Below are 41,196 nucleotides of genomic sequence, written 5' to 3' on the forward strand. Positions count from 1 at the left end.
GTTGACTTTTGGCACGCTGTTGAGTTCTCAAGGAACGGACGCTTCCTTCGGACCGCCTTCCAGCGGGCCCTCCGGGCGCTTCGTTCTTTCGTGTTCCCAGCTTATCAGATGTTTTCCGCTCCGTTTTCCGGGGCTTCGTCATCCAACTCGCTGGCGCCTTCCGGGGTTTGATGCCCCGTCCGACGTTTCAAACTCTAACCGAGCCCCGCTCCGAAAAGCGAATCCGGCCGCAATCCCGATAAGCAGGCATGCCGAAACCGGCCTGTGCTGTTTCTCGTGGATTGGCCGCCCCGGAACCGTCCGCGCTTTCGCGTGTCCGGTGCTCCCTGTCGGGCGACTGGGAGACAGTACCCCTACTCCTCGCCCGAAACAAATGCCTGGCCCCGGGGCCGCGTGGGAACGTGCATGGGGGCTGAACGTACGTCACCGGCCGGCTCGCCCACTGCGGCGATAGGGTGCCGGGATGGTTCCCGACGCTCCCCGGCTGCTGCGCGCCGACGCCGCCCGCAACGCGGAGAAGATCATCCGGGCTGCCCGGGAGGTCTTCGCCGAGCAGGGCCCCGACGCCCATCTCCACGACGTGGCGCGGCGGGCCGGCCTCGGGGCCGCCACGCTCTTCCGCCGCTTCCCCGACAAGGCCGCACTCCTGCGGGCCGTGCTGGACCAGCGCTTCGAGGAGCACGTCCGGCCCGTCATCCAGGCCGCCGCCCACGAGCCCGATCCTGCGGGCGGGCTGGCCCGGGTGCTGGCGGCGGCTCTGGAGTCGGTGGCCGGCGACTACAACGTGCTGGCCGCCGCCCGCGCCGCCGGGGTGCTGACCCCGGCGACCGGTGAGGAGTTCTTCGCCGCCCTCGACGTCCTCCTGGCACGCGGTCAGGCGGCGGGCGTGCTCCGCACCGACCTGGTGCCCGACGACCTGCACCGCGTCGTCGTCATGCTGGTCTCGGTGCTGTGGACGGTGGAGCCCGGTGAGGACGGCTGGCGCCGGTACCTGGCCCTGGTCCTCGACGGCCTCTCCCCCACCGGGGCCCGCCCGCTGCCCTGCCCCGCCCCGGCGCTGCGCGCCCGCACACCCTGACGCCCCGACGCCTCACGCCCGACGCCTCACGCCCGACGCCTCACGCCCGGGTTGGTGTCGGCAGCTCCACAGGGCCGTTCACCACCGGACCGGGACCTCGCCGATGCCGCCCGCCAGCCGTTCGGAGTGGTCGCGCAGGCTGCGCGCGTCCACCGCCAGTCGCAGGCCGGGGAAGCGTCGGAACAGCGCGGTCAGCGCGATCTGCATCTCGGTGCGGGCCAGCGCGTTGCCGATGCAGTAGTGGCCGCCGTGCCCGAAGGCGAGGTGGGCGTTGGGGGAACGCGAGGGGTCGAAGGTGTCCGGCTCCTCGAACGCCCGCCCGTCCCGGTTCGCGGCGTTGATCGCCACCAGCACCGCCTCGCCCCGCGCGATCGCCGTCCCCGCGACGGTGATCTCCTCGCGGGCGTAGCGGATCAGGCCCAGGGCGCCGGGCGCGGCCATCCGCAGGACCTCCTCCACGGTGGCGCGGGCCGATCCCTCGGGGTCGGCGGCGAAGCGGTCACGCCGGGCGGTGTCGCTCAGCAGGAACAGGACCCCGAGGTCGATCCGGGTCGCCGTCGTCTCGTGGCCCGCGAACAGCAGCCCCACCGCCAGGCGGGTCATCTCCTCCTCGGTGAACGAGGGGTCCTGCGCCTGTACGGCCAGGATGTCGCTGATCACGTCCTGCCCCGGCCGCCTGCGCTTGTCCTCGGCGACGGCGGCCACGTACGCCTCGAACTCGGCCATGGCCGCGGCCCCGTCGGCCTCGCCGTACAGTGCGGCGATCCGCTCCGACCAGCCGCGCAGCAGCTCCCGGTCGGCGACCGGCACGCCGAGCAGCTCGCAGATCACCATCACGGGCAGCGGGAAGGACAGGTGGTCGTGCAGGTCGACGGCGCGTCGGGGGTCTCGTGCACACTGCTCCTCCATCGCGTCCAGGCAGGACGCGGCGAGTTCGCCGATCCGCTCGCCCAGCCGACGCATCCGCGGCGCGCTGAACGCGGGTGCCAGCATCCGCCGCATCCGCGCGTGCTCGCGGTCCTCCTCCTCGGGCGTGCCGGCCGTGCGGGTGTGCAGCGCCGAGGCCGAGATCCTCGGGGAGTCCGCGGTGTCGGGGCGCAGCCGGGAGAACCGGGTGTCGCTCAGGATCTCCCGGGCCTCCTCGTAGCGGGTCACCAGCCAGGCCGGATCACCGGCGGGTGTCGTCACCCGTGTGATCGGGCCCTCCTCCCGCAGGCGCGCGAGCAGCGGCGCCAGGTCCAGGGCGTTGGGGCGTTCGAAGGGTAACTGCGGTGCGGGCGTGGTCATGGTCTCTCCTCACCGGCCGAAGGGCCACAAGAGCAGCGAACACTCGACGGAGCGGCTCTCTCCCACACGCCCGGGCCGGGGCGGACGAACGGGCACCCGGACCCAAGAAGTGAGAGCCAGCTCTCTCTTGCGGGGAGCGTAACACCACCGGCACGCACAGTCACCCCTCCACCTGTGACGGAATCTCACTCGACAGCTTGTTGCAGACGGTGGGTCCGGGCAGGCTGGCGGGCCTTCCGGCCTGCGGGCGGCAGCCCGTTGTCAGAGGGGGGTGGCACCATCAGGGCAACACGACGAAGGGGCCGCCGATGAGTTTCCTGGGCATGTGGTGCCTGATCCCCGTGCGGCCCGAGGCCGTCGCACGGTACGCGCCGGAACTCGCTCCGGTCATCGAGGCGGAGGCCGCGCTCGCCGCGTCCACGGACCTCCTCCGTTGGTGGCGAGCCGGCGGCAGCACCCCGGAGGCCATGGACCGGTTCATCGATCTGGCCGCCCCGTCCGCACTGGACGAGCGGATCTGCACCGTCTACGAGGCCTGGGAACAGGGCTACGACAGGTCCCTGCCGCACCTCGTGGTCTCCGCCCGCAAGGCCTACCCGGCCTCCGCCATGGCCTTCGCCCTCGGCCCGCAGCGCTTCGCGGAACTGCCCGGCTGGTTCGGCGACCTCCTCCTCACCCCGGAACAGGTCGTGCAGACCCTTCCTGCCGTCGAACGCGCCTACGACTGGACCCCGCAGAGCCGGCACCAGGCCGAACTCCTGCTCACCGCCGCCCTCCACGACGAGGGCAGTCGGGACGACATCACCGCACTACTCGACGGCGTGCCCCCGGTGTGGCGCGCGGCGGCGGCCGCCGGCCACGGCCTGCTCGGAGCGCAGTTCATCCCCTGACACCTCGACACGGAAGGCCGGACCGGCCCCTACGGCCGCGGCTCGTTCGGGCGAACGAGCCGGTGTCCGGGGCAGGGCTTCGGCGCCGTCCCGACGAGGCTGCCCCCGGAGCGGGCCGGCGGCCCCCGGGGGCAGTGTCGTCGCGGGTGGACCGGTGTCAGTACAGGGGGGTGTATCCGGCGTGGCTGCCGATCTGCCCGGAGGAGTCGGTGGCGTTGCCGACGGCGTAGGAGAGGTAACCGGCGTCGTTGACCATGGGCGTGTAGCAGTAGTACTGCCCGGAGCCCGAGTCCCAGGACGCCTTGTCGCAGCCCGAGCGCTGGTTGTCCTTCTGGCGGACCACGTTCGCCCAGAGGCTGTTGCCGCGGGAGTAGACGCGGGCCCAGGCCGTGCGACACGAGCGGCTGTAGCGCAGTTCGAGGGTGCCGACCTGGCCGATGCCGTCCGCGTTCAGGGGCACGGACTTCGCGGTGATCGCGTCGGCGGCGCAGCCGGAGGAGATCGGGTCCTGTCCGTCGTAAGTGGCGGCGTTCGCGGTGCCGTTGACGCCCGTGGCCAGGGCGATGACGGCCACGCCGACCAGGGCGGCCCGCTTGAGGGAGGTGGAGATGCGCATGGATCCTTCTGGGGGCTGGTGGTGGTCGGTTCCGGGCCGGGCGTTCGTGCGCCGGGTTCCGGCGGCCCGGTGGGGGCGGTGGGGGCGGGGCGGTGGCGCAGTTCGCCAGTGTTCCGTCCGAAGCCCGTCCCCGGCGCCGTCCGCGCGTCCCTGCTGCGTCCCGGGACGCCCGCGCCCGCCCCGGGGACGCCGCCGGGATGCGAGGCAGCGGTCTCCGGATGGAGCGGTTGCGGTGCTTCGCCCACCTCTAGGGTTACGGGGACGAGAGAAGACCCACCATGGACCCCCGCATACCCCGCCTGCGTCGCAGGCTGGCCGCGATCCCGTTCCAGCCACTGCGCAGCCACTCCTTCGGGGAGGAGCAACACAGGTTCCGCCTCGGACCAAAGCTGTCGGAGGCGCGGATCGCTGCCTTCGAGGCCGAACACGGCGTCGCCCTGCCCTCCGCCTATCGGCAGTTCCTCAGGCACCTCGGCGGCTCCGGCGCGGCACCGTTCTACGGGCTCGTGCCGCTGGAGCGGTGCTCCCTGCTGGTCATGGAGCCGCGCGGAGCACCGGGGACCCCCCGGGGCTTCGGCCGCCCGGAGACCGGGTCGCACGATCGCGACCTCTTCCTCCACATCATCGAGATGGGGTGCACCGACGTGTGCGTCATCGCGGTGACCGGGCCCCTCACCGGCCGCGTCCTCGTCGGCAACGGCGACGGGTACTGGGGGCCCAACGTCTCCTCCGCCACCGACTTCCTCGCCTGGTACGAGCGCTGGCTCAACCAGATGAGTGCCGGACTCGACAACCGGGCGCTGGAACTCAACTCGCCCCGGCTTCACGGCCATCCGAACCGGCATCGGATGGCCCCGCGGCTGTGACGCTCCGCAACAGCCCTGGTCAGTCCCGGTCCAGGTCCGGATAGTAGCCGCGCTGGTAGGAGGACAGTCCGTAGACGCTCAGCTCGCCGGCGCCCCGGCAGATGACGCAGAGCCTTGTCGTGCGGCATTCGCCGCAACGGCGCTTGCCGTCGGGGCGGCGGGGGAGCCACCCGCGGCCGTGGCAGGTGGGGCAGCGGCCGAGGCCGTCGCACTCGTAGCAGAGGACGTAGCCGGGTGTGAGGGTCTCCGGCGTACGCACCGGCTCCGGTTCCGGTTCGGGCTGGGGTTCCGAGGGGCGCTCCGGCACCGGCTCAGGTTCCGGCTCCGACACCGGCTCCGGTTGCGGGGCGGTCAGGGCCAGGTCCGCCGTCTGTCCGCGGAAGACCACCGCGGGTGTGTCGTCGCTCGTCAGGACGCGGATGGTGCTGCCGTCCCGGCGGGCGAGGATCACCGTCCAGAGCCTCCCGTCGTCGTCCAGCTGCGACGTCGTGACGTCCCACCCGGCCGCGTGGAGGAGGGAGACCGCCCGGTCGGACGTCTCGGTGGCGGTGACGGTCGCCGGACGATTGCCCTGGTACGCCATCGAGTGGTGGTACCGCAGCGGATCGGGCCGGTCCGTGATCTCCGGCTGCGGCTCGCCCAGGGTGAGTCGGCGGAGGTGGACACGAACGGTCAAGTCCTTGACCAGGGTGACCAGTTGTACGCGCAGGGACCGACCCAGTCGGTCCAGTTCCGCACGTGCCGTCGAAGTCTCGTCCATGTCGCCCCCTTGGTCCCGGAACGTACCACGGGGCCGGATCCCGTGACCGTGGCGGCCGCGCGCGAGATCTTCCGAGGTCGCGCCCAACTCGGGGAGGGTGTGAACCCAAGGGCACGACTGGCCTGTGCACCGTGCACCGTCCAGGATCTGGCCAACCGGTTCCCGTCGCTGTCCGACGTGGCCATCGAGCGGGCCTGGGGCGGTTGGATCGGCATCAGCCCGGACTGGCTGTCGATCGCCGGGCAGGTGGGCGGCAACGTCTTCTACTCGATGGCCTGCAACGGGCACGGCCTCTGTCAGGTGCCGTACGTGGCCCATCAGCTCGCCGACTACATCGTCGACGGTGAGATGTCGGACGACCTCGCCGGCATCTGGTCGGACGCCTCGAAGTACCCGCCGTCGATGTCGTTGCTGATGCAGCCGTTCGTCCTCCGAGCCGTCTGGGGGCTGGACCGGTTCAACGACTTCTTCAACGGCAGCAGGACACTGGCCCGGCGGGCGCTCCGCCGTGGCAGGCGTGGGGGCTCCTGAAGGTCTGGGTGGCGCCTGATCTGTTACGGCGTGGTGTGAGATCGCGGGGGTTCCCCGCACGGGTGGGGTGTCGTACCGTGACCGGATGACCACGATCGTGTCATCCCGGTACGACGCCGTGATCGTCGGCGGTGGGCACAACGGACTGGTGGCGGCGGCCTACCTGGCGCGGGCCGGGCAGCGGGTGCTGGTCCTCGAACGGCTGCCCAGGGTGGGCGGGGCCGCCGTCTCCGCACGGGTGTTCCCCGGCGTGGACGCCCGGTTGTCGCGCTACTCCTACCTGGTCAGCCTGCTGCCCCGGCAGGTGGTACGGGACCTCGGGCTGCGGCTCGACCTGCGCCGCCGCCGGATCTCCTCCTACACCCCCACCCTGCGGGACGGGAAGCCCACCGGGCTGCTGGTGGACGCGGCGGACCCGGAGCGCACCAGGGAGTCGTTCCGGAGCCTGACCGGCGGCGACCGGGAGTGGCAGGCCTGGCAGCGCTTCTACGGGATGACGGCGGAGGTCGCCCGGCGGGTGTTCCCCACCCTCACCGAACCGCTGCGCACCCGCGCCGAGTTCCGTCGGCTGGTCGGCGACGAGGCCGCCTGGACGGCCCTGTTCGAGCGGCCGCTCGGCGAGGCGGTCGAACGGACCTTCACGGACGACCTGGTGCGCGGCGTGGTCCTGACGGACGCGCTGATCGGCACCTTCACCCACGCCCACGACCCCGCGCTGCGACAGAACCGCTGCTTCCTCTACCACGTCATCGGCAACGGGACCGGCGACTGGGACGTGCCGGTCGGCGGGATGGGCGCGGTGACGGACGCCCTGGCCGGGGCCGCCCGGGCGGCCGGGGCGGAGCTCCGGACCGGCTGCGAGGTGACGGCCGTCGCCACCGATGGCCGGGGCGACGCCGAGGTGACGTACCGGCACCGGGACGGCGAGACGACGGTGGCGGGGCGACGGGTGCTGGTGAACGCCGCACCGGCCACCCTGGCCCGGCTGCTGGGCGAGGACCCGGGGCCCGCGCCGGAGGGGTCCCAGCTCAAGGTCAACATGGTGCTGCGCCGACTGCCCCGGTTGCGGGACACCGCCGCCGACCCGCGCGAGGCCTTCGCCGGGACCTTCCACATCGCGGAGGGCTACCGGCAGTTGGAGACGGCGTACACCGAGGCACTGGCCGGCCGCCTGCCCTCGGCACCGCCGTCCGAGATCTACTGCCACTCCCTCACCGACCCGTCCATCCTCGGGCCGGAGGCCGTCCGGCTGGGGTACCAGACCCTGACGCTGTTCGGACTGCACATGCCCGCCCGGCTGTTCGGCGACCCGGCGGCCGAGGAGCGCGCGCTGGCCGCGAGCCTGGCGCAGCTGGACGCGGTGCTGGCCGAGCCGATCGCCGACTGCCTGGCCGTGGACGCCGACGGACGGCCCTGCGTGGAGGCCCGGACGCCGCCGGCGCTGGAGCGGGAGCTCGGGCTGCCGGGCGGGCACATCTTCCATCGCGACCTCGCCTTCCCCTTCATTGATGAAGAGGAAGGGGACGACGGCGGGGAGGGGCGGGCGGCCCCCGCCGCCCGCTGGGGCGTGGCGACGGCGCACCCGAACGTGCTGCTGTGCGGGGCGGGCGCCGTCCGCGGCGGCGGGGTCAGCGGTATCCCGGGGCACAACGCGGCGCAGGCCGTCCTGGCCGACCCGGCCCGGTAGGACGGGGACCGGGCCGGCCGGGACGAGAAGGTCGTACGGAGAGGTCGCGCGGAGAGGTCGTACGAGGAGGTCGTACGGCGACCTGCCCGGTGCCGGTGCGTCAGGCGCGGGCGAGGACCCAGCCGCCGAGGCCGTCGCAGGCGCCGGCGTTGTACTGGGTGGCCCGGAAGCCGGCCGGGACGGGCGAGCCCGGGCAGGTCCACAGGCCGACGCGGGCGGTGTTGTGGCGCCAGGAGCCGGCGCCGTCGCAGCCCGCCACGGTGTGGCCGGTGATCACGTAGCCGGCCACCACCGGGGAGCCCGAGCAGGTCCAGATGCCGTCGTGCGGAAGGCTGTGCTGCCAGTTGCCGATGCCGCCGCAGCCGCTGCGGAAGTGGTTGCTGATGACGTAGCCGGGCACGACGGGCGAGCCGGAACAGGTCCAGATGCCATCGTGGACGAGGTTGTGCCGCCAGGAGCCCATGCCCCGGCAGCCGGTGGTCTGGTGGTCGGTGATCACGTAGCCGGCCACCACCGGGGAGCCGGAGCAGGTCCAGATGCCGTCCTTGGCCGGCTGCTGGTACCAGGAGCCGGCGCCGCTGCACCCGCTGGGGTCGTGGTCGGTGATGACGTTCCCGGCGGCGACGGGCTGCCCGGAGCAGCTCCACTTGCCGCCGTTGCCCCAGCCCGCCGTCCGGGCCTCGGCCGTGGACATACCGGAGACGGTGCCGCCCAGAGCGACCGCCGCGACCAGGGCGATCGACGCCACGGCGGCTCCCACGCCCCGGCCGGTCGCCAGGGCCCTCACGCACTTCACTATCTGACGCAGGATCATGTCCGGTGTGCTCCTGGGGTGTTGAGGAGGATGAGGTGCCCCCGTTGCGCCGGTCCACCCGGCGGTCGAACGAGAGTCACCCTAGGTGGTGGAGACGTGAAAGTTCAGCGGAGGATCGGAGAATTCCACTCCCGGGGCGCAGCTTGTCCGAAAGTCGTCAGGACGTACGGCCCACCCCCCGGCATCCCAGCTGACGGGACTTTCAGCATGCGGAGTGATCTTGGCGTGCCCCGCGGGTAAGGTGGTGGACCGTGGCCAGTAGGAAAACGTCGATCATGGAAGCAGCCGCGCGGGTGATCGCCCGGCGCGGCGTGCGCGGGCTGCGGGTGGAGGAGCTCGCCGCCGAGGCGGGCGTGTCCACCGCGCTGATCTACTACCACTTCAAGGACCGCACCGGCATCCTCCGGCAGACGCTGGAGTTCATCAACGACCGGGCCGAGCGCTACACCACCGAACGCGCCCCGGACGCACTGCCGTTGACGCCGCGCGAGGAGCTGGAGCAGACCCTGCTGCTCGAACTCCAGGACAGCGTCGAGGTCCGGGAGAACAGCACCGCCTGGGGCGAGCTGCGCGCCAGCGCCGTCTTCGACGAGACCCTGCGCGAGGACCTCGCCCGCGCCACCCGGGTCTGGGTGCAGGAGATCGCCGGACTGCTCGGCGCCGTACAGCCGATGTCCTCGGCGGTCGCGCTGGCCGGCGCCGCCGAGCGGCTGACCGCCCTGCTCGAAGGCCTCAGCACCCGCTGGCTCAGCGGCAGCCTGCCGGTCGCCCACGCCCGCGCCCTGATGGCCGAGGCGATCGACAGCGAGATCGCCCGGCTCGACGCCTGAACCGTGCAGCGGGCGGGCCCGGACGGCGCGCTGCGTGACGGCCCCTGCGGTGAGAGTCACGGCACATGTCCGAACTTGACCGACTTTTCAGTCAGTGAAACGCTGCAGGGACAGCAGGCGCCGGCCGCCCTGTCCGTTGACTCCGTCCCGCTCTGCGCCCACGCGCCGTCACCCGGAGAGTAGAGACGGCTGCGGCCCTTCCCCCGACCACGGACCGGTCCCGGGCCGCGGCGCGAACGGCACCTGCGCACCCCCGCACGATCAGGAGACCACCGTGAGCTACCACGACGACCACTCCGGCGAGTCGGGCCCCTGGGTGCCTGCCGACGACGTCCCCCATGCGCGGACCTGGATGTCCTGGCCCTCCCGCCGGGGCGTCTGGGGGCTGCGCCTGGGCGGCGTCCAGGAGGACATCGCCCTGATCGCCCGCACCGTCGCCCGGTTCGAGCCCGTGGTCATGTGCGCCCCCGACGACTACACCGCGGACAAGGCCCGCTCGAGGTGCGGCCCGTCCGTCGAGGTGATCACCGCGATCCCCACCGACGACCTGTGGATGCGCGACATCGCCCCGGTGTTCCGCCGGGACGGCCACGGCGGCCTGGAGGCCGTGGTCCTCAACTTCAACGGCTGGGGCAACAAGCAGGTCCACCACGACGACGCCCGGGCCGCCGAGCGGATCGCCGCCCACCGCGGCCTGCGCCACTCCTACGCGGACTTCGTCGGCGAGGGCGGGGCGGTCGAGACCGACGGCGACGGCACCGTGATGGCCACCGAGAGCAGCCTGGTCAACAAGAACCGCAATCGCGGCATGAGCCGGGACGAGATCGAGGACGCCGTCCTGGAGGCCTACGGCGCGGACAGGATGATCTGGCTGCCCGGCATCAAGGGCGAGGACATCACGGACGACCACGTCGACGTCACCTCGCGGTTCGTCCGCCCCGGCGTGGTGATGGTCCAGCTGCCGCCGGCCGACCGCAACGACTCCTGGGCGCGCGACGCCCGCGAACAGTTCGCCGTCCTCTCCGCCGCCACCGACGCCCGCGGCCGCCGGCTCCAGGTCATCCCGGTGCACGGCCCGGACACCGTCCGCTCCCGCAGCTCCAGGTTCGTCGACTCCTACCTCAACTTCGTCCTCGTCAACGGCGGGGTCATCACCGCCCAGTTCGGCGACGCCCACAAGGACGCCGCCGCCCGGGACGCGCTCGCCGCGGCCTTCCCCGGCCGCCACGTCGTCCAGCTCGACGTCGACCGGCTGATGGCCGGGGGCGGCGGCATCCACTGCTCGACCATGCACGAGCCGCTGCCGTAGCCGTAGCCCGAGCCGAGCCCGAGCCGCACCAGCTGCCCTTCCCGGACCACCCTCGACCCCTGCCCGGAGAGCCCGTATGACCAACGCCATGTCCCGCCGCAGCATGATCCGCTCCATCGCCGGCGTCGGCGCCGGAGTCGGCGTCCTCACCCTCGGCCTGACCGCCTGCGACCCCGACGGCCTCGGCGACCCCGACGGCGCCGTGCCGCCGTCCCAGCAGCCCGGTACCCCCGGCGCCCGGCGCTTCGGCGCCGAGTGGGAGAAGCACCAGCGCACCGTGATGTCCTGGCCGGCCTCCGAGAGCGTCTGGGGCGAGCAGCTCCCGGAGGTCCGCAAGGACATCGCCGGCCTCGCCCAGGCCATCGCCGCCCGCGAACCCGTCGTCATGATGGCCCGCCCGGAGCAGCAGGAGGCCGCCCAGAAGGCCTGCGGCTCGGCCGTCGAGGTGGTGCCGGCGGCCGTCGACGACCTGTGGGCCCGCGACACCCTGCCGGTGTTCGTCGAGGAGGGCGGCAAGGTCAAGGGCGTCGACTTCAACTTCAACGGCTGGGGCGACAAGCAGCAGCACGCCAACGACTCCAAGATCGCCCGGACGGTGCTGGCCAGGTTCGGCGTCGAGCGCGTCGAGACCCCGCTGGTCGCCGAGGGCGGCTCCTTCGAGACCGACGGCCAGGGCACCCTGATGGTCACCGAGAGCTCCGTCGTCAACGCCAACCGCAACCCGGGGATGAGCCGGGACCAGGTCGAGGCCGAGCTCAGGAAGGCGCTCGGCGTGACCAAGGTGATCTGGCTGGCCGGCGTCAAGGGCAAGGACATCACCGACGCCCACGTCGACTGCCTGGCCCGCTTCGCCGCCCCCGGCGTGGTCTTCCTGGACCGGGCCTTCCCCGGCATGCCCGCGGACGTCTGGTCCCGCTCCGCCGACCAGGCCCGGGCCGTACTCGCGGACGCCACCGACGCCACCGGCAGAAAGCTCAAGGTGATCGAGATCAGCCAGCCCGACCCGGCCCGGATCACCGGCCGGGGCGACGCCTTCGTCTCCTCGTACATGAACTTCTACATCGGCAACAAGGGCGTGTACCTGCCGCTGTTCGGCGACGCCAAGGCCGACGGGCACGCCCGGGAGGTCTTCAAGGACCAGTTCCCGGACCGCGAGATCGTCCCCGTGCCGATCGACACCATCGCCTCCGGCGGCGGCGGCATCCACTGCTCGACCCACGACCAGCCCGCCGTCTGATCCCCGCTGTTCGGCGCCCACGGCGCGACCCCGGCGGACCTCTCGGTCGCCTTCACCAGCCGCGCCGCCGAGGCGGGCACCGGCGACCGGCGACACCACCGCGGCGGCGGGCACCCCTTCACGTCCGCTTGAAGAACTCCACCTCCGCCAGTGCCACGGTGCGGCCCGGGCCGGTGCCCGCCGCCTCGCGGACGGTCAGCTTCACCCGGACGACGTCGCTGATGCCCGTCGCCACGGTCTGCGGGCCCGGCTGGTCGTTGAGGGTGATCTGCTTGCGGTGCACCTCGCCGTCCGAGGCGGTCACCTCCAGGGCGAGCACCAGCGGGCGGGCCTGCTGCCGGAACTGCTCCGGGTCCGCGGAGGCGCCGGTGTGGACGATCAGGTCCACCAGCCGGAACGGGGTGCGGAAGGTGAAGTCGACGGAGTCGCCGATCGCGGGCGCGCCCCAGTAGGTGTTGGAGAGGCCGTCGTCGGCCGCGCTCGCGGGGTGCCCCTCGACCGCGGCCGACGCCGTGGTCAGCGAGGGCGAGACCGGCGCGGTGCTGCCCAGCTTGTCCAGCACGTCCTGGTAGGCGTTCTTGCCGAGCGGGTAGAGCAGGACCCCCGCCACCACCAGCGCGAGCAGCACGATCAGCGCGATGGTGCGGCGCAGCGCGTTGCCCGAGCCGCCGATCCGCACCCGGCGCCGGAACGGCCACCGGGTGCGCCACCAGGGCAGCTCCGGGGCGGCCGCGGTGACGGTCAGCGGGGCCGCGCAGCGGCGACAGAACCGGCGCTCGGGCAGGTTGGGGGTGCCGCAGCGGGGGCAGGGCGGGCCGTCCTGGGCCTCCTCGACGGCGGAGGCCCGGACGACGGGGCGCGGCGCGACGGGCTTGGCGGGCTGCACGGCGACCGGGTCGCTCTGCGGTGCGGCGGGTGGTGCCGCGGGCGGTGCCGCAGGCGGTACGGCGGGTGGCTGCGGCTTCGGGTCCCGCTCCGGTGCGGGAGCCGGTACGGGCCGCGCCCGGGTGGAGGTCGAGCGCGAGGTCTCGACGGCCGCCGGGGACGGCGGCTCCTCGACGGGCGGCTCCTGGACGGGCGGTGCCGGTGGCGGTGCCGGTGCCGGTGCCGGTGCAACAGGCTCTGGAGCAGCGGGCTCCGGGGCGGCCGGTTGGGCGCGCCGGCTCCGGCTGGTGACCCGTCGGGAGACGTTCCGCCAGGTACGCGAGGTGTCGGGGGCGGTCGGCTCGGGCGCAGCAGGCTCCGGCGCAGCGGGCTCCGGCGCAGCAGGCGCAGCGGACTCGGGCTCGGACGCCGCCTGCGCCTGCGCAGGCGCAGGCCCGGCCACCGGAGCGGGCCCGGCCCCGGCCCCCGCGGCGGGCGCGCGGCGCGACCACCCCAGGTAGGCGCCGCAGTTGCCGCAGAAGTCGTCGCCCTCCGCGTTGGCCGTGCCGCATTCGGGACACACCGGCATCCGTCAGCCCTCCGCTCGCCCGGGTGGACCGGGCAGGATCTCGACCCGGCAGGTCAGGTGGACCGGGCAGCCGGCCCGGACGACGGCCAGCACCTGGTCCTCGTCCAGCCCCGCGCCGCCCAGCGGCCAGACCCGGACCAGCACCCCGCCGCCGCCCGGTGCGGGTGGCAGCTCGCCGTCCGGGTCGGTGGACCAGACGGCTCCGCCGCCGTCCGTGATCTCGGCTCCGGCGCCCAGCACCAGCCGCAGCCGCTCGGTGAGTCCGCGCCGGGTGCCGCGCCAGCGGTGCAGCTCCACCGCGCGCCCGACCACCGCCCGGCGCACCTCCTCCGGCCAGGCCGGGTCGACCTCGACCGCGACCCAGGAGGCCAGCCAGTCGAGGAAGTCGGCGGGCGCGAGTTCGGGCCGGAAGTAGGCGGACAGGTTGTCCAGGGTGGCGAAGACCGGGGCGAGGACGGTGTCCAGGCCGGCCGTGAAGCGCTGGGCGAAGTCGTCGTCGGCGAAGAGCGCGGGCAGCAGTTCGCCGATCGGGTGCGGGCTGGGCAGCCCGGGGACGGCGGCTCTGGTCATGAGGTGCCGTCCTCGGCGACCGCGGTGACCACGACCTGGTGCTGGTGCGAGAACACCAGGGCGTCCGGCGGGACGTCGACCCGCTCGGTGGGCGCGCCCCGGCGTCCGGTGATCGGGTCGGCCGGGAAGAGCCGCAGCTCCTCGACGCCCGCGACGGCGGCCACCCGCTGGAGCACGGCGAACACCTCCCCGTACTGCACCGCCCGGCCGAACGGCCAGCCGGTGCCGGCGGCGCCGCCGCGCAGCGGGTTGAGGTGGCGGTAGAGCGCGTCCAGCACCGCCTCACGGACCCGGTCGGGGTCCGGGGCGCGGGTGGTGAGCCGGGCGACCACGGTGACGCCCTGGTAGGCGGGCGGCTGGACGAGGACCCGGGTGCCGATCAGCCGGCGTTCGTCCAGCGCGGCCGCCACCTCGGCCAGCACCTGCTCGTCCGGGATGAGCTGCTCGAACCGCAGCCGCTCGCCCTCGTCGGCGACGGCGTCCGGCACCACCAGCACCCGGACCGCCCCGGCCTCCCCGCCGGTGGCGGGCACGCAGCTGACCCGGGCGGCGGAGGGCGCGGCATGGCGGGCGATCAGCTCGAAGTCCCCTGCGGTGACGGCGCGTTCCTGCAGCCGCAGCTGGTGCGGGGCGCGCGCCTTGGCGTTCTCCACCGTCTCGCCGTCGACCCCGCCCCGGGCCGCCTCCCGGTTGTCCACCCGGGCGACGTACGGGACGGAGCTGCGCAGCACCGTGACGGTGCCCCGGGCGACGTTGCCCGCGATCCCGCCGCCGGTGCGGTACTGCGGGACGCGCAGTTGGGCGCCCTTGGGCGGCACCGCGCCGAAGGCGCGCAGGCTGCCGTCGGGCTCCCGGACGGCAGGCGGGAAGAGGAACTCGCCGTTGGTGGCGTCCAGCACCACGTGCCGGTCGGTCGGCGCGGAGTCGCCGAAGTGCTCGACGACGGTCCAGCGCTGCCAGCCGTCCCCGGCCGAGACCTCGACCACCGGCGCTCCGCCGTCCAGCAGCACCGGCGGGCGGGCGAGCCGGAAGCGCTGGCCCGCGACGCCCTCCGAGGTGCCCAGCGGCGCGTCGGTGACGGTCCGGGCGTGCACGGCGGTGGCGGTGCCGCCGACGGTGAACACCTCGGCCCGGCGCACGGTCGGGGACTCGGAGTAGAACGGCTGGCCGGGCCGGGGCTCGGTGACCCGGCAGCGCAGCCAGCCGGCCCGCCGCCCGGCCACCACCGAGGCGGTGTGCCCGGCGGGCACGAACACCACCACCTCGCCGGGCCGGTTGAGGCCGCCGGTGGTGTCGCTGCCGGTCTCGCAGGCGATCCAGCGGGCGCCGTCCCACACCTCCCAGACCAGCGGGGGCTGGCGCGGGTCGACGCCGACGCCCTCCACCCGGCTGTCCAGCCGGACGGCCAGGATGCAGCGCGGCACCACGGCGGGCAGGGCGAACAGCATGGCGTCCCCGGCCGCCGGGCGGGGCTGGAAGCACCGCACGTCCACGCCGTCCGCCAGTCGTCCGGTGACGTCGGCCTGCTCGCCGGCGGCGGTGACGGTGACCAGCCGCTCCAGTGCGCTGGGGACGACCGGGAGGTCCTCGGCGGTGGCGAAGACCACCGCCTCGTCGGTCTCGGTGCGCAGCGTGGACACCTCGGTGCCGGCGCGCAGCAGGACCGTCTCGGACTGCGGGGCGGAGAGCCAGAAGTCGACCTCGGCGCGGGCCGCGGCGGGCGGGAAGAGCCGGATGCCCAGCAGGTCCAGGAAGGCGGTGTAGTTCTTCTCGGGCACCCGGTTCAGCCGGTAGAGCAGCTGGTCGACCAGGTAGGCGAAGGTCTCGATCAGGGTGACGCCCGGGTCGGAGACGTTGTGGTCGGTCCACTCCGGCGCGCGCTGCTGCACGTACCGCTTGGCCTCGTCGACGAGTTGCTGGAACCGGCGGTCGTCCAGGTTCGGGGAGGGCAGGGCCATCAGCGGGCACCTCCGTGCGCGGCGGCGGCCGGTTGCGGGTCCAGGGCTTCCGCCCCCGGGGACTCCGGGATCGTGTAGAAGGGGAAGACCAGGTTGCGGCGGTCGTTGGTGGCACGGACGGTGTAGTGCACGTCGATGTAGAGCGTGCCCTCGTCGACCCGGTCGAAGGCGATCACCACGTCGTCGACGGTGATCCGCGGCTCCCAGCGTTCCAGTGCGATCCGCACCTCGCGGGCGATCCGCCCGGCGGTGGTGCTGTCGCCCGGGGCGAAGACGTACTCGTGGATGCCGCAGCCGAACTCAGGGCGCATCGGCCGCTCGCCGGGGGCGGTGCCGAGGATCAGCCGGATCGCCTCGGCGAGTTCCCGGTCCCGTTCCACCATGCCGATCCCGCCGGTGGCGTTCACCCGCAGCGGGAAGGCCCAGCCGCGGCCGATGAAGTCGTTGCTCATGCGCCCGCCTCGCTGCGCCGGGCAGGGGCGTTCGCCCGTGCGCGCCTGTCGATGACCCGCTCGCCGCGCTCGCTCACAGTGCGCCGCCGATCAGCACGTTGAAAGCCCCGGCGATGATGGTGGCACCGCAGGTGGTCTTGTCACCCATCCGGGCCGCGGGCAGGCCCCCGATCAACACCACTCCCCCGGTCAGTCCGCCGAGTTGGGGCTCGACCAGGTTGGCGGGGCCCAGCTCCACGTGCGGGACGCAGGCGTGCACGCTGCCGGCCACCGCGGCGGGGCGGCCGCCGATCAGCACCGTCGCGACCTTGACGGCACCGGGCGGCGGGGTGGTGAGGACGCCGCCGTGGTCGGTCGGGTCGCCGGTCCGGGCTGCGGGGGGCATGTGCGGTCTCCATTTCCGAGGGCGCCCTGCCGGGCACGATCCTGCTGCTTGTCCTGATGGTCCGTCAATTGATGTGCACGAACGCCCCCTTGAGGACGGCCTCGGCTCCGCCGTCCACGGTGACCGCGGTCGTGCCGCGCACGGTCACCGAACCGCCGCGCACGTTCACCTCGCCGGTGCCCGCGTCCAGAGTGATGCCTGAGGAGGTCAGGCGCACCGTGCTGCCCGCCCCGCCGACCCCGCCGTGCACGGTCAGCAGGATCTCCCCGCGCTGCTGGTCCAGCCGGACCTCCAGCTTCCCGTCGCCGCTGGCCAGCCGGACCCCGGAGCTGCCGCCCGGCACGTCCAGCAGTTCCAGCCGGTGGCCCGAACGGGACACCACGGAACGGCGGTTGACCTTGCCGGCGGTCGCGTCGACCAGCGGCACGTCGTGCGGCGAGGGCCGGTCCACGCCGTTGTAGAGCCCGCCCAGCACGTACGGGCTGTCCAGGTCCCCCTGCTCGAAGCCCACCAGCACCTCGTCGTTGACCTCCGGGCTGACCACGCCGCCGCCCCCGTGGCCGCCCCACTGCACGGTGCGCACCCAGTCGGAGACGTAACTGTCGTCCAGCCAGGGGAACTTCAACCGGACCCAGCCGCGCTGCCCGGCGCCCGGCTCCCGGACGTCGGTGACCACGGCGACGGCCAGGCCCGGCATCCGCGGCCCGCGCGGCGGCGCGTTGCCGCCGGTGGTCAGCCCGGCCAGCGAACGGTCCGGCGAGGCGCTGACCACCACCGTGGTGCGGTAGCCGCGGAACGGCTCCAGCAGGTGCCGCACCCCGGTGGCGGTGTAGCGGCCGGAGAAGGCCGCGCCGACGTTCCCCAGGGCGACGGCGGTGCCGGCCCGCAGCCGAGGATTGCCCTCGGCCACCACCTCCAGCTCGCCGAAGCCCCCGGCCACCGAGGCCGCCAGCGAACGGGCCACGGCGGCGGTCTCCGCCTGGGTGCGGTACGGGGTGTCGGCGACGGTCAGCCTGGCCTGGCCGGGGAAGGCCGAGGCCACCACCGAGGGGCTCAGCCCCGGCAGTACGGTGGTCGAGGCCACCGACGGCTCGGTGGCGACCAGGGCGCTCTTGGTGGTGACGTTCCAGCCGCGCGCCTCGACCGTGTCCGCCCCGGCCGCGCCGGTCAGCACCCCGCGCAGCTCCAGCAGGTTGCGCCCGTACTCCAGCACCAGCGGGTTCTGCGGCGCGGGCGTGCTCGGCGCCGGGGCCGAGGAGGCGGGCTGCGGCCGGGCGAACTCCAGCTTGCCGTCGTCGTCCACCCGCACCTGCGCGCCGCTCTCCTGCGCCAGGAACTGCAGGAACTCCCAGTCGGGGACGTTCGCCTGGGACAGCTGCTGGTGCACCACCGGGAAGGAGTCGACCCGTCCGCAGGCCAGGCCCGCGCCCGTGGCCACCTCGCGCACGATGTCGGCGGTGGTCATGTTCCGGAAGGCCTTCACCCGGCGCCCGCGCATCAGCCGGTGGGTCACCGCCGCCGCCCGCACCACCGTGTACGAGCCCGTGGTGTCCACCTCCAGCTCCAGCGCCGTCACCTCCCCGGTGAACAGCCGCACCCGGGTGTTGCCCTGCACCGTCACCACGGAGACCCGCAGCTCGGTGCCGATGGTGATCCCGGTCGCGGAGAGGAAGGTGTGGTCGGCGTCCCGGAAGCTCAGCACCGCCGTGTCCGGCAGGCCCACGCTCTCCTCGATGTCGCAGGACACCAGCTGCGCCGCCCACACCGGCGGCAGCGGCCCCGGCGCCTCGACGACGGGATCCGCGGCGAACGGCCGGCCGCCCCGGGCCTCGGGCGTGGTCATGCCGCACCGCCCCGGGTCAGCTCGTCGATGCCCGGCACGATCAGCTCCGCGCCCGGGACCAGCACCAGCGGGTCGTCGATGCCGTTCGCCTCCGCGATGGTCCGCCAGGCCGTCGCGTCCCCGTACGCCCGCCAGGCCAGCAGCGGCAGGCTGTCGCCCGCGATCACCCGGTGGGTGCTGCGGGCCTCCGGGGAGCCGGAGGTCGGGTTCTGCCCGGCCGGGTCGACGCTCGCCTCGTCGATGGAGAGCGAGCAGACCGCGCGCAGCGGGTTGCCGTCCACGTCGAAGAGCGTGTAGGTGACGGACAGGCCGGTCAGCACCCCGTTGAACGAGGTCGTCTTCAAGGTGCCCCAGTCCAGCCGGATCCACGGGCTGGCCGGGGTCTTGCGCGCCAGGCTCGTCGGGGTCGGCACACAGGCCGTCATCAGCTGCTCCACCGCCCGCTCCACCGAGTTGTCGTGGGTCGCGGTCGAGTCCAGGAACACGTCCAGGGAGAGCGAGCGCGGGCCGCTGCCGACGAACTCCGGCAGGGCCGACTGGCCCGCCATCCGGGACGGCGTGCGCCGCCACTCGGTGGACTTGCGCAGCACCAGGGTCGCCGGGTTGAACTGGAGCGGGAGCCGCGCGATCGCACCGCCGGGCTGGGCGCCGACGGTGGCCGGCGGCTCCATGATGGTCAGTTGCGCCCGGGTGACACTCGCGGGGACCGCCGAGGACATCCTGCTGCTCCTTGGGTGCTTGGGGGGAGGGAGGGGGTGAGGGGCGCGCTCAGGACGGGCGGAGGCCCGCGTGGGCGATCTCCAGGGACTCCATGGCCGGCTGGGAGCTCGACGGGTCGAAGGACGGCCCCTCCCACCGCACCGGGACGATCCCGAGCACCTGCCAGCCCACGATCCGGCTCAGGTCCGGCCGCAGCGCCACGATCTCGCCGTCCTTCGGCTCGACCTTCCGCACGATCTCGTTCAGCCATCGCGCGATCTTGGCGGTGTCCGCGGTGACCGCGCGGCTCAGCGTGATGTTCGTCCAGGTGATCCGGCCCGGCAGCTGCCAGGCGAAGCCGTTGTTGCCGCCCTCCGCGTACTGCTCGATCTCGACCTGCGCGCCGAGCCCCGAACAGGTGGTGAACTCGCCCAGGTCGTTCCCGCCGATCGTCAGGCTGAAGAACACACTGCTCGCGAAGATGTTGTCGGTCATCGGCCCCGCCTCCTGCTGTTCCTGCTGTGCTGCTCACGGTCAACGTCGATCCGGTCCCCCGGCGGCCGTCCGGCGCCGGCCCGCGCTCAGCGGCGCAGGTCGTACGGCTTCCCGGCCCGCTCCCGGCCCCTGCGCAGTTCGGTGCGCAGCAGGCGGCCGACCGGTTCGACCAGGCGCCGGGCCAGTTCGTCCAGGTCGGCGGGCGCGGTGTGCTCGGGCCTGTCGGGGCCCTCGGCCGCCGCCCCGCCCTTCTCGGTGCCGCCGGGCGGCCGTTGCCCACCGGACTGCGCGCCGTGCGTCGGCGCCGCCTGCACGGTGGTCGGCCGACGCGCCGGGACGGCGGTCAACGGCACCCCCACCAGCCCCGCCTGCTCGGCCACCCGCTGCAACACCTGCGCCGCACCGGGTGCGGAGTGGTGGGCGGCGGGCGGCGGGGACGGTACGGACGGGGTGCTCCCGGCCCCGCCGGGCCGCGCGGCCATGGGCGCTGCCCCGGGTGTCGTGGGCACCCCGGGGGCCGCGGACCGGGACACGACCGGCGACGACAGGACGGCGAGCGGCTGGGCCTGGGCCTGTGGCAGCGGGCCGGGCGCGCCCGGCAGCCGCTGGAGCGAAGGGACCACGGGCAGCGCGGGGGGTGCGGGCCGTGCAGGCGCCACCGGCTGCGCGGGCCGTACGGGCTGCGCGGCGCGGGCCGGCGCGGCCGTTCCTTGCGGCGACAACTCGGCTGCCGCCGAAGGCCACTGAGCCCGCTGGACGACCGGTGAGGGCGCGCCGGACAGCGGTGAGGCCGCCCGTGGGAGCGCCTGGATGCCCGGCGGTGCGAGGCGGACCACGGGCACGGGCACGGGCACCGGCGCGGCCGACCGCCCGCCGGACCGAGCCCCGGGGCGCGGGTGACCGGAGGACGACTGCGCGGCGGCAAGACGTTGAACTGCGGCAGGGCCGTGGCCGCCACCTCCCTGCGGCCGTTGCGCCACGGGCACCGTACCGAGCCGCCGTTCGGACCGGACGGGCGAGGGGCCGTCGGCGGCAGCTGAGGTCGGCGCGGCGTCGCCGGGCGCCGAACTCCCTTGCACGGAAGGACGATCGGCCACCGCCCGGCCAACCCGGTGTTCCGGTGAGCGCCGGACGCGCAGTCGCTGCACGGCCGTTGCCACCACGTGCCCGACTCCCCCGCCGGACGGACGACCGGCGGCCACTGCACCCCCTGGCGCCGGTGGCACCGGCTGACCGGCGTTGGCGGTCCGGCCGACCCCGGGGCTCGTCCCGCGCCGGGGAGCAGCAGCCGCCGCTCGGCCCCCGCGTGGCGCCGGAGCCGACCTCGGCTGCGGCGCGGCCGTCGAACCCTGCTCCGAGTCCGACTCCGAGTCCGTACGGCGCGCAAGGGCGTTGGGCCAGGCCACCGGAACCACCGGCGGGGCGGCGGGCACCGCAGCGGCCCCCGGCCGGGCGCCGACGCCGCCCGCGAAGGGCACCGACGCTGCCGCCAGGGCGACCGCCATCGGACGCTCCCCGATCAACCCGCGCCTCGGGGCGGTGGATTCGACGGCCCGCTGCACGCCCAGACCGCCTCCGGCCGGACGAGCCGGAACCACCGGGCCGCCGCCGACACGTCCGGCCGCACTCGGCACCCCGGCAGGGCCGGGCGCGGCTGCGTGGACACGATGTGACGATGACTCACCTGTGCTTGCCTGAACTGGTGTTGCTGAGTGCGGGCCAGTCACGTGGTGCTCGACCGCACGCTGCACGGGTGCACCCCCACCGGCGGTCGGTGCGTTCGGCCCACCGCTTCCCGGCAGGGCGACCGAGCCCCGCCGGACCCGCCGCCGCCCACCGGCCGACAGAGCGCCACGGCCGACGGCTGCCGCCGTCGGCGGTATCGCATCGAGGGGCGCACCCAGACCCGAGCGCGGGCGCGCCGGGGCCTGGGGCGGGGTTGACGTTGGGGTCGGCGCTTGGGCCGGGGGCGAGGCCTGGGCCCGAGCCGAGGCCGAGGCCTGGGGCGTGATCGGGGCCGGCTGCGACGGCACCCGGGACGCGCGTTCAGCGGTCGGCGAGGACGGCGCACGCTGGACGGACGCGCCGCCGACGGGCCCAGGCCCGAACCCACGCGCTGCCCGCTCGCTACTCCCAGGCTCCCCACTGCCCGTGGCCCCGGGCTCGGCGCGGACCACCGGCATAGCAGCCGGGGCACCCGGCGCGGACTCGGCCGCCCGGGGGCCTGAGGCGGCCAGCGGCGCCGCACTCGCGGGCAACGCCGTCAAGGGCGCGCCGAGCACCGGACGGGCCGGTGCCGCACCACGCGTCGCCGCAGCCCGCTGCACTGCCGCGTCGGCGGCGCCGCCCGGGCCCGACGGCACCGTTCGGGCCGCCGACCCGGTGCGCTCGGGCACCCGCTCAGCACGGGCCGTCTCCTCCGCCGCAGCTACCGGCTGCGACGCTTCGACACCCCGGCTCGACACCTCGCCGACGACCTCCGGCGTGGCCCCACTCGGCACCGGAACGGCCGCCACCGGCCGCACGGGCAGCACCCCGGGGCGCCGCGCCACGGTCAGCGGCGCGCTGACGGCCCGCGGTCGCACCGCACGCTGAACGGCCGGACCTGCCACGCCATTCCGACGTGGCACCCCGGCGACCGCCTCCGGCTGCCGCACCGTACGACCCGCCGGACCAGCGGGTGCCTCCACAACTCCGGCCTCGACAGCATCAGTTGCCGCACCCGCCGCCGGAACGGCACTGCGGGACGGACCGGGCACCGCAGCCCCAGCCCCAGCCCCAGCCCGCCGATCGGCGCCGCCCGTACGCACCGCACGGGACCCGGGCGACCGTACGGGCAACTGCCGCAGCCGGACAGCCCGTTGGACAGGGCCGGTCCGCTGCCGTGCCACCTGTCCCGCCGATTCCAACGGTCCCGGGGGCTCTTCCTCCCCCGCACCCACTCTCGGCCGCAGGACGAGCTCGTCCCCGCCGCCCACGGTCACGGACGGGGTGCCCGGCACCGCGACCGCCCGCAGGATGCCCGCCGGAGCGGAGGGCAGCACGGAGTGGCCGAGCGGTCCGCTCAGCGAAGGGTCCTGCCAGGCGGAGAGCCGGGAGCGGAACGCCAAACCGTCGCTGACCCCGCGCGGCGACGCCCCGGCCAGGGTCGGGACCAGCGGCGCCACGGCGCGCCAGCCCCCGTCCCCGGCCGCCGGGCGCGGCCGCGCGACCCCGGCAGCCCCGGAACCCGAGCCCGAACCCGACGCCAAGCCCGGGCCCGCGTCAGAGCCCGAACCCGCGTCAGAACCCGACCCCGGAGCAACCCCGGCGCCGGACCCGCCGCGCCGCCGCCCGATCCAGTCCCGCAGCCCCACCCCCCTCACCCACCCTCACTGATACGGGAGTTGAGCCGCGCGACCTCGCGCACCCACTGCCCGCGCTCGTGGTGGGTCAGGTCGAGGAGGTCCTCCCGCGACCAGTGGAGGTGGTAGGCGATGTACGCGATCTCCTCGTACAGCCGAGCAGGCGCGTACGTCACGATTCCCCCAGGCGCCCACCGGCGAGGTCGACCTCGAAGGCGCCGTCGCAGTGCGGGCAGGTCACGGCGGCGCGCGTGTGGCCTTCGCTGTTGATCCGCTGGTAGAGGTCCTGGAGGAAGGCCACGTCGGTGGCGTACATCCGCTCGACGATGCCCGTGTGCACCTCGGTGAGGTCGCCCAGCCGGGTGATCACGTGGCTGAGCAGCACCACGCTGAGGTAGGCCGGGTTCTCCTTGACCCGCAGGTCGATCTGCGGCATCAGTTCGTCGCGCGCGGTCGCCAGGCGCATGGCGCCGTGGCGGTGCACGGTGCCCTCGTCGTCGACGTAGCCGAGCGGCAGCTCGAACTCGAACTCGGTGTGCGGGGACTGTCGCCGGGGCGGCCCGACCGGCCCCGCCTGCCCCGGAGCCGCCTGCTGCGGCGCGGGGTTCTGCGGGGCCGGGGCACCTTCCAGCAGCTCCTCAAGGCCGATCTTGCGCCTCACTCGACCCGGATCTCCTCGAACACGATGGTCACCGTCTCGGTCGCGGCGCTGGACTCGCCCGCGCTGAGCGTGGGGCCCTCCCAGCGGCTCGCCCAGGCGTTGGTGAGCTGGATGCGGCGCAGGGTGGCCCCGGTGGTGTCCTTGACCTCGATGGTGAGGTTCTGCCGGGCGGTGTTGATCGCCCCGTTGTTGAGGGTCTCCTTGATCCAGTCCGTGAACGCGCCGCTCTTGTCCAGGCCTCGGGTGATGGTCACCTCGCCGGGCAGTCGGGCGCCGGGCTGCTTACGGACGATCAGCTTGCCCTCTTGGGTCACCTGCTTGTACTCGACGACGTCCTGTTCGACCGTCAGGTTGCTGATCTCCTTGACGGACTCGACGTTGTAGCCGCCGAGTTGGACGCCGAATATGTGTGTGGAGAGCGGATCGCCTTCAGCCATGGCGTGTGGTCACCTTCCGATGCGTATCGACAGTGGGGCCGACGGGTGGGTCTGCGGTGGGGCCGCGACTCACTCGTCGAGGAGGCTGGTGCTGTCGGAGAACTGGGCCAGCCGGAACACCACGAACTCGGCCGGCTTCACCGGGGAGACGCCGATCTCGCAGATCACCTGTCCGAGGTCGATGGACTCGGGCGGGTTGTTGTCACGGTCGCACTTGACGTAGAAGGCCTCGGCCGCGGTCTGGCCGAACAGCGCCCCGCGCCGCCACTCCTCGGTGAGGAAGGCGGTGATGTTCCGCCGGATGCTGGACCACAGCCGGTCGTCGTTGGGTTCGAAGACCACCCACTGGGTCCCCAGGAGGATGGACTCCTCCAGGTAGTTGAAGAGCCGGCGCACGTTGAGGTAGCGCCAGGCCGGGTCGGAGGAGAGGGTGCGGGCACCCCAGATCCGGATGCCGCGGCCGGGGAACGCCCGGACGCAGTTGACGCCGATCGGGTTCAGCAGGTCCTGTTCGCCCTTGCTGAGCCGCAGTTCGAGGTCGACGGCGCCGCGGATGACCTCGTTGGCGGGCGCCTTGTGGACCCCGCGTTCGGCGTCGCTGCGCGCCCACACCCCGGCGGCGTGGCCGCTCGGCGGGACCAGCACGTTGCGCCCGGTGGCCGGGTCGAACACCTTGATCCACGGGTAGTAGAGCGCGGCGTAGCGGGAGTCGTAGCCGGCCTCGTCCTGGCGCCAGCTGCGCATCCGCTGGGCGTTGAGGCCGGGCGGCGGGTCCAGCACGGCGATCCGGTCGCCCATCTGCTCGCAGTGCGAGATCACCGCGAGCTGGACGGTGCGCAGGCCCTCGTCGTCGAGGTCGCCGCGCTGGTAGGCGCTCATCAGGTCCGGCACCGCGACCATGGTGATCTCGTCGATCGCCTCCAGGCCGGAGAAGCCGGTGCGGGCGGCCGCGTCGCCGACGTACTCGGCCGGATCCAGCCGGGTGCCGGCGGCCACCACCGGGCCGGTCGCGGGGGTCGGGGCGGCGGCGAGCGCGTGGGTGCGGCGCTCGGGGCGGCTCGGCGCGGTGCCCGGCTGCTCGGCGACGGCGACCAGCTTGGACTCGCGCAGCTGGGTGACGAGGTAGCCCTTGGTGTTCTTCCGGGTGGAGACGTCGTAGCTCTCGGCCACCTCGGCGCCCCGGCGGACGATCAGCCGGAACCGGTCGTCGGGGACGTTCTCGCCCTCGGCGTCGGCGACCTCGACGGAGACCTCGCCGCCCGCACCGGGCAGGGCCGACACCAGGAAGCCGCCGATCTCCACCGGCGGGGCCGCCGCGACGGCCGGGGCGGGGGCGCCTCCGGGGGCCTGCCGCGCCGGGTCGCCGATCCGCACGACGTAGGCGGAGCCGCCGCCGTTGGCGAAGAACCCGTACACCGCGTGCGCCAGGTAGGTGCCCTCGGTGAACGCCCCGAACCGCTGGACGTACTGGTCCCAGTTGGTCACCAGCGTGGGCTCGTGGAAGGGGCCGCTGCCGGCGAAGCCGACGAAGGCGGCGACGGCCGTGCCGACGCCCTCGATCGGCCGGGCACCGGACTGCACCTCCTCCACGTACACGCCCGGGGTCAGGTACGACGGCATACGCGCTCCTCCAGATGACCGGTCGTTACGTCTCACTCGCCCCCGAGTCTGCGGCCGGGGCGGTGTCCGGGGACATGTCCCCGCGGTCAAGATCGGGGGCAGGATCGCTGCCCCGGCGGGCACGGCCGGGTGCGCCCGGCGGCCGCGGGCCGCTCCGGTCACGTGCGCCCGACGGGCCCGAGCCGCTCCGGGGCGGGGCGCAGCCGCTCCGGTCACCTGCGCCCGGCAGCCCCCGGCTGCTCCGGGGCGGGGCGCAGCCGCTCCAGCCACGGCCCGAACTCGCTCTCCAGCACCAGCCGGCCGAGCTTGCGGTACTCCCCGACCACGGCGGCGACCAGCTGGGCCATGCCCAGCGGGGTGCCAGCCCCGGCGGCCAGGTAGGCCGCGGAGACGGCGCAGGCCCGGATCGAGCCGCCGGTGAGCTCGAAGTGCTCGGCGCAGTAGTCCAGGTCGAGGTCGACGCCGCGGGGCAGGGCCGGGCCCAGGCAGCGGTCCCAGAGCAGCCGGCGCTGCGCCCGGTCGGGCAGCGGGAACTCGGCGATGACGTCCAGCCGCCGGGTGAACGCCTCGTCCAGGTTGGCGCGCAGGTTGGTGGTGAGCAGCGCGATCCCGTCGAAGGACTCCATCCGCTGGAGCAGGTACGCGGTCTCCAGGTTGGCGTGCCGGTCGTGGGCGTCCTTGACCTGGGCGCGCTTGCCGAACAGCGCGTCCGCCTCGTCGAACAGCAGGACGCCGTTGACCTGGGCGGCCTCGGTGAAGATCCGTTCCAGGTTCTTCTCGGTCTCGCCGATGTACTTGTCCACCACGGTGGAGAGGTCCACCACGTACAGCTCCATGCCGAGTTCGGCGGCGACCACCTCGGCCGACATGGTCTTCCCGGTGCCGGACTCCCCGGCGAACAGGGCGATCACGCCGTTGCCGCGGCCACCGCCGGGGCGCATCCGCCACCGGCCGAGCACCTGGTCGCGGTGCCGGGCGCGCAGCACCAGTTCGCGCAGCCGGTCGGCGGTGGGGTCGGGCAGCACCAGGTCGGGCCAGCCGACGGCGGGCTCGATCCGGCGGGCCAGCCGGGCCAGGCCGGCGGCGTTCTGCGCCCGGACGGCGGCCCGCAGGTCCTCGGCGCGCACCGGGCGCCGCTCGGCGGCGGCCGTCCGGGCGGCCACCGAGGCGGCCCGCGCCAGCTTCTCCCGGTCGACCCGGTAGGCGGCCACCGCCTCGGCCAGGCCGTCCGTCAGCTCCTCGTCCAGCGGCGTCCCGGCGGCGGCCAGTGCGCGGGCCCACTGCCCGGCGCGGCCGTCGGCGTCCGGCGGCGGGGCGGTGACCACCACCGGGCTCTCCCGCGACCAGGCCGGGTCCCACACCAGGGGGCCGTGCACGATCAGCGGGACGGCGGCGAGTTCCGCGCACAGCTCACGCAACAGCGCGGCCCGCTCGGGGCGTTCGGGCTCCAGCCGGTCCAGCGGGCCGAGCACCACCCCGCCCCCGGCCAGCCGGGCCTCACGGGCGAGCACCCGTACGGTGGCCCCCGGCGGGCGGGCGGCCAGCGCGGCGGCGTCGACGACCAGCGGCGGGCGGCCGTCGGCGGCGAGCGCGGCCACCGCGAGCGGGCCGGCGTGGCCGCCCCGGTCCAGCAGGTAGACGGCTCCGCCGCCCGCCGCCGTCGCGGCCGCGCGCAGCCGGTCGACGGCCTGCGCCTCGGCGGGGGTGAGCGCCCCGGCCGGGCCCATCGGTTCGGGACGGGCGGCCGGGTCGGCGCGGTGGGCCAGTCCGGCGAGGGCGTCGTCCGGTTCGTCCTCGCCGAGCAGGTGGGCCGTCACCCGGTCCGGCACCCGAAGGGTGCGGGACAGCAGCGGGCGGTCCGGTTCGGTGAGTTCCAGCAGGCCGCCGGCGATCAGCGGGGCCCGTACGGCGAAGCGGAAGCGGCCGGCCCCGGCCCCGGGCAGCCCGCACAGTTCGAGGGCCAGCCCGACGGTCGCCCGACGGCGGGTCAGGTCGTCGTTGAGGTAGCCGTAGAGCTGCTCGAAGCGGGGGTCGAGGTCGGGGGCGAGGGCGACCAGCAGCAGGTCGAGGTCGACCGGGAGCAGCCCGAAGGCGGCGCCGAGCCGGGCCAGCCGGGAGCCGGGCGGCGGGGCGGGCGCGTCCTGGCCGGCCGGTGTGCCGTGGCCGGTGGTCACGGCGGCGGAGGCCAGGATCCGCTCGACCGCCTCCGGGCCGAGGTACTGGCCGCGGTACGGGTCGTCCGGGTCCGGGTCGTCGGCCCGGCGCTCGCGCACCGCGGCGCGGACGCGCTGCTCGACCCGGTGCAGGCGGTCCCACAGGTGGTCGGTGTCGTGGTCGTGGTCGCGGTCGGTGTCGTGGTCGGGCGGGGCGCCGGGCACCGCCAGGGCGAGGTCCGGGCTCACCTGGCTCCGCCCCTGCTGGTTCCGCCCCTGCCGCTCCCACCCCTGCTGCGGCGGCCGGGCGGCAGGGCGCGGTCGCGGGGGGCGGCGAAGCCGTCCGGTCCGGGGTCGGTGGCGGCGCCCCGGTAGCGCAGCCGCCGGCCGGGGCCGTCGGCGGGCGGCCGGGCGTCCCCAGCAGTGTCCGTGCCGGCGTCCGTGCCGGTGTCCCCGCTGGTGTCCCTGGCGTGCACCACCAGCCCCTCGGTGACGGGCGGTCCGGCGGGGGTGAGCGCCCCGGCGAGCGGGGCGAGCACCCGCAGGTCGATCGAGGGCCGCAGCTCCCCGCCGAGCGCGGACCAGACGTCGGAGACCGACGGCAGGCCGGTGTCACGCCCGGCGATGTCCAGGCCGACGGTGAGTCCGAGCCGGGCGAGCGTCCCGGTGAGCAGCCGGGCGGGCAGCGCGTCGACGGCGGTCAGGCACTGCAACACCTCGGCCAGCAGCCGGTGTTCGTCCTGCGGGCGGTTGGTCCAGACGGTGACCAGGTAGGCCAGTTCGAACCAGCGCGGCGCGGCCCGGTGGCCGACCACCAGGCCGTCGGCGTCGTGTTCGGCGACGGCGCCGGCCTGCCGCCGCCCGGTGTCCTCGCGGACGTCGTACAGGAAGACGCTGACCGTCGGCGCGGTGCGCCGGGCCGCCAGGTCCCGGGTGGGCGCGTCGAGGACGACCTCGACGCCGCGCTCCGGCAGTCCGGCCTCGGCGAGCAGCAGCCGCAGCGCCTCGTCGACCTCGTGGATCACCGCTGCCCCACCTCCCCTGCTGCTCCGGCCCGGCCGCCGGCCGACCACTGATCCAGCACCGCACCCGACCACCCGGCCGCACCGGAAGTCGACCGGGCCGACTTCCGGTGCAGCCGCGATGCCTCGTCGCTCACCCGGGTCACCGCCGGTCCACCTCCCCCGGCGGGCCGATGGTGCCCTCGACCACCAGGAAGGGCGTGGTGACCGGGGAGAAGCCGGGGCCGTCGGCGGTGATGGTACGCGGGCCGGTCTCGTCCTTGGACAGGATGAGCAGCTGGCCCGCGAAGGTCCCGTCCGCCTTGGGGTAGGTGGGCGCGGCGGCGGCCGTGATGCCGGGGTTCCAGGTGAAGCGGACGGGGGCGCCGGGCGGGAAGTCCACGCCGCGCACGGAGGTCACGAAGCCGGGCTTGCCGATCGGCGGCACGGCGACGATCCGCGGCTGGACGACCCGCAGCGGGGTGCTGGCCCGGTGCGGGCCGGGCGTGGCGTCGGTGCCGGTGGTGGTCAGTTCGGCCGTGACGGTGGTGTCCAGCACCGCGACGGGCGAGAGCACCACCCGGACCACCTGGCTGCGCCCCGGGCGCAGGTCGGCCAGCGCGCAGCTGCCGGCCCGGCAGCCGGGCGGCAGTGCCTCGGTGGGCACGCCGGGGGGCAGGCCTAGGGTGAGCCGCAGGCCGGTGGCGAGGGCCTGGCCGGTGTTGCGCACGGTGTAGCTGACGGTCACGTGGCCGCCGACGTAGCCGGGGTTCGGCTGGGCGTCGACCGCGACGGTGGGGCCGGCCTGCGGCGGCGCGGGGGACGGCGGCGGTGCGGGGGTGGGCGTGCTGCTCGGGGTGGTCGGCGCGGGTGTCGGGGTCGGGGTCGAGCTGGGGGTCGGGGTCGGACTGGGCGAGGCGGTGGGGGTGGGCGTGGGCGTGGGCGCGCTCAGCACCGGCAGGACCGTTTCGGCGGAGTCGTTCTCCGGGTCCGGGTCGACGACCGCCCCGGTGACGCTCCACCCGAACGGCTGGTCACCGGTGCGGGTACCGATCAGGGTGGCGGTCACCCGCACCTCGGCGCCCGGAGCCAGGGTGCCGAGTTCGCAGCGCAGCGCGGCCGCGTCGCACGTCCCGACGGGCGTGGTCAGCCTGCCGAGCCGGGCGCCGCCGGGCACCGAGGCGGTCAGTACGGTGCCCGGCGAGGGCGCGGGGCCGTGGTTGGTGACGGTGACGGTGACGTCGGTGCCGCCGTCGACCTGCACGGCGGGGGTGCGCGGCGGCGCGCTCAGCGCCAGGTGGACGGACTGCTGGACGGCCGGCTCCTTCTGCCGTCCGGGCAGCCGCCAGTCGAGCGGGCTGAGCTTGCCGCTGGCGAGGTCGTAGGTGCCGAGCCCCTCCGGGGAGTTGGGCGGCAGCGCCCGGCGCGAGGTGAGCACCAGCTGGGCGCCGTTCGGCGTCCAGGCGACGTCCCGCGGCTGGTACGGGCCGGTGGCGGTGGTGTCGGGCAGCGGCCGGGTGCAGGCGCCCTTGTCGTCACGCAGCCCGGCGGGCAGCAGCACCGCGCAGTCGGTGCCGGTGGGCGAGGTGACCAGGAGGCCGTCCTGCCGGTTGTTGCCGCCGTCACCGGCCTTGCGGTTGAAGGCGAGGCGTCGGCCGTCGGGCGAGAACACCGGGCTGTCGTCGATCACGTTGCAGCTGCCGGGGCAGGCCGCCCGGCTGAGGTCGCGCTGCCGGGTGAGGTCGTCGGCGGCGACGGTCCAGATGTGCAGGTTGCCGGCGTTGCCGTTGACGACGGCGGTCCGGGAGAAGGCGATCAGCTTGCCGTCGGGGGACCAGAACGGCTCGCCGTCGGAGGCGCCCGGCTGGTCGGCGGGCGGCTGGACGGTGCCGACGATCGCGCCGGTGGCCACCTGGGCGATCAGCAGCCGGCCGGGGCGGGCCGGGGTCTGGCCGGCGGCCGGGGTGCTGCGGCTGAACACGATGAGCCGACCGTCCGGGGACAGCGAGGGGTCGGTGTCCCGGTCGGTGGGCCCGCGGCCGGCGAGGTTCAGCGGGTGTGGGTTCGAGCCGTCGGCGTCGGCCTGCCAGATCCGCTGGATCCGCCCGGCCGGGGAGTCCTCGTAGCGGGTGACCACGAGCTGGCGGCCGTCGGGCGTGTAGCTCTGCCGCTCGAACCAGGGGTCGTAGCCGGGGCGGGGGTGGAAGAGCGGGTCGGCGCCGGGGTCGGGGTTGGTGTTGGTGTCGGCGGCCGGGTCCTCGGTGAGCACGCTGATACCGAGGTCGCGCGGGTCGGTGCCGTCCTGGCGGACGTCCTGGACGTCGGCGGTGTTGGCGGTGGCGGCGCTGGTCTGCTCGACCACCGGGCCGCCCTCGGCCTGGGTGCCGAGCCAGGTCGGGGTCGAGATCAACCGGTTGGTGCGGTAGAGGAGTTGGGGGTCGGTGCAGTCGCAGGTCGGCGCCCGGTAGAGGTTCACCACGGGCGGCTGGTTCGGGTCGGGCTGCGGGGCCGGGGGCGGGGAGGTGAGCTGGTCGGCGCTGAGGAAGAGGACGCCGGTGCCGTCGGCCAGCCAGGAGGCGGAGCCGGTGCGCCAGGTGGAGCCGGTGCCGGGGAAGAACGCCTTGTCACCGCCGGTGGGCGAGGTGAGCATCAGGGTGCGGCCCTGGTCGCCGCCCTTGTCCCAGGTGTAGACGATCTGGTTGCGGTGGGCGTCGTCGTTCACCGGGTTCCAGGTCGGGTCGACGGCGTCCCCGACGGCCACGTTGGTGATCTTGACGGGCGCGCCGCCGGTGAACGGCCGCAGGTAGATCTGGCGGTGCGCCGGGTCGCCGGTGCAGGAGTACGCGACCCACTGACCGTCGGGCGAGACGGTCGGGTGGGTCTCGTCGGCGGCGCCGTCGGTGATCCGGCGCAACCCGGTGCCGTCCCGGTTGACCGCCCACAGCACGTGCTGGGTGCCGCCGGCGGCGGTGGGCTCCAGCGCCTCGAAGACGACGCCCTTGCCGTCCGGGGCGAGCGCGGGGTGGGCGGTGTCCATGCCGTTGGTGAGCCGGCGCACCGCGCCGTTCGCCTCGCGCAGGTAGACCTGGGGCAGCGGGCTGTCCCGCAGGCTGGTGAAGACCAGTTCGCCGCCGCGGGCGGAGGGGTCCTGGTCGAAGTGGACCGGACCGGGCCCGAACAGCGGGGTGCTGGAGGCGCCGCCGGTCACCCGGCCGAGGCCGCGGTGGTTGGTGCCGGCGTAGACGATCCGCGCGGCGGCCGGGTCCTCGGCGGTGACGGCCGGGGCCGCCCGGCCGCTCGGCGTCACAGGGGCGGAGCCCAGGGTCAGCACGGCGGTCGCCAGCGCGAGCAGCACCGCGACGGCGGCCCGGGCCGGCCGCCGGACGGGGCGGGGGGTGGCGGTGGCGCCGATCACGCTCGACCTCACAGGGTGGCAGGGGCGGTCTCCCCCGCAGTCTCACCGGCCCGGGCGCCCGGGAACAGGGCCCGGGCACCCGAGCCGGGGGTAACGGCCGGTGTCCGCAAAGGGCAGGACGCCGCGGCGCGGGCGCTGGGGACATCCGTCCGCGCCTGGCGCCCTGCCCCTCCCTGTCAGATCAGGCCGCGCCGCATCGCGTACCCCACCGCGTGCGCCCGGTTGCGCAGCCCCAGCCGGGTGATGATCTCGTGCAGCACGTTCTTGACGGTGCGTTCCGAGTACGAGGTCTTGGCCGCGATCTCGCTGGTGTCGAAGCCCTCGGCGACCAGCCGCAGCATCTCCGCCTCCCGGGCCGTCAGGGTCGACAGGGTGAGGCCGCGTCCGTCGAGCATGGTGCGCTGGAGCGTCCCGATCCGGTCGAGCAGTTCGCCGAGGAGGTCCCCGGGCATCACCCCCTCGCCGTTGGCCAGGGCGGTGATCAGGTGCACCAGCCGGTCCTGGTCCGCCTCCGAGCGGCGCAGCACGGCGGCGACGCCGTGCTCGACGATGGTCTGCAGCCCCCCGGCCTCGAACTGGCCGACCACCAGGCCGATCCGGCCCGAGGTGGCGAGCCGCAGCCGGCGCAGATGGTCGGCAACCGCCTCGGTCAGGGCGTCCACGACCAGCAGCGAGACCTCCGCCCGGCCCGCGTCGGCCTCACTGAGCAGTTCCACCTCGGGCCGCTGGCGCAGCTGTTGGACCACCCCGGTCTGCAGGATGAGGTCCTCGGCGTACACCGCCACGGGTATCTGGGCCGGCCGGGCGCGCCCCTGCACCGGGATCCGCGCCCCGGCCGGGCGGGCGGGCACGGACGGCGGTGCCGCCGGCCCCCGGCGACTGGTGACGGCTTCTCCGCGGGTCGCCTCGATCGATGTCATCGGAACACTCCATTCTCCTGCGGTCCTGCGGCTGTTGCGGCCCGGCGCCGTGGCGCGGGGCCGGTCGGGGGCCCGGTCGGGGCCCCGGTGGGGGCTCGGTCGGGCCCCGCCTGGTCGGTCGCGACGGCGCCGGGCAGGGCCGGTCCGTCCGTACGGGCCCGTACGGGCAAGGGGTGTGCCCACGGCTTGCCCGTACGGCCCTCTCCGCGGACGGTCCTCCGGCCCTACCGTCACGCCATGACCACATCCGCCGAACTCGGCCTGCCCGCGCTGACGGTGGCGCCCGGTGGCGTGGCCACCACGACCCTGACGGTGCGCAACGACCTGGACATCGTGGAGGCGTACACGCTGGAGGTGGTCGGCGACTGCGCCGCGTGGACGACGGTCGAACCGGCCCGGGTCTCGCTCTTCCCGGGGACGTCCGAGACGGTGACGGTGCGCCTCGCCCCACCGCGCTCGCCCGCCGCCCGGGCCGGGGAGTTCCCGCTCGGCATCCGGGTCCTGCCGACCGAGCGCCCCGAGCTGGTGACGGTGCCGGAGACCACGGTCACCGTGACGCCCTTCCAGGAGTTGCAGGCCGCGCTCGCGCCCCGGCGCCGCCGCGGCTGGCTGCGCGGCCGCTACCGCACCTCGGTGCGCAACCTCGGCAACGCCCCGGACACCGTGGTGCTCACCCCTACTCAGGCCGGCGAGGACCTGCGCTTCCGGGCCACCCCGGAGCGGCTGCGCCTGGAGCCCGGCGAGTCCGGGGAGCTGCGCCTGCAGGCCCGCGCGCGCAAGCTGATCTGGTTCGGGAAGCAGGCCTCCTGGCCGTTCCAGGTCGCGGTGGGCCCCGAGCCGGCCCCTGCGGGCAAGGCCCCCGACGGCGGGGGCAAGGACGGCAAGGACAGCAGGGACACCAAGGACGGCAAGGACACCGGCGGCGGAGCTGCCGAGGGCACCGCTGCCGCCGCCACTCCCACTCCCGCTGCTGCTCCCGCTCCCACCCCTCCCGGCGCCGCTCAACGCCCGGTGCTGGAGGGCGAGTTCATCCAGCTCCCGATCTTCCCCAAGTGGCTGCTGGCCCTGCTGGCGGCGCTGATCGCCCTGCTGCTGGCCTGGTTCGCCCTGGTCCGCCCGGCGGTGCGCAGCTCCGCCAAGCAGGCCGCCCAGCAGGCCGTCGCCCAGCAGAGCGCCACCCCGGCCGCACCCGCCGGCACACCCGGCGGCGGCCCGGGCGTCCCCTCCGGCGGCAACCCCAGCGCACCGGGCAAGCCGGGCTCCGGGCAGGCCACCAGCAGCGGCGGCCGCCCCGCCCCCGGACCGGGCCTGGCGGAGCCGGGCACCGGGCGGCAGAGCTCCGCGACCATCGACGTACAGACCGGCGGCGGCGCCGCGTCCACCGGCAGCTACCAGGTGCCGCACGGCAAGGTCTTCGACATGACCGACCTCGTGATCGCCAACTTCCAGGGCGACCAGGGCGTCGTGACCATCACGGCCGGCCAGAAGGTGATCAACACCATCGCCTTGGAGACCTTCCGCAACCAGGACTACCACTGGGTGACTCCCATCCAGGTCTCCGAGGACCAGGCGGTGACGGCGAGCGTGACCTGCGAGTCCCCGGGCACTCCGGCCTCGGGCAAGCAGGCAGCCACCTGTCACGAACTCCTCAACATCAGCGGAACGTTGAGCGACATCAGGCAGGGGAACTGACCCGGTGCACACGGTGCCCTCCCCTCCCGCGACCGGACCGGAAAGGTGCACCCGATGCCCCAACGGTGTCAATGGGCCCCTTCCGCCGGAATCACCCCGTTCTCCTCCGTGATCTTCCCCTTCCGTATCTCCTCTCACGGCCCGTGACCATGTCAACACGGGACGGACGTCACACCCGGTCCGCGCTCCGGGCGACAACCCGTTCGAACCCCACCAATACGGGCCACGTGCCCTCCCGGGGAACCCGGCCGGGGCCTGCCGGGGCAACCGGCTGTTCCCCCGGGGACGGCGAAGTCTGCCCTTGACGCCCTCCTGACGTGTCATCAGTACAGCAGTAGCTTTGAACCGTTCCCGCACCGGAGACGCCTTCGAGGCCTTATATGCACCGAATCGCCACAAGGCGGAAGGAATCCGACCACCGTGCGCGCTCATGAACCGGACCGGCAGGCCGACCAGCGAAGCGACCGGGGGAACTCCCCGGCCGCCCGCGCACCACGCCCGGGCCCTGGGCCCGGCACCGCCCTCGCCCTGCAACGCACCCTCGGCAACGCCGCGGTGAGCCGCCTCGTCCAGCAGGCCCGGGCCGGATCCGGCGCCCACGGCGCCCACAGCGGCCACGACTGCGGCGCCCACGGCGCCGGGCCGGAGGAACTGCCGCTCCAGCGCTCCCTGGTCCCCCAGGTGCTGCGCACCGCCGGGAAGCCCCTGGACGGCCCCACCCGCAGCGAGATGGAGGCCCGCCTCGGCGCCGACTTCTCCGACGTACGGCTGCACACCGGCAGCACGGCCGCCGCCTCCGCGGCCGAGGTCGGCGCCCGCGCCTACACCTCCGGCAACCACGTGGTGCTCGGGCAGGGCGGCGGCGACCGGCACACCCTGGCGCACGAGCTCACCCACGTCATCCAGCAGCGCCAGGGCCCGGTGACCGGCACCGACCGCGGCGACGGCCTGCGGATCTCCGACCCGTCCGACCGCTACGAACGCGAGGCGGAGGCCAACGCCGTCCGCGCCCTCGCGGCCCCGCTGCAACGCGCGGAGGCGCCGCCCGCCCACGCCGGATCCCCCGCGGCGGCCACGGCCGCGGTGCAGCGGATGCCCAAGCGGAACGCGGACGTCGCCGAGGTGCGCGGCAGCAGCCCGCCCGCGCGCACCACCCGGGGCAAGGCGCGCGCGGCGAACCTCGACCTCGCCCGGCCGGTGCTGGAGTTCGAGTCCGGCTACGAGGGCCCGGCCACCCAGAAGATGGACGACGACCAGAGCATCGGCTTCTGGCAGGTCGCCCGGTTGAAGAACCCGCCGGGCGCCCCGCAGCGGGTCTCCACCAACTACCACTTCTGGCAGGAGGTCACCGACTCCAACGTCCAGGTCGTCCGGGCGAAGGACGGCAGCTACGGCGAGCACGACTCGGCGCGCGACTGGGTCCAGGACGGCCCCTACCGCCCGAACTACACCAACGCCGTCATCGTCGACGCCCAGAACCAGATCGAGTTCAACGACAACCCGGGCTTCTCCACCTCGGCCCGGATGTCCCCCGGGTACTGGCTCCAGGAGTACAGCGTCTCGTTCCGCTGGAAGGTCGCCCCGAACAACGGCACCTGGAACCGGAACCTGCCCGCCTGGACCAGCCCCGTGGTCACCCACAGCGTGCGCTCGGAATTCGACCCCGAGCACCCGGACGAGCCGGTCGCGATCACCGTCCACGAGGGCGGCGTGCACACCTGGAACGTCGACCTGACCCCGTACACCACGGGGACGTGAAACGGCCGAGTCCCCGGGGGCCCATGGACCTCCCCCGGGGACTCGGCCGGCGTCGGCCGACGCGCTCGACCGGCCGGACGGTCAGCGCCTCGGGCCCACCACGGCGTACAGCGCGGTACCGACCGCCAGCAGGACCCAGCCCGTCCCGGTGGACACCGTGGTGACCGGGGAGAAGGTCATCCAGTGCACCACCTCCCCCACGGTGCCGGGCGCGGCCGGGCTGAGGACGGTGACCGCGAGCCAGCCGGTCGGCAGGATCCAGGCGAGGTGCGCCCCGCACAGCACCGCCCCGAGCCCGGCCAGGCCGGCCAGCCCGGCGGCGTCCCGGACCACGTACCCGGTGGGGGCGGGCTCCGCCCCCACCAGCCGCAGCGCCAGCAGCGCCGCGGCGGCGAACGCACCGATCAGCAGCAGGTGCGCCGCCCGGCGGGGCACCCACCGGATCGCGGCCGTCCGGTCCAGCGCGGCGTCCTGGCCGCCGAGCCCGACGGAGGCGGCCGCCACGCTCACGGTGAGGACCAGGACCGCCGTCCCCAACCCCATCGGGCCCGGGCCGTCGTGGTCGAAGGCCCACCCCGCCAGCACCACCAGCAGGACGACGGCCGCCGAGGCGGGCGCCTGCCGCGAGCGCGCGTACAGGCTCAGCCACCTCATCGGGACGCCTCCCCGGTCAGCGACGCCAGCTCGTCCCCGCAGGACAGCGCGGCGGCCCGGACCTCGGCGATCCGCACACGCTGCTCGGCCCGCGGCAGCGCGGTCAGCTTCTCCCAGGCAGCCGTCGCGTTCGCCCACGCGACCTGCGAGTACCTGTTGTCCTCCGGCTTCTGCAACGGCTGGAGCTGACGGTCGCCGAGGGCCCAGCTCGCGACGACGCTCTGCGCCGCGACGGCGTCCAGCCCCCCGCCCTCCCAAGGGGTGCGCGGCCGGCAGTTCGGCGCCAGGCCCTGGGCGACCAGCAGGCGGGTCAGTTCCGCCCCCGTCGCACGGGCGATCAGCGGGTCGTCGAAGTCGACCAGCACCGTGTCGCCGGAGAGCTGACGGTCGTCGCCGGTCGCGCGCAGCGTGGTCTCCTCGTGGACCGCGGCCGGCGCCCGGTCGCCCAGGGCGTCGTGCAGCACCCGCAGCGCCTCCTTGCCGGAGGGCGCGAATACGGGCAGTTGCGCGCCGTTCGCCCGGGTCACGCACACCGGACCGTCGCAGACCAGGGCCGCGGCGGCCCGGTCGACCACCCAGGTGTCGCGCGGGTCGGCCGGCAGGACCAGCAGGGCCAGCGCCGCACCGGCCAGCACGGGAGCCGCCGCGAGCAGCCGGGCCCGGACGGTCGAGGCCGTCAGCAGCGCGAAGCCGGTGCCGAGCAGGCCGAGGAACCACAGCACCTGCCCCAGGTCCACCGCCCCGGACAGGGTCAGCAGCATCTCGCGCGGCATGTCGGTCACCGGGGACAGCTGGGAGAGGCGGTTCGGCGCCTGGCCCGACGGCAGGGCCGTGTCGGTGGTCTGCCGCAGGTACATGACCGTCACCAGGGAGCCCACCACCAGGATCGGCGGGGTGAGTACCGAGGGCAGGGTCCGCGCCAGGCCCATCCCGAACACGGCGCCCGCGGCCAGGGCCAGCGCCGCCACCAGCGAGATCGCCGGCCACCCCGCCGGCAGGTAGTCGCTCTCGCCCAGGGCCACCTGGCTCCCGCCCCACAGGACGAGCAGGCCGAAGCCCGACACCAGCGCGAGCGCCAGCGCACCGGCCGGCACCGCCGCACGGCGCCAGGCCGGCCGCGGCGTGCTCGCCAGCAGCTCGGCCGTCCGCGAGCGGGAGTCCCGCAGTCCGAAGACCGCACCGAAGCCCACCGAGAGCGGCCACAGGTAGGCCAGCATGGAACGGGTCGTCAGCGCCATCGACGTCCACTGCCCGGTCCACGCCGCGGTGCCCCGCCACCACAGCCCGTTGACGGCGTAGAGGACCGCCAGGCTGCCGCCCAGGACGACCAGGCCGGCCCACGGGGCGACGGAGCGCCTCAGTTCGGTGCGCAGCACCCGGGCGTTCACCAGTTGCCTCCCTGCTGTCCGGAGTCACGGAGCAGGGCCGAGTAGCCGCGCTCCAGCGGGCTGTCGCCCGGGTACTCGCTGCCGCCCGCGGCGGCCAGGTCGTCCGGGGTGCCCTGGAAGACCAGGCGCCCGTCGGCGAACAGCACCACGTCGGTGCAGGCCGCCGCGACGTCCTCGACCAGGTGGGTGGAGACGACCACGCAGGTGTCCCGGCCCAGTTCCTGGAGCAGCTCGCGGAAGCGCAGCCGCTGCGCCGGGTCCAGGCCGGCCGTGGGCTCGTCCAGCAGCAGCACCGCGGGGTCGTTGACGATCGCCTGGGCGATGCCGGCCCGCCGCACCATGCCGCCGGACAGCGTCCTCATCCGGTGGTCGGCCCGGTCGGCCAGGCCCACCCGCTCGACGGCCCGTTGAACGGCCGCGGGGATGTCCGGCTTCGGCACCTCCTTCAACCAGGCCATGTACTCCACGAACTCCCGCACGGTGAAGCGCTTGTAGTAGCCGAAGTCCTGCGGCAGGTAGCCGATCCGGCGCCGCAGCGCCCGGTGGTCGCCCAGCCCGCCGACGGAGGTGCCGAGCAGCTCCAGCTCGCCGCCGGCCGGTCGAAGCACCGTCGCGAGCGCCCGGATCAGGCTGGTCTTGCCCGCGCCGTTGGGCCCCAGCAGGCCGTGGGCACCGAGTCCCAGCGAGAGGTCCAGCCCGTCGACGGCCAGCTTCTTCCGGCCCACCCGGACTCTCAGGTCACTGGCCCGGATCTCCCAGGCGTAGGTCTTCGGCGCGATGTCGGCCGCGCTCGTCATGGGCGCCATGCGGTGGCCCCTTTCGAGGGTCGATGGTGTTGTCACAACGTTGAGTAGGCGTTCCGGCGGACGATCACGGCAGCGGTCCCCAGCACCAGGAACAGGCCCCACACCGGCAGCCGGCCCGGCTCCAGGGCGAGCCGCAGGGCCGCGGGGACACGTCCGGTGACCCCGGCGGGCACCAGCACGGCGGCGCTCCAGACGGCCGCCAGAGCCGTCGCGGCGCGGGTCACCCCGACGACGCTGCCCAGGGCCAGGGCCGTGGACGTGAAGGCGAGCGAGGGCAGCAACCACTGAGCGGCCGTCATGGTGCCGGTCAGCCACCCCGTCAACAGGAGCCCGGGCACGACCACGGCGAGCACCGCCGTGGTGCGCCTGAGCAGCAGGGGCAGGCCCGCGCGGGCGGTCGAGGCGGTCAGCTCGTACGCCGGGTCCAGGGCCCGCGACCACGCCGCGGCGACGCCGAACAACGGCAGCGCGGGCGCCAGCAGCGACACCGGCGAGGCACCGCCGAGCGACCCCGACGGCGCGACCGCGTCCAGCAGCAGCGCCAGCAGGGTGACGGCGGCGGTCATGGCCAGCCACGGGCCGGTCGCGGGCGTCAGCCAGGCCGACACCCACCGCGGACGGCGCCGACGGGCGGGCGCCCGGACCGCGGCGTCCAACTGCGGGACCAGACCGGCCCGGACGGTGTCCAGCAGCGCGGCGACCTCGGGCGCCTCGGTGACGACCGAGGCCGCCAGCAGCGCCCGGCACGGCGCACAGGTCTCCAAGTGGGCCTCCAGCGCCCACACGGTGTCCGCGGCCATCGCCGCGTCCCCCCGCGCGTAGTCGGCGATGAGCCGCCGGGACGCGTGTTCCGCCGTCATGCCAGTGCCTCCCGCATCGCGATCCGAGCCCGCCGGGCACGGGTCTTGACCGTGCCTTCGGGCAGTCTGAGCAGCACGGCCGTCTCCCGGACGGACAACCCGTCCAGCACCGTGGCCTGCAGCACCTCGCGCAGTTCCGGCGCCAAGCGCCGCAACGCGTCGCCCACGTCACCGCCGACCGTCCCGGCGAGCGCCTCCTCCTCCGCCCCCGGCACCACCGCCCGCTCGGCGGCCGCCATCGGCGGCTCGGCGTGGTGGGCCCGGCGCCGGAACGCGTCGACCAGCCGGCGCGCCGCGATCGTCCACAGCCACCCGACGGCCGAACCGCCCACGGCGCTCCCGGCGAACGCGCCGGCCGCGCGCCACACCGCCAGGTACGTCTCCTGCATGACCTCGGCGACGATCTGCTCGTCCGAGCAGCGACGGCGCAACCGCACCGCCAACCACGGTGACGTCCGGCCGTACAGCTCCTCGAACGCCCCGCGGTCGCCCCTGGCCACCAGCCGGAGGAGGCGTTCCTCGTCCAGCTCGTCCAGTGCTCTCCTGCGTGATCTCACACCAGCCAGACGCCCGATCCAGCGCGCAGGTTCTTGATCCGGCGTGACCTGCGTCACAGTGCGGGTCTCCCCTTCCCCGGAAATGCGAAAAGCCCCCGCCGGTGAACCCGGCGGGGGCTTTTCTGAATGATTGTTCGGCGGCGTCCTACTCTCCCACAGGGTCCCCCCTG

At 74.8% G+C, this 41,196-nt stretch carries 37 protein-coding genes; 11 read left to right on the plus strand and 26 right to left on the minus strand.

What is annotated here, in order from left to right:
• The first annotated feature begins 463 nt into the window (after positions 1-463).
• Entirely contained in the window at positions 464-1,078 is a 615-nt protein-coding gene (locus tag AB0F71_RS36080) for a TetR family transcriptional regulator (RefSeq protein ID WP_360244166.1), read from the plus strand.
• Positions 1,079-1,156: 78 nt separating this feature from the next.
• Here AB0F71_RS36080 and AB0F71_RS36085 read toward each other — a convergent pair whose 3' ends face one another.
• Complete coding sequence (locus AB0F71_RS36085; protein ID WP_360244169.1) at positions 1,157-2,365, minus strand: cytochrome P450; 1,209 nt, start codon at positions 2,363-2,365, stop codon at positions 1,157-1,159.
• 308 nt (positions 2,366-2,673) lie between these two features.
• Here AB0F71_RS36085 and AB0F71_RS36090 point away from each other — a divergent pair, with 308 nt between their 5' ends.
• The gene (locus AB0F71_RS36090; protein ID WP_360244172.1) at positions 2,674-3,255 is read left to right on the plus strand and encodes a hypothetical protein; all 582 of its coding nucleotides are present in this window, start codon (positions 2,674-2,676) and stop codon (positions 3,253-3,255) included.
• Between the two features lie 157 nt (positions 3,256-3,412).
• Here AB0F71_RS36090 and AB0F71_RS36095 read toward each other — a convergent pair whose 3' ends face one another.
• Positions 3,413-3,871: a DUF2690 domain-containing protein gene (locus AB0F71_RS36095; RefSeq protein ID WP_360244175.1), complete on the minus strand. Its 459-nt coding sequence runs from the start codon at positions 3,869-3,871 to the stop codon at positions 3,413-3,415.
• Positions 3,872-4,149: 278 nt separating this feature from the next.
• On the opposite strand from AB0F71_RS36095, the gene AB0F71_RS36100 reads away from it, so the two are divergent.
• Complete coding sequence (locus AB0F71_RS36100; protein WP_360244178.1) at positions 4,150-4,737, plus strand: SMI1/KNR4 family protein; 588 nt, start codon at positions 4,150-4,152, stop codon at positions 4,735-4,737.
• Positions 4,738-4,756: 19 nt separating this feature from the next.
• On the opposite strand, the gene AB0F71_RS36105 is transcribed toward AB0F71_RS36100, so the two are convergent.
• Complete coding sequence (locus AB0F71_RS36105; protein ID WP_360244181.1) at positions 4,757-5,497, minus strand: hypothetical protein; 741 nt, start codon at positions 5,495-5,497, stop codon at positions 4,757-4,759.
• Positions 5,498-5,596: 99 nt separating this feature from the next.
• On the opposite strand from AB0F71_RS36105, the gene AB0F71_RS36110 reads away from it, so the two are divergent.
• Both AB0F71_RS36110 and AB0F71_RS36115 read left to right on the plus strand, forming a co-directional pair.
• Complete coding sequence (locus AB0F71_RS36110) at positions 5,597-6,028, plus strand: FAD-dependent oxidoreductase (RefSeq protein WP_360244184.1); 432 nt, start codon at positions 5,597-5,599, stop codon at positions 6,026-6,028.
• Positions 6,029-6,113: 85 nt separating this feature from the next.
• On the plus strand, positions 6,114-7,715 hold the full coding sequence (locus AB0F71_RS36115; RefSeq protein ID WP_360244187.1) for an NAD(P)/FAD-dependent oxidoreductase: 1,602 nt from the start codon (positions 6,114-6,116) through the stop codon (positions 7,713-7,715).
• Positions 7,716-7,815: 100 nt separating this feature from the next.
• Here the strand turns inward: AB0F71_RS36115 and AB0F71_RS36120 are convergent, their stop codons facing one another.
• The gene (locus AB0F71_RS36120) at positions 7,816-8,529 is read right to left on the minus strand and encodes a hypothetical protein (protein ID WP_360244189.1); all 714 of its coding nucleotides are present in this window, start codon (positions 8,527-8,529) and stop codon (positions 7,816-7,818) included.
• Between the two features lie 275 nt (positions 8,530-8,804).
• On the opposite strand from AB0F71_RS36120, the gene AB0F71_RS36125 reads away from it, so the two are divergent.
• The 3 genes from AB0F71_RS36125 to AB0F71_RS36135 all read left to right on the plus strand — a co-directional run bounded on the left by AB0F71_RS36125 (position 8,805) and on the right by AB0F71_RS36135 (position 11,905).
• Positions 8,805-9,359, plus strand: a complete 555-nt coding sequence (locus tag AB0F71_RS36125) for a TetR/AcrR family transcriptional regulator (protein ID WP_360244193.1) — start codon at positions 8,805-8,807, stop codon at positions 9,357-9,359.
• A gap of 274 nt (positions 9,360-9,633) precedes the next feature.
• On the plus strand, positions 9,634-10,668 hold the full coding sequence (locus AB0F71_RS36130; RefSeq protein WP_360244196.1) for an agmatine deiminase family protein: 1,035 nt from the start codon (positions 9,634-9,636) through the stop codon (positions 10,666-10,668).
• Between the two features lie 76 nt (positions 10,669-10,744).
• A complete protein-coding gene (locus tag AB0F71_RS36135) occupies positions 10,745-11,905 on the plus strand; it encodes an agmatine deiminase family protein (RefSeq protein ID WP_360244198.1) in 1,161 nt (386 codons plus the stop codon).
• Between the two features lie 118 nt (positions 11,906-12,023).
• Here the strand turns inward: AB0F71_RS36135 and AB0F71_RS36140 are convergent, their stop codons facing one another.
• The 9 genes from AB0F71_RS36140 to AB0F71_RS36180 all read right to left on the minus strand — a co-directional run bounded on the left by AB0F71_RS36140 (position 12,024) and on the right by AB0F71_RS36180 (position 20,242).
• Entirely contained in the window at positions 12,024-13,358 is a 1,335-nt protein-coding gene (locus AB0F71_RS36140) for a zinc-ribbon domain-containing protein (RefSeq protein ID WP_360244201.1), read from the minus strand.
• A 3-nt stretch (positions 13,359-13,361) separates the two neighbouring features.
• Complete coding sequence (locus AB0F71_RS36145) at positions 13,362-13,928, minus strand: phage tail protein (RefSeq protein ID WP_360244204.1); 567 nt, start codon at positions 13,926-13,928, stop codon at positions 13,362-13,364.
• Positions 13,925-15,886, minus strand: coding sequence for a putative baseplate assembly protein (locus tag AB0F71_RS36150; protein WP_360244207.1), 1,962 nt, complete (start codon positions 15,884-15,886; stop codon positions 13,925-13,927). Before AB0F71_RS36150 ends, AB0F71_RS36145 begins: the two co-directional genes overlap by 4 nt.
• Positions 15,886-16,338 carry a GPW/gp25 family protein gene (locus tag AB0F71_RS36155; protein WP_360244210.1) on the minus strand — a complete coding sequence of 151 codons (453 nt, stop codon included), beginning with the start codon at positions 16,336-16,338 and terminating at the stop codon, positions 15,886-15,888. The genes AB0F71_RS36150 and AB0F71_RS36155 overlap by 1 nt, the downstream gene beginning before the upstream one ends.
• Before the next feature lie 73 nt (positions 16,339-16,411).
• A complete protein-coding gene (locus AB0F71_RS36160) occupies positions 16,412-16,723 on the minus strand; it encodes a PAAR domain-containing protein (protein WP_360244213.1) in 312 nt (103 codons plus the stop codon).
• 64 nt (positions 16,724-16,787) lie between these two features.
• Positions 16,788-18,566, minus strand: coding sequence for a VgrG-related protein (locus tag AB0F71_RS36165; protein WP_360244216.1), 1,779 nt, complete (start codon positions 18,564-18,566; stop codon positions 16,788-16,790).
• On the minus strand, positions 18,563-19,285 hold the full coding sequence (locus AB0F71_RS36170; RefSeq protein WP_360244219.1) for a LysM peptidoglycan-binding domain-containing protein: 723 nt from the start codon (positions 19,283-19,285) through the stop codon (positions 18,563-18,565). The genes AB0F71_RS36165 and AB0F71_RS36170 overlap by 4 nt, the downstream gene beginning before the upstream one ends.
• 49 nt (positions 19,286-19,334) lie before the next feature.
• Positions 19,335-19,760, minus strand: coding sequence for a phage tail protein (locus tag AB0F71_RS36175; protein ID WP_360244222.1), 426 nt, complete (start codon positions 19,758-19,760; stop codon positions 19,335-19,337).
• Between the two features lie 86 nt (positions 19,761-19,846).
• Positions 19,847-20,242, minus strand: coding sequence for a hypothetical protein (locus tag AB0F71_RS36180; protein WP_360244225.1), 396 nt, complete (start codon positions 20,240-20,242; stop codon positions 19,847-19,849).
• A gap of 1,669 nt (positions 20,243-21,911) precedes the next feature.
• Here AB0F71_RS36180 and AB0F71_RS36185 point away from each other — a divergent pair.
• The gene (locus AB0F71_RS36185; protein ID WP_360244228.1) at positions 21,912-22,355 is read left to right on the plus strand and encodes a hypothetical protein; all 444 of its coding nucleotides are present in this window, start codon (positions 21,912-21,914) and stop codon (positions 22,353-22,355) included.
• 766 nt (positions 22,356-23,121) lie between these two features.
• Here AB0F71_RS36185 and AB0F71_RS36190 read toward each other — a convergent pair.
• The 8 genes from AB0F71_RS36190 to AB0F71_RS36225 form a co-directional block, all read right to left on the minus strand.
• Complete coding sequence (locus tag AB0F71_RS36190) at positions 23,122-23,280, minus strand: DUF6760 family protein (protein ID WP_360244231.1); 159 nt, start codon at positions 23,278-23,280, stop codon at positions 23,122-23,124.
• Complete coding sequence (locus AB0F71_RS36195; RefSeq protein ID WP_360244234.1) at positions 23,277-23,765, minus strand: hypothetical protein; 489 nt, start codon at positions 23,763-23,765, stop codon at positions 23,277-23,279. The genes AB0F71_RS36190 and AB0F71_RS36195 overlap by 4 nt, the downstream gene beginning before the upstream one ends.
• Positions 23,762-24,202, minus strand: coding sequence for a phage tail protein (locus AB0F71_RS36200; protein WP_350509413.1), 441 nt, complete (start codon positions 24,200-24,202; stop codon positions 23,762-23,764). The genes AB0F71_RS36195 and AB0F71_RS36200 overlap by 4 nt, the downstream gene beginning before the upstream one ends.
• Before the next feature lie 69 nt (positions 24,203-24,271).
• Positions 24,272-25,822 (minus strand): phage tail sheath family protein, encoded by a 1,551-nt coding sequence (locus AB0F71_RS36205; RefSeq protein ID WP_360244238.1) that lies wholly within the window; start codon positions 25,820-25,822, stop codon positions 24,272-24,274.
• A gap of 212 nt (positions 25,823-26,034) precedes the next feature.
• The gene (locus AB0F71_RS36210) at positions 26,035-28,200 is read right to left on the minus strand and encodes an ATP-binding protein (protein WP_360244268.1); all 2,166 of its coding nucleotides are present in this window, start codon (positions 28,198-28,200) and stop codon (positions 26,035-26,037) included.
• Between the two features lie 20 nt (positions 28,201-28,220).
• Positions 28,221-29,000, minus strand: coding sequence for a DUF4255 domain-containing protein (locus tag AB0F71_RS36215; RefSeq protein WP_360244241.1), 780 nt, complete (start codon positions 28,998-29,000; stop codon positions 28,221-28,223).
• Between the two features lie 139 nt (positions 29,001-29,139).
• On the minus strand, positions 29,140-32,391 hold the full coding sequence (locus AB0F71_RS36220) for a hypothetical protein (RefSeq protein ID WP_360244244.1): 3,252 nt from the start codon (positions 32,389-32,391) through the stop codon (positions 29,140-29,142).
• Positions 32,392-32,567: 176 nt separating this feature from the next.
• Positions 32,568-33,311: a LuxR C-terminal-related transcriptional regulator gene (locus tag AB0F71_RS36225; protein ID WP_360244247.1), complete on the minus strand. Its 744-nt coding sequence runs from the start codon at positions 33,309-33,311 to the stop codon at positions 32,568-32,570.
• 237 nt (positions 33,312-33,548) lie between these two features.
• Between AB0F71_RS36225 and AB0F71_RS36230 the strand changes: the two genes are divergently transcribed.
• Both AB0F71_RS36230 and AB0F71_RS36235 read left to right on the plus strand, forming a co-directional pair.
• On the plus strand, positions 33,549-35,003 hold the full coding sequence (locus tag AB0F71_RS36230; RefSeq protein WP_360244250.1) for a hydrolytic protein: 1,455 nt from the start codon (positions 33,549-33,551) through the stop codon (positions 35,001-35,003).
• Between the two features lie 555 nt (positions 35,004-35,558).
• The gene (locus AB0F71_RS36235) at positions 35,559-36,761 is read left to right on the plus strand and encodes a DUF4157 domain-containing protein (protein ID WP_360244271.1); all 1,203 of its coding nucleotides are present in this window, start codon (positions 35,559-35,561) and stop codon (positions 36,759-36,761) included.
• Between the two features lie 81 nt (positions 36,762-36,842).
• Here the strand turns inward: AB0F71_RS36235 and AB0F71_RS36240 are convergent, their stop codons facing one another.
• The 5 genes from AB0F71_RS36240 to AB0F71_RS36260 are packed head-to-tail and all read right to left on the minus strand — an operon-like array spanning position 36,843 to position 41,026.
• A complete protein-coding gene (locus AB0F71_RS36240) occupies positions 36,843-37,415 on the minus strand; it encodes a hypothetical protein (protein WP_360244253.1) in 573 nt (190 codons plus the stop codon).
• A complete protein-coding gene (locus tag AB0F71_RS36245; RefSeq protein ID WP_360244256.1) occupies positions 37,412-38,803 on the minus strand; it encodes a hypothetical protein in 1,392 nt (463 codons plus the stop codon). Before AB0F71_RS36245 ends, AB0F71_RS36240 begins: the two co-directional genes overlap by 4 nt.
• Positions 38,800-39,609: an ATP-binding cassette domain-containing protein gene (locus AB0F71_RS36250; protein ID WP_360244259.1), complete on the minus strand. Its 810-nt coding sequence runs from the start codon at positions 39,607-39,609 to the stop codon at positions 38,800-38,802. The genes AB0F71_RS36245 and AB0F71_RS36250 overlap by 4 nt, the downstream gene beginning before the upstream one ends.
• Positions 39,610-39,641: 32 nt before the next feature.
• The gene (locus AB0F71_RS36255) at positions 39,642-40,469 is read right to left on the minus strand and encodes a zf-HC2 domain-containing protein (RefSeq protein WP_360244262.1); all 828 of its coding nucleotides are present in this window, start codon (positions 40,467-40,469) and stop codon (positions 39,642-39,644) included.
• Positions 40,466-41,026 carry an RNA polymerase sigma factor gene (locus AB0F71_RS36260; RefSeq protein WP_360244265.1) on the minus strand — a complete coding sequence of 187 codons (561 nt, stop codon included), beginning with the start codon at positions 41,024-41,026 and terminating at the stop codon, positions 40,466-40,468. Before AB0F71_RS36260 ends, AB0F71_RS36255 begins: the two co-directional genes overlap by 4 nt.
• Positions 41,027-41,196 lie beyond the last annotated feature (170 nt).

It is taken from the genome of Kitasatospora sp. NPDC028055 (assembly GCF_040637885.1).
In the GTDB taxonomy this organism is placed as follows: Bacteria; Actinomycetota; Actinomycetes; order Streptomycetales; family Streptomycetaceae; genus Kitasatospora.

Excerpts from the sequence above, each read along its gene's own strand:
- AB0F71_RS36135 (WP_360244198.1), top strand. The coding sequence starts at position 10,745 with ATGACCAACGCCATGTCCCGCCGCAGCATGATCCGCTCCATCGCCGGC.
- AB0F71_RS36225 (WP_360244247.1), bottom strand. The coding sequence starts at position 33,311 with ATGACATCGATCGAGGCGACCCGCGGAGAAGCCGTCACCAGTCGCCGG.
- AB0F71_RS36080 (WP_360244166.1), top strand. The coding sequence starts at position 464 with ATGGTTCCCGACGCTCCCCGGCTGCTGCGCGCCGACGCCGCCCGCAAC.
- AB0F71_RS36180 (WP_360244225.1), bottom strand. The coding sequence starts at position 20,242 with ATGGCCGCGCGGCCCGGCGGGGCCGGGAGCACCCCGTCCGTACCGTCC.
- AB0F71_RS36100 (WP_360244178.1), top strand. The coding sequence starts at position 4,150 with ATGGACCCCCGCATACCCCGCCTGCGTCGCAGGCTGGCCGCGATCCCG.
- AB0F71_RS36150 (WP_360244207.1), bottom strand. The coding sequence starts at position 15,886 with ATGGCCCTGCCCTCCCCGAACCTGGACGACCGCCGGTTCCAGCAACTC.
- AB0F71_RS36175 (WP_360244222.1), bottom strand. The coding sequence starts at position 19,760 with ATGACCGACAACATCTTCGCGAGCAGTGTGTTCTTCAGCCTGACGATC.
- AB0F71_RS36230 (WP_360244250.1), top strand. The coding sequence starts at position 33,549 with ATGACCACATCCGCCGAACTCGGCCTGCCCGCGCTGACGGTGGCGCCC.
- AB0F71_RS36125 (WP_360244193.1), top strand. The coding sequence starts at position 8,805 with ATGGAAGCAGCCGCGCGGGTGATCGCCCGGCGCGGCGTGCGCGGGCTG.
- AB0F71_RS36095 (WP_360244175.1), bottom strand. The coding sequence starts at position 3,871 with ATGCGCATCTCCACCTCCCTCAAGCGGGCCGCCCTGGTCGGCGTGGCC.
- AB0F71_RS36155 (WP_360244210.1), bottom strand. The coding sequence starts at position 16,338 with ATGAGCAACGACTTCATCGGCCGCGGCTGGGCCTTCCCGCTGCGGGTG.
- AB0F71_RS36140 (WP_360244201.1), bottom strand. The coding sequence starts at position 13,358 with ATGCCGGTGTGTCCCGAATGCGGCACGGCCAACGCGGAGGGCGACGAC.
- AB0F71_RS36240 (WP_360244253.1), bottom strand. The coding sequence starts at position 37,415 with ATGAGGTGGCTGAGCCTGTACGCGCGCTCGCGGCAGGCGCCCGCCTCG.
- AB0F71_RS36255 (WP_360244262.1), bottom strand. The coding sequence starts at position 40,469 with ATGACGGCGGAACACGCGTCCCGGCGGCTCATCGCCGACTACGCGCGG.
- AB0F71_RS36105 (WP_360244181.1), bottom strand. The coding sequence starts at position 5,497 with ATGGACGAGACTTCGACGGCACGTGCGGAACTGGACCGACTGGGTCGG.
- AB0F71_RS36160 (WP_360244213.1), bottom strand. The coding sequence starts at position 16,723 with ATGCCCCCCGCAGCCCGGACCGGCGACCCGACCGACCACGGCGGCGTC.
- AB0F71_RS36090 (WP_360244172.1), top strand. The coding sequence starts at position 2,674 with ATGAGTTTCCTGGGCATGTGGTGCCTGATCCCCGTGCGGCCCGAGGCC.
- AB0F71_RS36250 (WP_360244259.1), bottom strand. The coding sequence starts at position 39,609 with ATGGCGCCCATGACGAGCGCGGCCGACATCGCGCCGAAGACCTACGCC.
- AB0F71_RS36085 (WP_360244169.1), bottom strand. The coding sequence starts at position 2,365 with ATGACCACGCCCGCACCGCAGTTACCCTTCGAACGCCCCAACGCCCTG.
- AB0F71_RS36170 (WP_360244219.1), bottom strand. The coding sequence starts at position 19,285 with ATGTCCTCGGCGGTCCCCGCGAGTGTCACCCGGGCGCAACTGACCATC.
- AB0F71_RS36120 (WP_360244189.1), bottom strand. The coding sequence starts at position 8,529 with ATGATCCTGCGTCAGATAGTGAAGTGCGTGAGGGCCCTGGCGACCGGC.
- AB0F71_RS36115 (WP_360244187.1), top strand. The coding sequence starts at position 6,114 with ATGACCACGATCGTGTCATCCCGGTACGACGCCGTGATCGTCGGCGGT.
- AB0F71_RS36200 (WP_350509413.1), bottom strand. The coding sequence starts at position 24,202 with ATGGCTGAAGGCGATCCGCTCTCCACACACATATTCGGCGTCCAACTC.
- AB0F71_RS36205 (WP_360244238.1), bottom strand. The coding sequence starts at position 25,822 with ATGCCGTCGTACCTGACCCCGGGCGTGTACGTGGAGGAGGTGCAGTCC.
- AB0F71_RS36165 (WP_360244216.1), bottom strand. The coding sequence starts at position 18,566 with ATGACCACGCCCGAGGCCCGGGGCGGCCGGCCGTTCGCCGCGGATCCC.
- AB0F71_RS36145 (WP_360244204.1), bottom strand. The coding sequence starts at position 13,928 with ATGACCAGAGCCGCCGTCCCCGGGCTGCCCAGCCCGCACCCGATCGGC.